Genomic DNA, 57671 nt, shown 5'->3' with positions numbered 1-57671 from the left:
CCTGCTCGCCGGCGCGGCGCTGGTGTGGGCCGTGCGCCGCGCTGACGGTCTGGAGGCCCCGACCGCCGCACCCGCCCCCGCGTTCCCCTACCGGGCCATGCTCTGGCCATGGCTCTGGCTCCTGGGCGCCGCGCTCGTCGCCGCCGCGCTCGTCGCGCTGGTCGTGCGCCTGCGCCGCCGCGAGGGATCGGCCGTCACACCGGTGACCGCGGGGCTGCTGACCTTCGCGGTGCTCCTGGCCGGGACCTCCCTCTACCAGCGGACACTCGAGACGGCGCACGCCGCGGTCTCCGTGGTCCGGGACGGCCAGGGCCCCGGCGAGGGCTACCTGGTCCCCCGCGACGGGGCGCTGGCGGCGCTGTACGTGCGGGACCACTCGGGCACCGACGAGGTCGTCGCGACGAACGCGCACTGCTACGGCCCCGAGGACGCCTGCGACGCGCGGCACTTCTGGGTCTCCGGGCTCACCGAGCGCCGGGTGCTGGTGGAGGGCTGGGCGTACCCCGAGGGGTTCCGGCCCGGCCTGACGCGCACCAGCCCGTTCTGGGACACGGACCGCTACGAGGCCAACGAGGCCGTGTTCGACGACCCGTCGGACGCGGCGGTCGCCCGCCTGCGGAACGAGTGGGGCGTCCGGTGGCTCGTGGTCGACCGGACGATGGGCGTCGAGAGCCCGGAGCTGCGGGAGCACGCCGCGCTCGAGCTCGAGCTCGACGACGCCGCGGTCTACCGGATCGGCTGACCCCGCCAGCCGGGCGCGGGTGTCGGGCTCCGGCGGGCAGGCTCAGGCGGTCGCCGCGCCCGCCCGCGCGGACCGACGCACCACGAGCAGCCCCGCGACCGCCATCACCGCCGCCGCGGCGACCCGGGTGGCCGACCAGGCCCCGTCGACCGGCAGGAGCGCCCCGAGGGCGCTCACGGCCGCCCAGAGCAGCATCACCAGCGGCATCGCCGGCGGCCACCAGGGGTACTCCGCGACCCGTCGCTGCACTGCGGTGGTCCCGGCGGCGAGAAGCAGGTAGGCGACCAGGTAGCCGGCGCCGATCCCGGCCAGGCCAGTGGTCGCGGCGAGCGCCGCGGCCGCGCCCAGCCCTACCGCCACCGCGAACGGGGTGCTCAGCGCGAGCCAGCCGGTGCGACCCCGCGCGAACACGAGGTGGCCGCTCGCCAGGTACACCACGGACGGGAGCGCAGCGGCGGAGGCCAGCGCGACGGCGGGGACCAGCTCCGCGTGACCGTACGCGGCGGGCGCCGCCAGCCGGACCAGCCAGGGCGCCAGCAGCGCCACGCCGCCGGCGAGCACCGCCGCGACCAACGCGATCACCCGCGTCGTCTCGTCGAGCACTCGGGCGCGGTCCGTCCGCGCGGCGCGGTAGACCACGGGCGCCCACGCGTTGTTGAGCCCCGCGGTCACGACGGTGGCGCCGGCACCGACCGTCAGCGCCACGTTCGCACGCCCGCCGTCGCCGAGCACCCGGTCGGCCACGACGACCAGCCCGGCGAGCGCGAGGTAGAGGGACACCTGGTGCGGCACGGTCGGCGCGCCGACGCGCAGCGCAGCGGCGACCCCGTGCCGGGTGAGGTGCGGCCGGCCCGAGCGTGCCACCAGCGCCAGGCCCGCGACCCCGGCCAGCAGGTACCCGCCGGCGACGCCTGCGAGGTAGACGGCCGCCGTGCGCTCCGCTACCACGACGGCCACGAGACCCGCGGCGGGCCCGACCAGGCTGGCGGCGACGGCGAGGAGCACGAAGGGTCCCGGCCGGTCGGCGCCGCGGAGGAAGGCCTGCGCCAGCACCATCCACGCGCCCCCGGCCCCGGCGACCAGCGCCAGCAGCACCTCCAGGGTGAACGGCCGTCCGAGCAGCACGGGAGCCCATAGCGGCCCGGTCGCCGCGACCACGGCGGTCAGGACCGTCGCGATGCCCGCGCCCGCGACGACGACGCCGCGCGCGCCGGCGGCGCCGTCCGCGTCGAGGATGTACTGCCTGGTGATCGCCGCGCCGAGCCCGAGGGCGACCAGGATGTAGGCGACCTGGAGGACGACGGTCGCGACCGCGACCAGGTCGTACTGCGCGACCGGCAGCAGCCGGGTGACGACCGGGATGACCGCGAGCGACGCGAGCGCCGGGCCGGCCGTCGCGATCGTGTACAGCGACCCGCGGCCCAGAACGGCGCGGGTGGCGGACGGCTCCGCGGCGGGAGCCGGCCCGGCCGGCGGCACGCCGACCCCCGGGTCCGGGACCGTCACGGCCTAGCGCCCCGCGACCGCGCGCCGCACCTCGTCGATCACGCGGTCCACCTGGGCGTCCGTGAGGTCGGGGAAGAGCGGCAGGGAGATCTCCTGCGCGTAGTAGGCCTCGGCGTTCGGGCACTGGCCGCGCTGGTAGCCGAGGTCCGCGAAGACGGGGTGCCAGTAGGCGGGCACGTAGTTCACCTGCACGCCGATCCCCGCCGCGCGCAGCGCCTCGAACACCTCGCGCCGGCGGCCGTCGAGCACGCGCAGCGGGTACAGGTGCCACGCCGGCTCCGCCTCGGTGCGGCGCGCCGGGGTGAGCACGCCGTCCAGGTCCCGCAGGCCCTCGTCGTACCGGGCGTGGATCTCGGCGCGCCGGGCGCGGAACGCCTCGAGGCGGCGCAGCTGCGACGTGCCGAGCGCGGCCAGCACGTCGGGCAGCCGGTAGTTCAGGCCGAACTCGTGCACCTCCTGGTGCCACGGGCCCTCGTCGGGGAACCGCTGCAGGGCGGGGTCGCGCACCAGGCCGTGGTTCTTGAAGCCGCGCGCGCGCCGCTCGAGCTCCGGGTCGGACGTGACGACCGCGCCGCCCTCGGCGGTCGTGAGGTTCTTCGTCGGGAAGAACGAGAGGGTCGTGAGGTCGGCGAAGGAGCCGACGGGCCGGCCGCGCCACAGCGAGCCGATCGAGTGGGCGGCGTCCTCGAGGTACAGCGCGCCGTGCTCGTGCGCGAGCGCGGCGAACGCCTCGGGGCTCGCGGGCAGGCCCGCGTAGTCCACCGCGGCGACCACGCGCGTGCGGTCGGTGAGCGCGGCGCGTGCGGCCTCGACGTCGAGGTTGCCGGTGTCCGCCTCGACGTCGGCGAACACGACCGTCGCGCCGTGCAGCGCCGCCGCGGCGGCCGTCGCGACGAACGTGAGCGGCGTCGTGACGACCTCGTCGCCGGGGGCGACGCCCGCGGCCGCGTACGCGACGTGCAGCGCCGCCGTGCCGGAGGTCACGCTCACGGCCGCACCGCCCCCCACGTGGGCCGAGACGGCGCGCTCGAACGCCTCGACCGCGGGGCCCGTGGTCAGCCAGTCGCTGCGCAGCGCCGCGACGACCGCCTCGACGTCGGAGTCGTCGACGGACTGCCGACCGTAGGGCAGCACGCCGGCCGCCTCAGGCGAACCGCGCGACCATGTCGCGCAGCTCGTCGGGGCCCAGCCACAGGTCGTTGGTGTCGGAGCGGTAGGTCCAGCCGTCCTCGACCGGCTCGCCGCCCTCGGGCGCCTCGTAGCCCCAGCCGCTCACGTACGGCATCACGACGTACCGGTCGCCCAGGCGCACGGTCCGCCGCGAGTCGTCGGGCGCGATCATCTCCTCGTGCAGCTTCTCCCCCGGGCGGATGCCGATCTCGTGCATCGCGGAGCCCGGTGCGACGGCCTGCGCCAGGTCCGTGACCTTCATGCTCGGGATGCGCGGCACGTACAGCTCGCCACCGGTCATGAGCTCGAACGAGTCGAGGACGAACTGGACGGCCTGCGGCAGCGTGATCCAGAACCGCGTCATGCGCAGGTCGGTGATCGGCAGGGACTCGCCCTGCTCGGCGAGCCGGCGGAACACCGGGATGACCGAGCCGCGCGAGCCCATGACGTTGCCGTACCGGACGACGGAGAACCGCGTGTCGTACGACGCCGCGTAGTGGTTGCCCGACACGAACATCCGGTCGCCGCAGAGCTTCGTGGCCCCGTAGAGGTTGATCGGGCTCGACGCCTTGTCGGTCGACAGGGCGACGACCTTCTTGACACCGGCGTCGATGGCGGCGTCGATGACGTTCTGCGACCCGTTGACGTTGGTCTGCACGAACTCGAACGGGTTGTACTCGGCGGTGTCGACCTGCTTGAGCGCGGCCGCGTGCACGACGTAGTCGACGCCGTGCATCGCGCGCGTCAGGCGCTGGCGGTCCCGGACGTCGCCGATGAACCAGCGCAGGCGGGGGTCGTCGTCGAGCTCGCGGCGGACCTCGTACTGCTTGAGCTCGTCCCGGCTGAACACCACGAGGCGGCGAGGGTCGTGGTGCTCCAGCACCTCGCGGAGGAACGCCTTGCCGAAGGACCCGGTGCCTCCGGTGACGAGGATCGAGGCTCCCGAGAGCAGAGACATGCCGTGGAACTCCAGACGGATCGGGTCGGTGGACGGGCAGCGGGCCGACGGGGCCGCACGCCAGATAGAGCATCATGGCACGGTGCGCCCGGACCCCACCGCCCACCCCGCTCGCGTCGTCGCCGTGATCCAGGCCCGGACCGGGTCGTCGCGGCTGCCCGGCAAGGTGCTCCTGCCGCTGGCCGGCCGTCCCGTGCTCGGGTGGGTGGTCCGCGCGGCCCTGGCCGCCCCGGGCGTCGACGAGGTCGTGGTGGCCACGTCCACGGCCGACGGCGACGACGCCGTGGCCGACCTCGCGGCCGACCTGGGCGTCGGGGTCGTCCGCGGCAGCGAGCTCGACGTGCTGTCGCGGTTCGTCGCGGCACGTGACGCGACCGCCGCCGACGCGGTCGTGCGGCTCACCGCCGACTGCCCGCTGCTCGACCCCGCGCTCGTCGGTGCGGTCGTCGGCGCGTGGCGGGCCGACCCGTCCCTCGACTACGTCGCGACCACGCTGGTGCGCACGCTGCCGCGCGGGCTCGACGTCGAGCTGGTGTCCTCCGACGCGCTCGACCGTGCCGACGCCGTCGCGCGGGACCACCACCGCGTGCACGTGACCTCCGCGCTGTACGCCGAGCCCGGCGCGTACCGGACGCTGGGCCTCGTCGTGGCGCCGGACGCGCACGACCTGCGGGTCACGCTCGACACCGCGCAGGACGCGACGCTGCTCGAGGCCGTCACCGCCGCGCTCGGCGACGCGCCGCCCGCGTGGCGCGACCTCGTGGCGCTGCTCCGGTCGCGGCCCGAGCTCGTCGCCCTGAACGCCGAGGTCCGGCAGAAGGCCCTCGAGGAGGCGTGATGCGCGTGCTGCTGCGCTGCGACGCCAGCGCCGGCTCGGGCGTGGGGCACCTGGTGCGCTGCCTGGCGCTCGCGGAGGCCGCGCGGGCGCGGGACTGGGACGTGGTGCTGCTCGGCGACGTCGACGCACCCCTCGGCCGGCGGCTGGTGGCCGCGGCGGGCGTCGAGGTGCGCCCGGCCCCGGCCGACCTGCCGCGCGCGGTCCGCGAGCAGCCGGACCTCGTGGGGGCCGACGTGCTGCACGTCGACCACTACGACGTGCACGGCGACCTGCGCCGCGCGGGCGGTCCGCTGGTCTCGTCGATGGAGGACGGCACGTTCGGCCGCCGTCCCGCCGACGTGGTCGTCGACTCCACCCTCGGGGCGGAGCACGCGGACCGGCCCGCCGACGGCTCCGGCACGGTCCTGCGCGGCGTGCGCTACGCGCCGCTGCGGGACGCCGTCCGCGCCGCGCGCCGCGCAGCGCCGGCCGAGCGGCGCGACGACGTCCTGGTCGTCATGGGCGGCACGGACGCGTTCGGGGTGAGCGCCGCAGCGGCGCGCCTCGCGGTCGCCGCGGGTGCGCCTCGCGTCCGCGTCGTGGCCACGGGCGAGGGCGCCGCGCAGGTGCGTGCGCGGGTCCCGGAGGCGGAGGTCCTGGGGCCGCAGGACGACCTGCCCGCGCTCGCGGCGGCCTCGGGCGTCGTCGTCAGCGCCGCGGGCACGTCGGTGTGGGAGCTCGCGTGCGTCGGTGCCGCCACGGCGGTCGTGGCGGTCACCGAGAACCAGCGGACCGGTTACGAGCGGGCGGTGGCGGCGGGGATCGCCGTGGGGCTCGGCCCCCTCGACGCGGTCCGTGCGGGCGACGACCGGGCCGTCGGCCCGCTGCGCGCGCTCCTGACCGATCCCCGGGCGCGTGCGCGGCTCGGCGAGCGGGGACGCCGTCTGGTGGACGGCCTCGGGGCCGACCGCGTGCTCGACGCGTGGTGGGCGGCGCTGGGCCGCCCGGTGCTGACGGCCCGGACGGCGACCCCCGACGACGCCGACCTGCTGCTCGGGTGGCGCAACGACGCGGGCACGCGCGCCGCCTCGCGCGACCGGGGGCTCGTGACCCGCGACGCGCACGTGGCGTGGCTGTCGCGCGTGCTCGCCGCCCCCGACAGGCTCCTGCTGGTGGTCGAGCGCACCGGGCGTCCCGCCGGGACCGTGCGGTTCGACCGCGTGGACGACGACCTGTGGGAGGTGTCGATCACGCTCGCGCCCCACGCGCGGGGCCGTGGTCTCGCGCCCGACGTGCTCGCCGCGGGCGAGCGGGCGTGGCGCGCCCGCGTCGGCCCCGGCCCCGCGGTGCTCGCGTCCGTGCGTCCGGACAACGTCGCGTCGGCGCGGCTGTTCGAGGCGGCGGGCTACCGGCCCGTGGCACCCGGCGACGACGGGCTCGACCGGTACGTCCGCCCGGGCGGCTGACGGGTCGGTGACGCCCCGGGGGCGCGTCACCGACCGGCGGTCAGACCAGCTCCCAGCTCAGCGCGGTGCCGCGCGCGACGTCGGCGCGGAACGTGCGCCCGAGCACGACGTCGAGGTGCACGGGCTCGAGCCCGCCCGCCGGCCGGATGGACCGCACGTTCTCCGCCGTGACGACGTCGCCGGCGCGGACGTCCTCGACGACGTACAGCGACCGGCGCAGCCGCCGGCTCTCGTCCTCCCCGGCGGTCGGGTCGAGCCGCACCTCCCCGAGCGCCTGCCACGCGACCTCGGTCTCGGTCGCGAGCGCGGCGAGCTCGTGCGGCTCGAGCGAGAAGTCGGAGTCGACCCCGCCGTCCGCGCGCGCCAGCGTGACGTGCTTCTCCACGAGGCACGCACCGAGCGCGACGCCCGCGACGGCGGCGCCGATGCCCTTGGTGTGGTCGGACAGCCCCACGACGACGTCGAACGTGTCACGGATGACCGGGATCGAGCGCAGGTTCGACTCGCTGGGCGACGCCGGGTACGACGACGTGCACGCCAGGACGACGACCTGGTCGTTGCCCTCGCCGCGGATCGTCCGTACGGCGGTGTCGACGTCGGTGACCGAGGCGGCGCCCGTCGAGATCACGACCGGCTTGCCGGTGCGGGCGACGCGGCGCAGCAGCGCGAGGTCGCCGATCTCGAGCGACGCGATCTTGTACAGCTCGACGTCGAGGTCCTCGAGCAGGTCGACGGCGGTCCCGTCGAACGGGCTCGAGAACGGCACGAGGCCGTGCTCGCGCGCCCGGGCGAAGATCGGCGCGTGCCACTCCCAGGGCGTGTGCGCCTCCTCGTAGAGCCGGTAGAGGTTCTTGCCGCCCCACAGCTCGTGCCCGGCGGACACGCGGAAGGCCGGGCCGTCGGCGTCGATGGTGATCGTGTCCGCGCGGTAGGTCTGCAGCTTCAGCGCCTGCGCCCCCGACGCGGCGACCGCGTCGACGATGGCGAGCGCGCGGCCGAGGTCGCCGTTGTGGTTGCCGGACATCTCCGCCACCACGAACGGCCGGTGGTGGGCGTCGACGACGTGCGCGCCGACGGTGATCGAACGGTCCGCCATCAGCCGAGGACCCCCGGCGCGGCCGCGGCCCAGCGCTGCTGCCAGTCGCCGATCGGCTCGACGCCGACGGCGCGCAGCGCGTCGTGCCCGAGGACGGAGAACGCGGGGCGCTCGGCGGCCCGCGCGGCACCCTCGCTCGTGGTCGGGCGCACGATCTGCGGGTCGAGCCCCGCGGCGGCCACGACGGCGCGCGCGAAGCCGCACCACGTCGTCCGGCCGGACGACGTCGCGTGGTAGGTGCCCGCGGGTGCGGCGCCGTCGACCAGCCGCACCGCGAGGTCCGCGACGTCGACGGTCCACGTGGGCTGACCCGCCTGGTCGTCCACGACGTCGAGGCTGCCGCGCTCGCGTGCGACGCGGGCGATGGTCTTGGGGAAGCAGCCGCCGCCCGCGCCGTACAGCCACGCCGTGCGCAGGATCAGGTGGTCGGCGCCCGCGGCGCGCACCGCCCACTCCCCCGCGAGCTTCGTGCGGCCGTAGGCCGACCGCGGGGCGGCGAAGCCGTCCTCCGCGTACGGGTCGGTCGCGTGCCCGTCGAACACGTAGTCGGTGGAGACCTGCACGAGGCGCGCACCGTGCCGCACCGCGGCCCGCGCGAGCGCCTGCGGCCCCACGGCGTTGACCGCGAACGCCTCGGCCTCGCGCGTCTCCGCGTCGTCGACCGCGGTCCACGCGGCGCAGTTCGCCACCACGTCGAACCCGGCGACGGCGTCCAGCACCGCGGCCCCGTCGGTGATGTCGAGCTCGTCGCGGTCGAGCGCGACGACCTCGTGCCCGTCCGCACGCACCCGCGCGACCAGGTCCTGACCCAGCATGCCCCGGGCACCCGTGACCAACCAGCGCACCGCATCCTCATCTCGTCGGCGTCAGTCCGGCGGCCAGCCTAGTCGGCCCCGGTACGCTGGACCGGCCGCACGACCGCGCGGCGACCGACCGAAGGAGAACCGCCGTGCAGTACCGCGAGCTCGCCGTCCCCGGGGCGTGGGAGATCACCCCGAAGCAGTTCGGCGACCCGCGAGGCGTCTTCCTCGAGTGGTTCAAGGCGGCGCCGTTCGCGGACGCCGCGGGCCACGCGTTCGACCTCCAGCAGGCCAACCTGTCGGTGTCCGCGGCCGGCGTCGTGCGCGGCATCCACTTCGCCGACGTCCCCCCCGGCCAGGCGAAGTACGTGACGTGCGCGCGGGGCGCGGTCCTCGACGTCGTCGTCGACATCCGCGTCGGCTCCCCGACGTTCGGGCAGTGGGACTCGGTGCTGCTCGACGACGTCGACCGCCGCGCGATCTACCTCGCCGAGGGCCTGGGCCACGCGTTCATGTCCCTCGAGGACGACTCGACGGTGCTCTACCTGTGCTCGGCGGGCTACGCGCCCGGGCGCGAGCACGGCATCCACCCGCTCGACCCCACCGTCGGCATCGACTGGCCCACCACGGGACGCGACGGACGGCCGCTCACGCCGCAGCTCTCCGAGAAGGACGAGGCCGCCCCCACGCTCGTGCAGGCGCAGGCCGACGGCCTGCTCCCCCGCCACGCGGACGTCGAGGCGTTCCTGGCGAGCCTGCGTGCCTGACACGGCGGCCCGCGGGGTCGTCGCCGTCGTCGTCACGTTCCAGCCCGAGGTCGCCGTCACGTCCGTGCTGCTGCGCGCGCTCGCACCGCAGGTCGAGCACGTCGTCGTCGTCGACAACGGCAGCCCCGCGGGGACGGTCGACGCGCTGCGGGCCGAGCTCGCGGCCATCGGCGGAGAGCTGCTGACCCTCGACGCCAACCTCGGCATCGGCGAGGCCCAGAACCGCGGCATCGCGCGGGCGCGGGAGCTCGGGGCCCGGGCCGTGCTGCTGTCCGACCAGGACTCGGTGCCGGCCGCCGACATGGTCGCGCGCCTCGTCGCGGGCCTCGCGCGGGCGCGCGCCGAGCACGGGCCCGTCGCGGCCGTCGGCCCCGTGACCGTCGACGAGCGCAACGCCGGAGCCGCCCTGCTCTTCTCGGACCACCGCTGGGGCCCGCGACGCGCGCTGCTCCCGGACGAGGACGGCGCGCTCGCACCGGCGACGTTCCTCATCGCCTCGGGCTGCCTCCTGGACGTCGCCGCGCTCGACGAGGTGGGGCCGATGAACGCCGCGTGGTTCATCGACCACGTCGACCTGGAGTGGGGCCTGCGGGCGCGTCACGCCGGCTACGGGCTGTTCGGCGTGGTCGGCGCGCAGCTCGGCCACGCCCTCGGCGACCGCGTGCAGCGGATCCCCGGGCGCGAGCGCGACGTGCACATCCACTCCCCCGTGCGGAACTACTACATGGCGCGCAACACCGTGCTGCTGGTGCGCTCGGGCCTGCTGCCCGTGGCGTGGCGCGTGGGCTACCTCGCGTGGATCACGAAGTACACCGGCTTCTACGTGCTGGCGGTGGCCCCGCGCGCGCGACGCGCGCGGCTCCTGCTGCGCGGGCTGCTCGACGGCGCCCGCGGCCGCACGGGACGGCTCCAGGAGGACCGATGACCGACCCACGACGGCACGACGGCGCGACGGCCACCGCCGGCGCCGCCGACGTGCTCATGCTGGCCTTCGGCGCGGAGCCGTACCTCCACGAGGCGGTCGCCGCCGTCCTCGCGTCCGAGGGGGTCGACGTCCGCCTGACGCTGGTGGACAACGGGTGCACCACCGACGCCGTGGCGACGCTCCCGCCGGACCCGCGCGTGCGGCTCGTCGTCCCGGGGAGCAACCTCGGGTTCACGGGCGGGATGAACACCGCGGCGGCCGGAACGTCCGGCCGTCCTCTCGTGCTCGTCAACTCCGACGCGGTCGTCGCGCCGGACGCGGTCGCCACGCTTGTCACGGCCCTCGCGGACGACCCACGCCTCGGCGTCGCGGGCGGGCTGGTGCGCCTCGCGTCGGACCCCGACCGCGTGAACTCGGCGGGCAACCCGCTGCACGTGCTCGGGCTGTGCTGGGCCGGTGGCCTCGACGAGCCGGTCGCGGCCCACGCGACCGGCCGTGAGGTCGCGTCGGCCAGCGGCGCGCTCGTCGCGGTGGACCGCGCGCTGTGGGACGAGCTCGGCGGGTTCCCCGAGGAGTACTTCGCGTACCTCGAGGACCTCGAGCTGTCCTGGCGGGCGTGGCAGCACGGGCGCACCGTGCGGTACGTGCCGGCGGCGAGCGCGGTCCACCACTTCGAGTTCGGCCGGTCGCCCCTCAAGATGTACCTGCTCGAGCGCAACCGGCTGCTGTTCGTGCTGACGACCTACGAGGCCCGCACCCTGGCGCTGCTGGCGGTCCCGCTGCTCGCCTTCGACGTGGCCATGCTCGCGGTCGCGACCGCGCAGGGCTGGGGGCGGCAGAAGCTGCGCGGCTGGGGCTGGGTGCTGCGCCACCCCGGGGTCGTCGCGCGACGGCGCCGCACCGTGCAGCGCTCCCGCACGGTGCCCGACCGCGACCTGGCGCACCTCATGACCGACACGTTCGACTCGGCGCAGTTCCCCCTGCCCGCGGCCGCCGCGCCCCTGCAGGGCGTCCTGCGGCTGTGGTGGCGACTCGTCCGGAGGGTGCTGTGAACCCCGCGGTCACGGCGGTCGTCACCGCCTTCCGGCCGGACGACCGGCTGACGGAGGTCGTCCGGTCGGCCGGCTCGCAGTGCGCCCGCGTCGTGGTCGTCGACAACACGCCCGCCGGCGAGCCCGGCGTCGACGCGCTGCCCGCCGTCGCGGACGTCGCGCAGGTCCTGCGTCCCGGCACGAACCTGGGCCTCGCCGGGGCGCTCAACCTCGGCGTGCACGAGGCGTCGCCCGAGCACGACCTCCTGCTGCTCGACCAGGACTCGGCCGTGCCCGCGGGACTGGTCGAGCGGCTCACCGCCCGGCTGGACGCGGACCCGCGGATCGGGGTCGTCGGGCCGGTGCCGTGGGACGCGGACGCCGACCGGCCGCTCGACCCGCGAGCGACGCACCGCGCCCCGCTCGCCGACCTGCCCGTCGTCATCACCTCCGGCATGGTCGTCCGACGCGCCGCGCTCGACGCCGTGGGCCCCTTCCGCGAGGACTTCTTCGTCGACTGCGTCGACCAGGACCTGTGCCTGCGCGTGCGCGGCGCGGGCTGGCGCGTCGTGCAGGACGCGACCGTGCGGCTGCCGCACAGCCTCGGGGACACCCGGTGGCGCGGCGTCGGACCCTTCCGCCTGCGCTCGACGTCGCACGCCACGTGGCGTCTGTACTGGACCGCCCGCAACGGGACGGTCCTCGCGCGCGAGCACTGGCGGCGCGAACCGGTGTGGGTCGCGACCTCGGCCGCCCTGCAGGCGTACGTCGCGCTCACCGTGCTGCTGTTCGAGCCGCCCCGCCTCCGCCGTCTGGCGACGCTGGCGCGGGGCGCCCGGGACGGGTGGTCGGGGCGCTCCGACCCGGCGATGCGACCGGGCGGTGCACGGTGACGTCCCCGACGGCCGCGGCCACCTCGTACCGGCGGGACGCGCTGCTGGTCGCCGTCGCGCGTATGGCGCCGCTCGGCGTGCAGCTCCTGGCGACGCCGCTCGTGCTCGACCGGCTCGGGGACTCCGCGTACGCCGCGTGGGCGCTCATGATGACGACGATCAACCTCCTGCTCACGGCCGACCTCGGCGTCGTGGGCATCATGCAGCGGTACCACGGGATCGCACGCGGTCAGCAGGACGCCCGGCTCGGCGGGCGCATCACGGCGTCCGTGCTGCTGGTGCTGGCCGGACTGCTGGTGACGGTCGTCGCGCTGGGGCCCTGGATCTCGCGGGGCGTCCTGGCGGTCGTCGACGTGCCCGACGCCGTCCGGGCGGACGCCGCGCTGCTCTTCCGGCACGCCGGCACGCTCGCGGTGCTCCAGCTCGTGGCGCTCGCGTTCAGCTCCTACCTCGCGGCGCACTCGAGGTTCGTCGCGGTCGCGGTGCAGTCGCTCGCGGCGCGTGCGGTCCTGGCCGGGGGGATCGCGTGGGCCCTGCTCACCGACCAGGGCCTGCCCGGCCTGCTCCTCGCGTCGTTCGCCGACGCCGGGGTCGCCGTCCTCCTGGGCGTCGTCCTGTGCCGGCAGCACCTGCTGCGCGAGGTCCGCCGCCCCACCGACCGCGCGCAGACCCGTGAGCTGTGGGCGTACTCGTGGCGGAACCAGCTGTCCGCGCTGGGTTTCGTGGCGCAGCGCGAGCTCGACGTGGTGATCGCGGGCGTGATGCTGTCGACCGCCGCGCTCGCGAGCGTCTCCGCGGCCGCACCGCTCGTCGCGGCCGCGTGCCTCGCCCCCACCGTGCTGCTCACGCCGGTCTTCACCTCGCTGAGCGTGCAGGCCGGCCGGGACCCCGCCGGCCTGGCCGCCGCCGGAGCGAGCGCCGAGCGCGGGTGGCTGCGCCTGGTGCTGCCGTTCGGGGCGCTCGCGCTGGGGGTGCTGCCGTTCGCGGCGACGGCATGGCTCGGTCCCGAGGTCAGTGCGATCACACCGCTCGCGGCGCTGCTGGCGGCCGGTTTCGTCGTCACGCTCGCCGGCAACGCGCGCGCCGTCGTGGTGCGCGCCGCCGGACGCCCCGGCATCGAGACGCGCTCGTACGTCGTGTACGCCGCCGTGAAGATCGTCGCCGGTGTGGCACTGGCCGTCGTGGGAGGCATGCTCGGGCTCGCCGCCGCGGGCATCCTCGCCTCGGTGGCCGCCCTCGTGGTCCTGGTGCGCGGCTCGCGAGGCCTGGTCGCGCCCGGGTCGGGCGTGGGCCCCCGGGAGCTGCTGCGCGCGCTCGCGCTCGCGGCCGGCACGGGCGCCCTGTCGTTCGTGGTCAGCCGGGCGGTCGACGGCCGGTGGACGACGCTGGTCTGCCTCGTCGTGGTCGCCGGGGCCGGGGCGGCGGTCGCCGCGGTACCCGTGCTGCGCGCTCGGCGAGCCGCGTGAGCGGCGACCACGCCTCGCAGCCGCCGCGTGACGAGTACGCTGCACGGGTGTCACGCCCGAGCCTCGATCGCGTGCTCGTGGTCATCCCGGCATGGAACGAGGAGGACGCTCTCCCGGGTGTCCTCCGCGAGGTCCGTGCCGTCTGCGCCACCGAGCAGTCCCTGTCCGCCACGGACGTCGTCGTCGTCTCCGACGGGTCCCGCGACCGCACCGCGGAGGTCGCGCGCGCCGAAGGCGTCCCCGTGCTCGACCTGCCCATCAACCTCGGGGTCGGCGGTGCGATGCGCGCCGGCTTCAAGTACGCGCTGCGCCACGGCTACGACGCGGTCGTGCAGCTGGACGCCGACGGGCAGCACGACCCGGCCGCGATCCCCGCGCTGCTCGGCGCGGCGCACGAGCACGGCGCCGACGTCGTGATCGGCGCGCGGTTCGCCGGTGCGGGCTCGTACGAGGCCCGCGGCCCGCGCCGTGCGGCGATGCGTGTCCTCGCGCGCGTCCTGTCACGCGTCACCGGGACCCGGCTGACGGACACGACGTCGGGCTTCAAGCTCGCGGGGCCTCGCGCGGTCGAGCTGTTCGCCGCGGAGTACCCCGCCGAGTACCTCGGCGACACCGTGGAGTCCCTGGTCATCGCCGCCCGCGCCGGCCTCGAGATCGTGCAGGTGCCCGTCGCGATGCGGCCCCGGCAGGGCGGCAGGCCGTCCCACAGCCCGGTGCACGCGGCCATCTTCCTCGGGCGCGCCGTGCTCGCCCTCGTGATCGCGCTCAGCCGGCCGTCGAGCCACACCGCACGTGCCCGGCTGCACGCCGCGGCGGAGGTGAAGGCGTGAGGGGCTACCTGACGGCGCTCGTCGTGTGCGCCCTGACCGTCGGCACGATCGGCTACCTGCTGCGGTCACGCCGCATCCGCGAGAAGTACGCCGCGTCATGGATCGCACTGGCCGTGGCGGTGGTCACCGTCGGCGCCGTGCCGTCCGTCCTGACGTGGCTCGCGACGCTGCTCGGCGTCCAGACGCCCGTCAACCTGCTGTTCCTCGTCAGCGGTGTGGTGCTGCTGATCGTGTGCGTGCAGTTCAGCGTCGAGATCTCCCAGCTCGAGGAGGAGACCCGGACGCTCGCCGAGGAGATCGCGCTGCTGCGTCTCGACGTCGAGGACCTGCGGTCGCAGGACGAGCAGCAGCCCGCCGACGACTCGGACTCCCGCCCCTCGGGCACCCCGCCCGCCTGACGGCGGGCCTGGACGGTCGGTCGGCACGGCCGGTCGGTCGGTCGGCACCGATCCCCGGCCCGGGCCACCGGGCGCGGGACACCGCCGCGGCGGGGTCGGTCCGTCGGGATCGGCCCGGCACGGCCGACCGGCGGTGCCCCGCCGGGTCCCGCCGGGCCGCGGCCCGGCACCGCGGTCGGGTCCCCGCCGGGCCCCGCGGCCTCAGCGGAAGTAGCCCGCCACGTCGAGGAGCAGGTGGGTCGTGCCCTGGTCGTTGTAGAGCCGCACGGCTCCCCCGTCCCCGACGCGCACGACGACGGCGTTCGCCTGCGTGAACCCGCGCGTCGCGTTGAGGTCCGACGTCCCGGTCAGAGGGCGACCCGCCGGCCAGACCCGCACGTGCGTCCAGGGCGCCGTGTGGTCGACGGCGGTCACGGTGCCGACGACGGCCGTCGCGTCGACGGGGACCGCACCGCCGGTCACCGTGGCCTGCACCTGGCCCGTCGGCCCGACCGGCGCTCCGGCGCGCGTGTCGAGGACGCGGGCCGGCTGGACCGGTGTGAACAGCGCGCCCGTCGTCGCACCGCGGGTGCCGTACCAGCCGACGACGTCGACGACGACGTGGCTGGACGAGCCCTGCACCGCCACCGTGATCCGGCCGTCGACGACGGGGACCACGGCGCGGTTCGCGATGTCCGCGCCGGGCACCAGGTTGACCGTGGACGTCGACGGCAGCGCGCCCGAGCCGTAGGCCACGACGTACCCGTTGCCGGTGGCCCGGGTCGTCGTCACGTTCACGGTGACGGCGCTCAGCGAGGAGGCCGGCAGCCCGAGCGCGGCGGCGACGTCGACGGAGCGGGTCGCGCCGGGCGCGATCGCGGCGGCGGTGCGGGAGTCCATGGCCCGGACCGGGTCGACCGCGACGTACCGCGCCGACGTCGCGGTGCTCGACGTGTAGTAGCCGAGCACGTCCACCAGGTAGTGGGTCGTGCCGATCGCGTTGAACACGCTGACGGCGCCGGCGCCGCCGACACCGACGGTCACCTGGCTGGCCTGCGTGCGGCCGGGCGACGTGTTGAGCACGGAGGCGTTCGGCATCGCGCTGCCCGCCGGCCACACCCGCAGGTGCCCGGCGACGCTCGTCCCGACCGCCGTGACGTTGAGGACGACGGCCGTCACGCCGGACGTCGGCACGCCCCCGCGCCCCAGCACGGGCACCTCCGCGCGCGCACCGGAGCCGAGCGCCTGGAAGGTCGTCCGGGTGTCGACGAGGCGAGCAGGGGTGAGGGGGACGTACCCGCCGTCCCCGACCAGCGGGACGGCGGCGGGCGGTGCCGCGTCGGCGGGCTGGCGGACCGCGACCGTCGTGGTCACGACGTTCGACGTCCGGCCTGCGGCGTCGGTGCCGACGAGCGTCAGCGCGTAGCTGCCCGGACCGACGAACTGCGGGTCGGACGCCGCGCGTCCGTCGTACGTGCCGAACCACGTGGCGTTGAACCTGACGCCGGCCTGTGCGCTGCCGGTCGTGCGCAGGACCTGGCGGTTCGTGCTGCGGTCGACGACCGTCAGCGTCCAGGACATCGCGACGTTCGGCGTGACGCCGACGCTCACCTGGCCGCCGTGGTCGATCGTCGCCGCCGACACGGCCGGCGATCCCAGCACCGGTGCGGTGGCGCGGGGCTGCCACCAGCTCGACCGCAGGCCGAAGGCGGGGGTGTTGACCGTCGCGTTCCCTGTCGAGCACTCGAGCCGGACCTGGGAGATCCTGCCGCCCAGGGGCCCGTTGCCGGTACGCCCGGTGACGACCATGGTGCGCAGGGTCCCGTTCGCCGGGCAGGACTGCGCCACGCGCGCGACCGAGAGCTCCGCCGTCCAGGAGGTGACGGTGTCGCCGGGCGCCGTCCCGGTCCACGGGTCGGCCTTGGCCACCTGGTAGGGCACGGAGCCCGCGGCCGTCCAGCCGCCGTTCGACGAGGAGAACTCGGTGAACGCGACGGCACCGTTCCACAGCCGGATCTGACCGCCCGTCGCCGCGATCGCGGCGTCGGTCCGCGCGTCCTCGTACGAGGTGGTGAGCGCACCCGCGGCGTTCGCGACGCCCCGCCCGTAGTACACCTGGCAGGAGGTGGTGTCGCACAGCACCTGGCCGTTGCGGACCTTCCACCAGGCGTAGGAGCGCGCGGCGACCGCCTGCGCCTGCAGCGCCGCCGGCTGCCAGCTCGCAGGCGACTCGCGCGGCACGACGCTGCGCAGGTAGTCCTCGATCGGCAGGCTGTTGGTCACGTTGAACGCGGCCCCCGAGGTCGGTTCGATCCGCAGGTCCCCGCGGTACCAGCGCCCGGTGGTGTCCGACTGGTTCTTCGCGATGATCATGCCGACCTCGTTCTGCGACTCGAGGCGCAGCACGCCGCGGTAGCTCCGGCGGTCGACGATCGGCCCGTTGACGACGTCCCGCTTCACCGCCGTGATGTCCTGGCCGGCCACGGTGATGGTCCACCGCCCGGGCGGCAGCACCACCTCCTTGTTGAGCTCCCCCATGCGGATGCTGCGGTTCGCGGGGCTCCAGACGGTCACGGTGTCGGAGGGGGCGAACGCCGCGAGCGTCGCCTTGACGTACTCGCCGGCGATGGACCCCGTGGTCGTGCCCGGGTAGTAGAACGCCAGGATCTCGGCCGCGGTGCGGCCCTGCAGCGCCGCACCCTGCGCACCCCACTGCGACATGCCGCGGCCGTGCCCGAAGGCGCGCCCGTCGACGGTCCACGACCCGGACGCCGGGGCCGGGTACACCTCGGCCGCCAGTGCGGCCGGCGCGACCGCGACGAGCGCGACCCCGGTGAGGACGGCGGCGACCACCGTGGCGGTCAGACGGCGCAGGAGGTTCACGGCAGGTCCTCGGGGTGGGGCGGCGGGGATGCCCCAGGATAGGGACCCCAGGTCGCCGTCGGGCACCTCACGCCGCACGTGGGCGGATCGCCCCGGCATGTCCGGCAGGGTCGACCCGACGCTCAGCGCGCGGCGCGTGCCCGGTCGGCGATCTTCCTGGCGAGCGCCGACGGCCCGCCGGCGCGCAGGACGCGCGCGGCGGCCAGGGCCTGCCGTCCCCCGGGGAGCCCGGCCGCCCGCGCGACGAGACGCGCCCGCGTGTCGTCGGGGATCCCGGGGTGCGCGTCGATCCACCCCTCGGCGACGTCGAACGGCTCGTCGTCCTGGACCGGCACCCAGCCCGTGGACCGGCGCGGCCCGTGCGCGCGGCGCACGGCCGCCGCCCCCCGGAGCGCGTCGAGGTACGCGCCCGCCTGAGCGTGCGGTCCCCAGCGGAGCAACGCCTCACGACGTGCCGCGGCGCCGACCCGGCGACGGAGCAGCGCGTCGTCGAGCAGGTCGCCGATCGCCCTCTCCCACGCGTCGACGTCGGCCGCGAGGAACCCCGTCCGCCCGTCCTCGATCGCCTCGCGGAACGGCTGCGTCGGCGACGCCACGGTGGGCGTCTCGACGAGCGCCGCCTCGAGCCACTTGATGGCCGACTTGGCCTCGTTGAAGGTGTTGTCGAGCACGAGCGGGGCCAGGTTGACGTCGACGTCCCGCAGCCGGCCGGGCAGCTCGTACCAGGGCAGCATCGGCAGGCGACGCACCCGGTCGGCGTACGGTTCGAGCGCGGCGCCGGTGGTGAGGAATCCCCCGATCCACAGCTCGACGTCGGGACGCTGCGCCAGCACGCGCGCGACCGCGGGCTCGACGACGGCCCAGTCGGCGTCGTGCGTGTTCGTCCCGGAGAAGTAGCCGATCCTCAGCGGCCCCGCCGCGCGGGCGCGGCCGCGGGCGCGGTCGCTCTGCCGGGCGAGGTCGACGCCGACGCCGTTCGCGAACCGGAACGCCGGCAGCCCGGTCGTCGCCGTGGCGTGCTCGCACAGACGCTCGGTGCTCCCGACGTACGCGTCGGCGAGCTCCATGGTGGTGCGGTACCGCGCCACGCCGCGCCACCACAGGGCGTGCTCCTCGGGCGACAGGACGTCGAGCCCGTGGACCTGGCCCTCGAGCGCGGGGTCGAAGATCAGGTCGTCGATGTCGAACAGGACGGGCACCGGTCGGGGGCGCGCGCGCACGTCCTCGACGACCTGCAGAATCTGCGTGGTCGCGGGCACGCGATACAGCACCAGGGCGTCGGCCCGGGCGGCGAGCCGGGGCACCTCGGGATCGCGGTAGTGCCGGACGTCCGCGTGCACGCCACGCAGGCGCAGCGCCTCGGCGGGCAGGAACCCGCGGTACCGCAGCGCGGCACCACGGATCCCGACGACGAACAGCACGCGCTGCAGCAGCGCGTCCTCCGCGTCCAGGGCGTCCAGCTCGGACACGCGGTCCTCCTCCTCGTGCGACGGGCGGACCAGGTCGGTGTACAGGCCCTCCAGGCCGTCGAGCTGGTCCGTGAAGTCGCGGATCGGCACGTCGCGCTTCCCGCCGCGCAGACGGGCGACCAGCGCCGGGTCGTTCGCGAGCCGCGCGAGTGCCGTGCCCAGCGCCTCGGCGTCGGCCGCGGGCACGACGACGCCGTTGACGCCGTCCTCCACGACCTCCTCGGGTCCGAGCGTGTCGGTGCACACCACCGCCAGCCCCGCGGCGAGCGCCTCCCGCGTGACGATCGAGTGCGACTCCCGCATCACCGACGGCAGCACGAGGACGTCGTGCGTCGCCATGACGCCCGCGACGGACGCGCGGTCGTACGCCGGCAGGAAGCGCACGGCGGCGGGCAGCGGACCCGCGCCGCGCGCGACGCGGGGGTCGACGCCGTACAGGTCGAGCGTCCAGCCGTCGGGCGGCAGGGCCGCGACCGCCTCGAGCAGGACCGGCAGGCCCTTCATCGGGTCGCTGCCGCCGGCGAACATGAGCCGCACCGACCCGTCCGACCCGCTCGTGGCGGCCGGGTCGGCTCGCGGCGCACGGTCGTCGTCCGGCACGCCGTTCTCGTCCACGACCAGGCGTGCGGGGTCGACGCCGTTGGCGGCGAGCACCCGTGCGGCGCTCGCCGACGGCGCGAGCACGACGTCGGCGTGCACGAGCTCCGCGGCCAGGAGCGCGTTGCGGCGCTCGAGCCACGCGTGGTCCACCGCGCAGGGGCAGGTCCCGCAGTCCACCACCAGGCTGCACGGCCGCATGTCGGGCGCGACGAGGAACTGCCGCGCGCACGACCACCAGAAGTCGTGCATCGTCACGACGACCTTCGCCCCCGACCGGTGCGCGGCACCGACGAGCCCGGCGCCGAGCGTCTGCAGCGAGTGCAGGTGCACCACGTCGGGACGCACGTCGGCGAGCCAGCGCTCGAAGTCGTCCGTGACGGCGGGGTTGAGGCTGTTGCGCGGGTCCGACCAGGCCGTCCACGGCGTGGTGACCACCCAGCGGACCGCGACACCGTGCCCGTCGTCCTCGGTCCACACGGTCAGCGGCTCGCGGTCCTCGTCGAGGTACCCGGCGTACACGTGCACGTCGTGGCCGCGGTCGGCGAGCCCGCGCGCGATCCGCTGCGGAACCAGCGTGCCCCCGCTGACCAGGTTGGGCGGGAAGTGGGCAGACACCTGGACGACACGCACCCGGACGAGTCTAGACGTTGCGCCACCGGCTGACGCCCGGACGGCGCGGATGCTCTAGTCTTCCGGCCATGTCCGAACCGTCGACCCGTGCGACGTGGCACGCCGACCTCGCGCGACACGACCAGTCCGCGCACCGACGCATGGCCGAACGCGCCGCCACGACCGCCGAGCCGCTGCTCCAGCAGCGGTTCGATGCCGTGACGGCCGAGCTGCACGTGCTGCGTGCGGCGGTCGCCCGCCGCGACGCGCTGCTGCGCGAGCAGACGGCCGCGCTGCGGGAGCGCGAGGCCTACGTGCGCGAGCTGGAGGCACGGCTCGAGAGCACGCCGAGGTCGGCGTCCGGCACGCTCCGGGGCGTGGCGCGGCGGGTGCGCCGACGCGTCGGTCGGCTCGTGCGCGCGGCCCTCTCCCAGCGATGAGCACCTTCCTGTCGGTCGTCCTGCTCACCGGGGGCGACGACGCGACGGTCCTGCGCACCGCCCGGAGCGTCGCGCTCGACCCCGACGCCCCCGCTCGGCTCGTCGCCGACGCGGCGAGCGTCTCCGCCGACGGTCGCGCGGCGGTGGACGCGGCACTGCCCGGCCGGGTGCAGTGGACGTCCGGGCCGCTGCACACGCGGGTCGCCGCAGCGCAGGGCCGTTACGTCGGCCTCCTGGCCCCGGGCGACGAGGTCGAGCCGGGGGTCCTGTCGGCCGTGGCCGAGTACCTCACGGCCCGCCCCGCGACCGACGTGCTGTACGTCGACGAGCAGTGGGCTGCCCCGGGCATCGAGGGCATCTGCACGAAGCCCGGCTGGGCGCCGCACTACCTCGAGGGCTGGGACTACCTCGGTCGCCTGTGCCTGGTGCGCTCGACGCTCGTCGAGCAGGTGGGAGGCCTCGGCGACGGCCCGGCGGCCGAGTGGGACCTGCACCTGCGGGTCACCGAGGTGACCGACCGCGTCGAGCACCTGCCGGTGATCGGCGTGACCCGGCTCCAGCCGCCCTCGACGCAGCCCGACGTGGTCGAGGCGGGACGGCGCGCGGTCGCGGCCCGCTACGAACGGCTCGGCGTCGCCGCGGACGTCGAGGTCGCCCACCCGGCGGGCTACCTGCGCGTGTGGCGAGCGCTCCCCGACCCGCCCCCGCTGGTCTCGGTGGTCATCCCGACCGGTGGCGGACGACGCGAGGTGCGCGGCGAGTCCGTGCTCGTCGTCGAGACCGCCGTCCGCTCGCTCGTCGAGCGCACGACGTACCCACGCTGGGAGATCGTCCTCGTCACGAGCGAGAACACGCCCGCGGACGTGGTCGACAAGGTGCAGGAGATCGCCGGGGACCGGCTGACGGTCGCCCCGGTCTCGGGAGAGTTCTCGTTCTCGCACTCGGTCAACGAGGGCGTGCGGCTCGCTCGCGGCGAGCTCGTCGTGCTGCTGAACGACGACACCGAGGTCGTCGAGCCGCGGTGGCTGGACCGCATGGTGGCCGTCGCCCAGGACCCGACCGTGGGCGCGGTCGGGGCCAAGCTGCTCTTCGAGGACGGCACGATCCAGCACGTGGGGATCGTCCACGACGACGCGTGGCTCCCGGTGCACGCGCACCGGGTGGGCGCCGACGACGCGAGCCACTTCGGCGCCAAGATCGTCGACGTCGACTACCTCGCGGTGACGGCGGCGTGCGTGCTGGTCCCGCGGCAGCTCTACCTCGAGCTGGGGGGTTTCAGCGAGGAGCTCCCGATGGCGTTCAACGACGTGGACTTCTGCCACAAGGTGGTCGCTGCGGGGCGCTCGGTCGTCTGCACGCCCTTCGCGACGCTGTACCACTACGAGAGCTCGACGCGCGTCGCGGACGTGCGTCCGTTCGAGCGCCAGTACCTCGTCGACAAGACGGTCGAGCTGGCGAAGCACGACCCGCACGTCAACCACCGTTCGGTGCGCTGAACGGGGCGGCGCGCCGACGTCCCGGCGCCCGCTCTCCTCAGCGACGACGGGCCAGGCGCCACCGGATCTTCGCGACCACCTGGCGCACGCCACCCGCCCGCAGGTGCCGCCACACCGCGCCGGCGTCGGCACGCAGCGCCCGCCACCGCCCGACGGGCGGGACGGCGACCGGGACCGGCGCTGCGGGGTCCGACGTCGCGAGCCGGTGCGCGTCGGCGGCGCGACGAGGCGCACGGCAGAACTCGACCAGCGGTGCCAGGACGACCGGCCAGGTGAACTCCCGGGCCGTCGCCTCGACCGCGGCCCGCGCCGAGGTCGCCGCCTCGGCGTCGGTGAGCAGCTCCGCGAGGGCGTCCGCGAGGGCGTCCACGTCCTCCGGCGGGACGGCGCGCCCGAGGCCGCGCTCCCGCACGAGGTCCGCGAACCCGTCGCCCTCCGTCGAGACGATCGGCATGCCCGCCCACAGGTAGTCCAGGATGCGCGTGCGGAACGAGAACTCCGTCTCGACGTGGGGGTAGTGGCAGCTCACGCCCACGTCGGCGTCCATGAGGTAGTCCGCGCGCGTCTCGTACGGCACCCAGTCGTCGTTGAAGAACACGTGCGTCCCCGTGAGCCCGAGCTCGTCGGCGAGCTCGCGCGTCCGGGACGCGACCGCCATCTCCGGGACGTCGGGGTTGGGGTGCTTCATGCCGAGGAAGTAGAGCCGCACCTCGGGGACCCGGCCGCGCACGCGGTCGATCGCCCGCACGAGCGTCAGCGGGTCGAACCAGTTGTAGACCCCCCCGCCCCACAGGACCACCTTGTCGTCGCGAGCGATGCCGGGCGTCGCGCCCTTGATCGCGTGCCGGGCCTGCGTCGGGGGCTCGGCCGAGGTGCCGAACGGCACGATCGTGAGCAGCGACGCGAGGCTGGGGTCGGCGTCGTAGGTGTCCGGGTTGATCCGGCCGGCCGCCGACAGGTGCCCGAACCACAGGTCGCGCTGGCGCCGCGAGGCGCACAGGAAGAAGTCGCCGCGCCGCAGCTGGTCGCGCAGCTCCCCCAGTGCGAACGCGAGGGCACGCTCACGCTCCGCCGCGGGCTTGTACCGGTCGACCTCGAGCGTCTCGATCTGGAAGGGGTCGTACAGGTCGACGACGATGACCTGCGGGCAGTCCTGCAACCACGCGAACGCGTTGAAGACGAAGCCCTGCACGACCACGACGTCGGACGCGTCCACGTCGTCACGGAACGCCTCGACCGTCGTACGCTCCGCACGGAACCCGTCACCGTCCCGGGTGCAGCGCCCGAACGTGACGAGCCGCACGTCGTGCTCCTCGCTCAGGGCGCGGGAGATCTCCCACGCCCTGATCGCGGGGCCGGCCATCCGGTCGGCGATCGTGTCGAGCGTGACCACGAGGACGCGTCGGCGCGTCGCGGGGACCGCCGGCGCCGTCACGACCAGCGCCCGTCGAGCGCGAGGTAGCCGCCGGACTCGACGGGGGTCCCGAAGTCCACGACGAGCCGCGCCCCCTCACGGACGTAGTCGTACACGTGGGTCGTGCTCTCGTCCACGACGGACGCCATGACCTGGAACGTGCCGGGCTGCAGCGCGAGCCGCGGGATCGTGCACTCGACCACGCCCGACCCGTGGATCCGGTCGATCCGGTGGCCCAGGTCGCGCGTGTTGTTGGCCCACAGGTAGACGCCGTCGTGCGACTCGAGCGCGAGCCCGAAGACGGGGTTCGCGATCGGCTGGTGCGCGGTGTACCTGATGCGGATCGTGACCTCGTCGCCCGTCCGGAACGACGCCGCGGGGCCCGTCGGGCCGACCAGCTCGACGGCGTCGATCTGCGCCTCGCCGGAGCCCCAGCGCACCTCCCCCGCGTCACCCGTCCGCTGGTCGGTGCGCGTCGAGTCGAGGTAGCGCTCGAGGATCGGCTTCGCCTCGCCGGTCTCGACGAGCCGGCCGTGCGAGAGCCACGCGACGCTGTCGCACATGTTGCGCAGCGACGGCATCGAGTGGCTCACGACGACGACCGTGCGACCGTCGCGGCGGAACTCGACGAACTTCTCGGTGCACTTCTCCTGGAAGGCGGCGTCCCCGACGGCGAGCACCTCGTCGACCAGCAGGATCTCGGGGTCGACGTGGATCGCGACCGAGAAGCCGAGCCGCACGTACATGCCCGACGAGTAGTTCTTGACGGGCTGGTCGATGAACTGCTCGACCCCGGAGAAGTCGACGATCGCGTCGAACTTCCGGTCGATCTCCGCGCGGCTCATCCCGAGGATCGAGCCGTTGAGGTAGACGTTGTCACGTCCCGAGAGCTCGGGGTGGAAACCGGAGCCCACCTCGAGGAGGGCCGCCACACGACCGCGCGTGGTGACCGTGCCGGAGTCGGGGTACAGGATCCGGGCCAGGCACTTCAGCAGCGTCGACTTGCCCGACCCGTTGTCGCCCACGAGGCCGAAGGTGCTGCCCCGGGGGATCTCGAAGCCGACGTCGTCGAGCGCGAGGAAGTCCTCGTACACCGACCGCCGACGCCGCATGACGGCGGCCTTCAGCGTCTGGTTCCGCTCGTGGTACACCCGGAACTTCTTCGTCACGGCGTCGACCGTGACGGCTGCCTCGCTCACAGCACCTCCGCCAGCTTCTTCTCGTGCCGGCTGAACACCCAGACGCCGACGACCACGGACACCAGGGACCAGGCCACGCAGTACAGGACCGAGTCGAGCGGGGGCCACGCGTTGTCGTAGAGCGGCGCGCGGAACAGCTCGACGAAACGCTCCATGGGGTTCAGCCGGTAGAAGTCGTACAGCGTCCACGAGCCCAGCAGGGGCCCGAGCTTGTCGGACTGCTCGAGGACCAACGATGTCGGGTACACGATCGGGGTCGCGTAGAACCACGCCTGCGTGAGGATGCCGACGAAGTGCTGCGTGTCGCGGAAGTACACGTTCGCGACCGACAGCATGAGCGAGACGCCGAACGCGAACAGGAACAGCAGCGCCATCACCACGACCACCGCCGGCGTCCACAGCAGCGACGCGGCCCCGAGCAGGGTCAGCGCGACGAGCAGCACGACCATCTCGATGGACCACGAGAACACCAGCGAGAACGCGTTCGACAGCGGCAGCGCGGCCCGCGGGAACGCCACCTTCTTGATGAGGTTCTCGTTGCCCACCAGGGAGCCCATGCCGCCGTTCAGCACGTTGACGAAGAAACCCCAGGGCAGGAGCCCGCAGAGCAGGAAGACCGCGAAGTTGTGCAGCCCCGAGGGGTTGCCGGTCGGGATCGGGACCCGGAGCACGAACGAGAAGACGGCCGTGAAGATCAGCATCTGCGCCAGCGGGTTCACGAGCGACCAGAGCTGACCCAGCACGGTCCGCTTGTACTTGCCCTTGACCTCGCGCCGCGTGAGGTTCGTGAGGAGCTCCGGCGCCTGCCGCAGCTCGCGCACCATGGTGATCACCGGGCACCCCCACGGATCTTGCCGTAGAGGGCCCGGGGCACGCGCAGCAGGCGCCACGCCCGCGTCCCCTGCACCTCGCGCAGCGACGCGACCGCGGCGTCGCGCTGCGCGTGCGCGAGCTCGGCGGACCGCCGCAGCGCCGCGACCTCGGACCTCAGCGCCTCGCGCTCGGCGACGGCGCGGCCGAGGCTCGCCTCGGCGTCGTCGCGGACCGCACGCAGCACGAACTGGAACGTCATGGCGTCCTCCTGGGCCCGCACCCAGTCGACGACACCCTCCGGGAGCGCGTCGGCGTCGATCTCGACGTCCGCGGTCAGGGGATCGCGCGTCGTCGTCCGCAGCTCGGCGGCCGCGAGTCCCGTGTCCGCGAGCAGCTCGAGCACCGACCGTCGCGTGAAGAACCGGATGTGCGTCCGGTCGAGCAGCCCCACGTCCGTGTACTGCCAGCGGCCCTGCAGCAACGCCAGGCGCAACGAGCCGTGGGCCACGTTCGGGATCGACATGACCACCGAGCCCCCGGGCCGCAGCAGCGGGAGCAGTCGGCGCAGCACGTCCACCGGGTCGAGGACGTGCTCCAGCACGTCCGCGAGCACGAGCACGTCGAACGTGCGGCCGCCGAGCGCAGCGTCGACGTCCATCGTGTTCAGGTCGCCGACCACGAGGTGGTCGAGGTGCGGACGCGCCTTCTCGGCCGCCTCCGCGTCGTACTCGACACCGCTCACGGTGCAGCCGCGCTGGTTGAGCGCCTCGGCCAGGTACCCGGTGGCGCAGCCGACGTCGAGCACGTCGCTGCCGGCGGGTACCAGGCTGACCACCTGGGCGTGGCTGGTGTTCGACACCGACAGGTCCAGCGTCGTGTCGTACTGCGACATGGGGAGACTTCCGATCGTCCGGGGACGCGAGCGCCGCGTCAGCATACCCGCGGCGCCCGACGCCCCCGGTCAGTCGGCGAAGTACCCGAACACGTCCGCGACCACGTGGCTGCTGCCGAGGTCGTTGTACACGTTGACGCGTCCCCCGGCGGGCGACACGTAGACCTGGTTCGCCTGGTCGCGACCCGCACCGGCGTTGAGGTCGGACGTGCCGGGCCGCCCGCCGGCTCCCCACACCGTCAGGTACGTCGCCGCCGAGGTCGCGCCCGTGGACGTGAGGTTCATGGCCACCGAGCGGGCGTCCGCAGGCAACCCGGAGACCACCAGCGAGCGCGTCTCGCCCGCCCCGAGCGGCGCGCCGGAGCGCGTGTCGAACGCCCGGACGGGTGCGACGGGCGTGAACTCGGTGGTCGCGCCCGACCCGTACCAGCCGACCACGTCGACGACGACGTGCTGCGCGACCCCGTCCACGTACACGTCGAGGCCGCCGTTCGTCAGCGTGACCACGGCACGGTTCGCCGTGTCCCGCCCCGGCTGGTTGTTCACCGTCGAGGTCGTGCCGACCGCAGCCCCGCTCGGCACCACGGCGACGTAGCCGAACCCGCCCGGCCGGACGGACACGACGTTGACGGCCACGGCCGTGGCGTCCGCCGGCACCCCTCCGACGCCGGCGACCTGCACGGTGCGACGGACCCGTGGCTGGACGACCTCGCCGGAGACTCGCGTGTCGAGGACACGGGTCGCCGTTCCGAGCGCCGCGTACCCCGTGCTCGAGGCCGTCGTGTAGTACCCGGTGACGTCGACGACGAGGTGCGTGCTGCCGAGGTTGTTCCAGAGGCTGACCTTGCCCTCGCCGCCGACGCCGACCACGAGCGACCCCGCGGTGGTGCGCCCCGGGTCGGTGTTGAGGACCGACGCGTCGGGGCGAGCCTGGCCCGCGGGCCAGGCACGCACGTGGGTGATGGTCGACGAGTTGACGGCCGTGACCGTCATGGCGACCGCCTTGGCGTCGGCCGGGACGCCCGCCACCCCGGCGACCTGCACGTCCACGCGGGACGCCGGCCCAAGGGCGCCCGCCGACGGGCGGGTGTCGAGGACCCGCACGGGTGTCATGGGGACGAACCCCAGGTCTCCCGTGAGCGGGACCGGGGCGACGGTCGGCGGGTTCTGGCTGCCCGTCACCGTGACGGTGGTCTCGTACGGGACCAGCGTGGTCGCGCCGTAGGTGCCGGTCAGGGTGAGGCGGTAGGTCCCCGGGCCGGCGGCGGTGCCGGCCGGGACCTTGCCGTCCCACGTCGCGATCGTCCCGCCGCCGGAGGCGCCGGAGCTGCCGTTCACGCGCTGCACGATGATCCCCGTGCGGGTGTCGGTGACGGCCAGCGACCAGCTCGCCCCCGTGATGACTCCACCGGTGACCGAGACGGACCCGCCGATCCCCATCGAGGTGGTCGTCGTGGCCGGGTTCACGAACCCGGCGCCGATGAGCGCCCGTGCACGGCTCTTGATGGCGCCGAGCACCGCGTAGCCGCCGTTGCCGGGGCAGGCGGTGTACGCCGTGTCCCGGTGGCCGACGACGACGGGGAGCGCGATCGTCCCGGGCCCGAACCGCGAGTTCTCGCCGCCCTGCGTCGTGTAGCCGACCGTGCTCATCGGGTCGCGGTGGTACGACGCGAGACGCCAGGCGATCACCCGGGCGACGGACTCCTGGGTCGCGGCCGACGGCGTCGTGCTGCTGTAGTCGCCGAGCATGGAGACGCCGACGGTCGACGTGTTGAAGCCGCCGGCGTGGACGCCGATCACGGGCTGCGTGCCCGAGTTGGCGCGCCCCTCGTAGACGTTGCCCCACTTGTCGACGAGGAAGTTGTAGCCGATGTCGCACCAGCCGCGCCCCGTGATGTGGTACGCCTGGTCGTTGCGGATCTGCTGCATCGCCTGGGCGACGGAGGCGTAGGCGTTGCTGCCGGCGGTGTGGTGCACGACGGCGGCGAGCAGCGTCCGCGCGACGTCCGGCGCGCAGGCCTGGGCGCGCGCGCCCCACTCCGCACGGGAGTAGACGCGGGGCGCCGCCACCGACGCGGGCGCGACGGCCGAGGTCCGGACGTCCGCCGTCTGCACGACGGTCGCACCGCCGCCGGTGGCGTCGTCGCCGCGCCACGTGGCCGGTGCGGACGTCGCGGTCGGCGCGTCCGGCTCCACCTCGGGCGACCCCACCAGGGCGAGCACCATGTCCGCCGGTCCACCGTCCGCGGTGCCGGCGAACGAGAGCTGGACCGCGTCGGCGTCGCCGATCCACAGGGCGTCGGTGCCACCGCGCAGCTGGTGCGCCGCGTCCACGCCGCCGGCGTCGGGCGCGAGGTCCGACGCCTCGAGGTCGGACCACGGCGACCACTGCCCGTCCGTCAGCGAGCGCGCGCGCGGCGCCAGGTCCGCGGCCTCGACCCCTGCGGGCCACGTGACGCCGACGGTCTGCACGTCGGCGGTGTCCACGGGGGGCGTCACGACGCGGTCGGGCGCGGCGTCGTCGACGAGGTCGGCCACGACCGGTGCGTCGTCGTCCACGGGCGGCAGGTCCTCGGGGCCGGCGGGCGTCCCGTCGAGGGGCTGCGACGCCCGCGCGTCGCGGTCCGACGTCACGGCGTCGGGGTCCACCGGCGTCGCCTCGTCCCGGGGTGCGACGACGAGGGGGAGCTCGTCGACCGTCGCCGCGCTGTCGGACGGTTCGGGCGCGGGGGGCTCGGCGGCCGCCCCGAGGCCCGCCGCGAGGGCGCTCTCGGTCACGCCGGAGGGCGTGGAGGTCGCGGAGGGCGCGAGCGCGGCCGGGGCGGCGGCCGCAGCGACGACCCCGGGGAGGGGGCCTCCGGGGACGGCGACCGCGGCGGAGACGGCGAGGGCGAGGAGGAGACGCGTGGGCATGGCTGCCGTCCCGTGGTGGATGACGTCGGACCCCCGCAGCGTCAGCCACGGGGTGACGGCAGTCAAGGACGACGTGCGCGTGTCCGCGAACGGGTCCGGTCGATCGCGACACACGTGGGCGTGCGGCATCGGTAGGCTGGGTGCTCACGTTCCCCTCGGAGGTCTTCCCGTGCGCATGCTCGTCACCGGCGGGGCCGGCTTCATCGGCTCCAACTTCGTCCACCAGACCGTGCGTGAGCGCCCGGACGTGCACGTCACGGTGCTCGACGCGCTGACGTACGCGGGCGACGAGCGCAGCCTCGACCCGGTCGACGGCAAGGTGGTCTTCGCCAAGGGCGACATCGCCGACCCCGACGTCGTCGACCAGCTGGTCAAGGACGTGGACCTGGTCGTGCACTTCGCGGCCGAGTCGCACAACGACAACTCGCTGCACGACCCGTGGCCGTTCGTGCGCACCAACGTCATCGGCACCTACCAGTTGCTGGAGGCCGTCCGGCGCCACGACGTGCGCTACCACCACGTCTCGACGGACGAGGTGTACGGCGACCTCGAGCTCGACGACCCCGCGAAGTTCACGCCGGACACGCCGTACAACCCGTCGAGCCCGTACTCGTCCACGAAGGCGTCGTCCGACCTGCTGGTGCGCGCGTGGGCCCGCAGCTTCGGCGTGCGCGCGACGATCTCGAACTGCTCGAACAACTACGGCCCGTACCAGCACGTCGAGAAGTTCATCCCGCGCCAGATCACCAACGTGATCGACGGCGTGCGGCCCAAGCTGTACGGCACCGGCGAGAACGTGCGCGACTGGATCCACGTCGAGGACCACAACTCCGCGGTGTGGCGGATCATCGAGGACGGCCGGCTGGGCGAGACCTACCTGATCGGCGCCGACGGCGAGAAGGACAACAAGACCGTCATCGAGCTGATCCTGCGCCTCATGGGCCAGCAGCCGGACGCGTACGACCACGTCAACGACCGCCCGGGCCACGACCTGCGGTACGCGATCGACGCGACCAAGCTGCGCACCGAGCTCGGCTGGGAGCCGCGCTACACGACGTTCGAGGACGGCCTCGCGGCGACGATCGACTGGTACCGCACGCACGAGTCGTGGTGGCGCCCGCAGAAGGACGCGACCGAGGCGAAGTACGCGGTGCTCGGACGCTGACCGTCGCTTTCGTGGAGATGGCGCCGTCTCGCGGCGCCATCTCCACGAATCCTCCACTCGGTCGCTGCGCCGCTCCCGCTCGTCGCCCCGACCGCTCTCCTACGATCGAACCGTGACCATCCGCCACGCCGCCGCTCGGCGCGCCCGCGCGCCTCGACACGCCCGCACGCTGCGCAGTCACACCGTGCTGCGCGCCCTGGCCCTCGGCGTGAGCGGCGTGGTCGTCTTCGGCGTCGCGTCGGGCGCCGCGTTCGCGGCCCGGCTGACGAACAACGTCGCCGGGCTCGACCTCGACGACCTCGTCGCGGCCGCTCCGACCCCGACGACCCCGCCCGACCCGGACGACATGCACGCCGGGCAGGCGGTGAACATCCTCGTGCTCGGCTCCGACCAGCGCGACGGCGTGAACGCCGAGATCGGCGGCGCCGAGGAGGGCATGCGCTCCGACACCTCGATCGTCGTGCACGTGTCCGCCGACCGTTCGCGGGTCGAGATGGTGTCGATCCCCCGCGACTCGCTCGTGCAGATCCCGTCGTGCACGCTCACCAACGGCAAGACGACGCGCGCGCAGAGCAAGGCGATGTTCAACTCGGCGTTCGCGATCGGGTGGGACAACGGCGGCGACCTGGAGTCCGCCGCCGCGTGCGCCGTCAACGCGGTCCAGGCCAACACGGGCGTCGCGATCGACAACGTGGTGGTCGTCGACTTCGCGGGCTTCCAGAACATGATCAACGCCATCGGCGGCGTGCCGATGTGCATCCCGCACGACGTCAAGGACTCCTACACGGGGCTCGACATCACGGCCGGCACGCACGTGCTGGACGGCGTCACGGCGCTGCAGTACGCGCGGGCGCGTCACGGCACGGGCTTCGACGGGTCCGACACGATGCGGGCGGGCCGGCAGCAGGTCCTCATCGCGTCGGTCGCGAACGAGGTGCTCTCGAAGAACCTGCTGACCGACGGGGCGCAGCTCATGCAGTTCCTGTCGGCGGCGACGCAGTCGGTCACGACCAACCTGTCGGTCACCGACCTCACCGGCCTGGCGTTCAGCCTGCGCGGGGTGAGCCGTGACAACATCACGCTCATGACCGTGCCGTGGGCCCCTGCGCGCAGCGACAAGAACCGCGTGGAGTGGACGTCCGCGGCGCACGAGATCTGGGCGAACATCGCCGCCGACCGGCCGATGCTCGGGCAGCCCGAGCAGCCCGCCGGTCAGGAGCCGGCGGGCGAGGACCCGCCGGCGAGCGACCCGGCGGCACCGCCGGCGGCGCCCGAGACCCCGGCCGCGCCCACGCCGACCGAGACCAAGACGCCCGGCGTCGACGCGTTCACGGCCGCGGACGCGACCGCGACGACCTGCTGAGGGCACGTGGCCGACCGCAGGGACGACCCGCCCCCCAGCTTCGCCCCCGACGGCGGCCGCCCTCGCCCGGGTGCGGACGGCGCGCGCGTCGTCGGCTCCGGCGCACGGCGCCCGCCCTCCCCCGCCCGGCCCGTGCCCGCGGACACCCCGCCGCGCGGCGCCCGCGGGACCGCCCCGCGCGGCGCCGAGCGGCCGACGCCGTCACCCGGGCCCGCCCGCGGCGTGGACGAGGCACCCGGTCGAGCCGGGGCCGGCACGCCCGACGACCCGGGCCACGCACCCGGATCGTTCGCACCGTCGGGTGCCGCACGCCCGTCCGGCGCCCGCGCTGTCCCCGTGCCAGGCCGTACGACGGCCGGGCGTCCGGCACCGGCACGCCCGCCCGCCGCGCGGCGCACCGCGCCGCGTGCCGCCACGGCCACCCGGCCCGCCGCCGGGCCGTCCGTCCGGCCCGCGGGGCCCCGCCCGTCGCCGACCGGCCCGCGCAACGCACCTCCTGTCGGCGCCTCGCACCGCCGCCGCGGTCGTCGCGTCGCCGCGCTGGTGGCCGTCGTGGTGCTCGTCGTCCTCGTCGCCTGGCCGGTCGGCCTGCTCGTCTGGGCGAACGGACGCCTGCAGCACACGCCGGCCCTGTCCGGTGCGCCCGACACCCCCGGGACGACGTACCTGCTCGCCGGCTCCGACGCGCGTGGGGACGACGGCGGCGTGGCCGACGACGGCACGGAAGGGCAGCGGACGGACACCATCCTGCTGCTGCACGTGCCGGCCGACGGTCCGACGGCGCTGATCTCGCTGCCCCGCGACACCTACGTCGACATCCCCGGGCACGGCGCGTCCAAGCTCAACGCCGCCTTCGCCTGGGGCGGCGCGCCGCTGCTCGTGCAGACCGTCGAGGGCCTGACGGGTCTCACGGTCGACCACTACGTGGAGATCGGCATGGGCGGGGTCGCGCACCTCGTCGACGCGGTCGGGGGTGTGAACCTCTGCTACGACGCCGACGTGAACGACGCGGACTCGGGCATGGTGTGGACCGCGGGGTGCCACGACGTGGACGGGACCGCCGCCCTGGCGTTCGCGCGCATGCGCAAGTCCGACCCGACGGGCGACGTCGGACGTGCGCTGCGCCAGCGCCAGCTCATCGGTGCCGTGATGGGCAAGGTCAGCCCGCGCTCGTTGGCCTTCGACCCGCGTGCGCAGGTCTCGCTCGCGGAGGCGGGCACGGGGGCGATGACGTTCGACGAGCAGGCCGACGTCCTCGACGTCGCCCGGCTCGCCCTCGCGTTCCGTGACGCCAACGCCGAGGGGGGCGTCACCGGCACGCCGCCGATCGCGAGCATGGACTACCGACCCGGCAACGTCGGCTCGACCGTCCTGCTCGACCCGGACCGCGCGCCCGACTTCTTCGTCGCCCTGCGTGACGGCACGCTGCCCCCGGGCCAGGTCGGCGGGCCGCCCGGGTCCTAGGCGCCGGACCGCGGCGCTCGACGCACCGCCCGGCCCGCCCCGCCGGCAGCGGCACCGAGGACCCTCGGGCCGGCGTTCAGGCGTGCGAGGAGCGCGTCCCGACCCCGGGTGAGGGCCGCCTCGACGCGCCGCCGCAGCACCGGTGCCCACCGCGCCTCGACGAGACGGTGCACGACCCAGGCGAGCCCGAACGAGAACGCGACCGCGGCGAGCACCGCCAGCCACGCGGGCACGTGCTCGACCGTCCGCGAGATCAGCCACAGCCCCCAGTACTGGTGCACCAGGTACACCGGGTAGGTGAGAGCGGCGGCGCTCACGAGCCACGTGCGGTCCAGCCGCGGCAGGGGGACGACGGCGACGACCGCGACGAGCACGACGCACGCGGCGAGCGCGGCCGCGACGCCCGCCGTCGACGGGACCACGCCCGTGGTGTGCTCGAGCCCCCGCACCGTCACCGGGGTGCGCAGCACGACCGCGAGCGCCGTGTTCACGACCACGACCAGCCACGGCGCGACCGCGTGCCCGTCGCGGTGCACGAGGTAGAGCGCCATGCCGGCGGCGAACAGCGGCGCGTAGTCGCTCACGAGCAGCTCGGCCAGGTCGGCGGCGCCGAGCCGCTGGACGAGCAGCGCGACGGGCGGCCACAGCAGCGCGACCGTCAGGACCCGGCGCCGCGTCACACCCACCAGGACCAGGAGCCCCATGAGCAGGTAGAACCTCAGCTCGGCCCACAGCGTCCAGTAGACGCCGTCGACGTGGTCGACCCCCACGACCGCCTGGAGCATCGTGAGGTTCGCCGCGACCTGCCCGGGGGTCACGTGCTTGCCCTCGGGCCAGACGAGGAGCAGCAGCGCCCCGGTCAGCAGCACCGCCACCCAGTACGACGGGTACAGCCGTCCGATCCGCGAGGCGACGACGGCGACCGTCGTGCGGCCCCACGCGGTCATGAGGATGACGAAACCGGAGATGACGAAGAAGAGCTCCGGTCCCAGCGACCCGTAGGACGCCCACCTGGTCACCGCGTCGGGCACGAGGTCGGGCTGCGCGTCGCCCCACGCCGACGTGCGGCGCGCCGTGAAGTGGTAGACGACGACGCCGACGGCGGCGACGAGGCGCAGCAGGTCGAGCGAGACGAGGCGCGCCGGCGGCGACGGAGCGGCGGGAGCGCCCGTCGACGCGGCGGTCGGTGCGAGTACCACCCACCGACGGTAGGTGCGGCACGCCGGGTCCGCAGGTCGAACGTCCAGCGGTCACGCGGACCGGCGGCGCGTCGGGTCAGGCGGTGAAGCCGGTCGCGGGTCCCGCAGCCCGCGCGCGGAGCCGCTCGCCCTTCGCGTCGGCCTGCGCACGCAGGCCGTCCTGGAAGTCCGTCATCGCGTCCCGGAGCCGCTCGGCCTCGGGACCGGGGCCGGCGGCGAGGATCCGCACCGCGAGCAGACCGGCGTTGCGCGCACCGCCGACCGAGACGGTCGCGACCGGCACACCGGCGGGCATCTGCACGATCGACAGCAGGGAGTCCATGCCGTCGAGGTGCGCGAGGGGCACCGGCACCCCGACGACGGGCAGGGGCGTCACGGCGGCCAGCATGCCCGGCAGGTGCGCCGCCCCGCCCGCGCCGGCGACGAGGACGCGCAGGCCGCGGCCGGCGGCGTCCCGCCCGTACGCGACCATCTTGTCGGGCTGCCGGTGCGCCGACACGACGTCGACCTCGACGGGCACGCCGAACTCGGCGAGCGCGTCGACGGCCGCCGACATCACCGGCCAGTCCGAGTCCGATCCCATGACCACACCGACGAGGGGTGCCTCGCTCATGCCGCGCCTCCGTTCCGGGGTCGCTCGCCGCGCAGTCGCGCGGCAGCGGCGCGCGCGCGTGCGCGCACGTCGTCCAGGTCGTCGCCGGACACGTTGACGTGCCCGAGCTTGCGGCCCGGGCGGACCTGCTTGCCGTACAGGTGGACGCGCGCGCCCGGGTCCGCGCCGAGCACGTCGGCGAGCGCGTCGGTCGGGTCCTCGAGCGCGCTGCCGAGCACGTTCGCCATGACCGTCCAGCGCGCCCGCGGCGTCACGTCCCCGAGCGGCAGGTCGAGGACGGCACGCAGGTGCTGCTCGAACTGGCCGGTGACGGCGCCGTCCATCGTCCAGTGCCCCGAGTTGTGGGGGCGCATCGCGAGCTCGTTCACGAGCACCTGCGGCGCACCGCCGTCGGGGTCGGCCACCTCGAACAGCTCGACCGCGAGGACGCCGGTCACCCCGAGCCCGTCCGCGACCGTGCGCGCGACGCGCTCGGCCTGCGCCGCGGTGGCCGGGTCGAGGTCCGGCGCGGGCGCCACGACCTCGGCGCACACGCCGTCGCGCTGGAGGGACTCGACGACCGGCCACACGGCGCTCCGGCCCGACGGCGTGCGCGCCACCAGCACCGCGAGCTCGCGCGTGAACGGGACGAGCTCCTCGGCGAGCAGCGCGGGGCCGGAGCCGTCGGCCGCCGCGGCGCACCAGGCCAGGACGTCGTCGGGCAGCGGACCGGCATCGACGACCCGGACGCCCTTGCCGTCGTACCCGCCCCGCGCGGTCTTCACCACGGCACGACCGCCCGACGCGGCGCGGAAGCGCTCGAGGTCGGCGACGTCGGCGACGGGCGCCCAGCGGGGGCACGGCGCTCCGAGCGCCGTGAGCCGCCGCCGCATGACGACCTTGTCCTGCGCGTGCACGAGGGCGTCCGGACCGGGGTGGACCGGCACGCCGCGCGCGGCGACGGCCGCCAGCACCGGCGCGGGGACGTGCTCGTGCTCGAACGTGAGGACGTGAGCACCCTCGACGAGCGCCAGGACGGCGTCGATGTCGTCGGCGGCTCCGACCGGGGCGTCCGCCACGGCCTGCGCCGCAGACCCGTCGGCTGACTCAGCGAGGACCCGCAGGTGCAGCCCGAGAGCCGTCGCGGGGCCTGCCATCATGCGGGCGAGCTGCCCGCCGCCGACGACGGCCACGGTCGGAGGAGTCACGGGCGCAGAGCCTAGTCGCTGTCGCGCGCCGCGCCGTCCTTGTCCACGTCACGGCACCGAGCCCTGGACCACGCGCCCGTGACCGGCGACGACGAGCGCACCGTCCGCGGCCGGCACGAAGGCCGCGCGCCCGGCGTGCAGGGCGAGCTCGGCACCCGCGGCGGACCGCAGCACGACGTCGCCCTCGAGGCAGACGACGACGCGCGGCCCGACGCCGGGGAGGCGGACGACGCCACCGCCCGGCACCTGCGTCACCGAGAGCTCGAAGTCGTCGACCGGCACGTAGTACACCTCGGTCGCGTCGTAGACGCGCTCGGGCGCGATGCGGATGGGCGGCGCGGCCACGCAGTCGACGGCGCGCAGCAGCTCGGGGATGTCGACGTGCTTGGACGTCAGGCCCGCGCGCAGCACGTTGTCGGAGTTCGCCATGATCTCGACCGCGAAGCCGTCGAGGTAGGCGTGCACGGCGCCGGCCGGGACGAACAGGGCCTCTCCCGGGCGCAGCGAGACCGGGTTGAGCAGGACCGCGGTCACCGCGCCGGGGTCGCCGGGGTAGGCACGCTCGAGCACGTCGACCGCGCGGTCGGTGCGCGGCGACGGCGAGCCGGCGACGAGGCGCGCACGGAACTCGTCGGCGAGCTCGGAGACCTCGCGGGGCGTCGGGCGCGTGCCCTCGCCGACGAGCCGCGTGAACGCCTCGCGGACCCCGGACGGCGTCGGGTCGGCGGTCACGGTCTTGTGCAGCTGCCGCGCGACGGGGTGGTCGAGCCCGCGCAGGATCTCGGCGGTCCGACGAGGTGCGCGGAACCCCACGAGCGCCTCGAAGGGCGAGAGCGCGTACACGAGCTCCGGCTTGTGGTTGCGGTCCCGGTACGCACGCCGCGGGTCGTCGAGCGCGACGCCGCGCGCGTCCTCACGCCCGTACCCGTCCTGCGCGAGCTCGATGCTCGGGTGCACCTGCAACGACAGCGGACGTGCCGCGGCGATCAGCTTGAGGAGGAACGGGAGCTGCGGACCGAACCGCGACGCCACGTCGGGGCCGAGCAGCGCAGCCGGGTCCTGCGCGATCGCGACGTCGAGCGGCTCACCCGCGGGGCCGCCGACGAGCGACGGCGCGGACGGGTGGCCGCCGAACCACGCCTCGGCGACCGGGCCGCCGTCGGGAGCGGTCCCGAGCGCCTCCGGGATGGCCGTCGACGACCCCCAGGCGTAGGTCTGGAACGACGGTGCGAGCTCCTGCACGGATCCCCCTCCTCACGGCGACGTCCTGACGACGTGCCAGGGAGCCTAGCCGCGAAGCGCGCCGACGACCGCGCGGTGTGACCCGTTTTGCCCGTTTCACCCTCATCGACGGCGGTCGCGACGCACCGACACGACCGCGCCGCGCGGGAGCACCACGTCGGGACGCAAGGACGCCGGCACGCCTGACAGGAAGAGCGCGAACACGGCCGGGCGGCGCTGCGCGAGCTCGAGCCGCCCGCCGTCGGCGTTCGCCAGGTCGCGCGCGAGCGCGAGCCCGAGACCCGTGCCGGCCCCCGAGGTGACGTCGCGCTCGAAGATGCGGGACGCGAGGTCGTCGGGCACGCCCGCGCCCTCGTCGCCGACCTCGACCACCACCGCGTGGGACGACCCGCCGGCGCGCGCCCGCACCGTCGTGGTGCCGTCCCCGTGCTTGAGGGAGTTCTCGATGAGCGTCGCGAGCACCTGCGCGAGCGCGCCCGGGGTCGCGAGCACCTGCGTCGACGGGTCGACGTCGACCACGAGACGACGCCCGGCCGCCGCGAAGGTGGGCGCCCACTCCTCCTCCTGCTGGTGCACGACCTCGACGAGCGGCACCGCCTCGGTGGTGCCGCCCTGCGCGCGGCGCGAGCTGGCCAGCAGGTCGTCGACCACGCGCACGAGGCGCTCGACCTGCTCGAGGGAGATGCGCGCCTCCTCGCGGACCTCCTCCTCGCCCGCCGCGAGCATGATCTCCTCGAGCCGCATCGACAGCGCGGTCAGCGGCGTGCGCAGCTGGTGCGACGCGTCGGACGCGAACTGCCGCTCGGCGGCGAGCCGGCCGGCCATGCGGTCGGCGCTGCGCGCGAGCTCGGCGGCCACGAGGTCGATCTCCTCGACGCCCGACGGCTCGAGCTGGGGCCGCACCTGCCCGGACCCCAGCTGCTCGGCGGACGCCGCGAGGTACACGAGCGGCGCGGCGAGCCGGTTGGCCTGCCAGATCGCCATCGCGATGCCCGCGGCGAACGCGACCACCGCCGCGACCACGACCAGGGCGATGACCTGCACCGACGGCCAGAAGACGTCCCACCAGGAGACGTACAGCAGGACGGTCGCGCCCGTGTCGGACGTGTCCTGGACCGTGAGCCGCCGCCCGTCGACCGCCGGACCGGCCCGGTACGTCTCGCCGTCGGCCGTGCGCACGACGACGGTCGCGGCGATGTCGCCCCCGCCGCCGGTGTACGGCTCGAGCATGCGGTTGGACAGCGCGATCTCGCGCTCGACGCGGAAGTCGACGGTCCGTGCGACCGAGACCGCGCGGACCTCGAGGTTGCGCACCTCGTTCTCGCGCACCAGCTGCGCCCCCAGGAAGGCCAGCGGGAAGCCGAGCAGCACGACCGCGACGGTCACCGCCGCGATGGTCGCCTGCAGGACCCGACGACGCACGTCAGACCTGGTCGAACGGGCCCGGCGGCGCGACCTCGGGCGCGGCGCCGCCGGTCTCGAAGCGGAAGCCCATGCCGCGCACGGTCGTCACGTAGCGCGGGGCGTTCGCGTCGTCGCCGAGCTTGCGCCGCAGCCACGACACGTGCATGTCGAGGGTCTTGGTCGACCCGGTCGGGTCGGAGCCCCACACCTCGCGCATGAGCGTCTCGCGCGCGACGACCGTGCCCGCCGCGGCCACGAGCACGCGCAGCAGGTCGAACTCCTTGGCGGTGAGGTGCAGCTCGCGCTCGCCCTGGAACGCGCGGTGGGCCGCGACGTCGACGCGCACGTCCTGCGCGTGCAGCTCTTCCTCGTCGCCCGGGTCGCCGACCGTGCGCCGCAGCAGCGCCCGCACGCGGGCGAGGAGCTCGGCGAGCCGGAACGGCTTGGTCACGTAGTCGTCGGCGCCCGCGTCGAGGCCCACGACGAGGTCGACCTCGTCCGCGCGGGCCGTCAGGACCAGGACCGGCGTGGTCAGCCCCTGCGCCCGGATCGCCCGGGCGACGTCGAGGCCGTCCATGTCGGGCAGCCCGAGGTCGAGGACGACGAGGTCGGCGCCCGCCGCACCGTCGATCGCGCCTTGACCCGTTCCTTGCACGCGCACGTCGTAGCCTTCACGCCCCAGCGCGCGCGCCAAAGGCTCGGCAATCGCGGGGTCGTCCTCGGCCAGCAGCACCTGGGTCATTCCGCCATGCTAGGTCACGTACTCCCCTCTCCCGCCAGCCCCAGGTCCCCGACGCGCCGAGAGGATCCACGCCGCGACGCCGGCCGCGGCCCGCGTCGCCGCCGCGCCCGCTGCACCCGTGGACGGACGCCGCCCGGCCGCACGATCAGCCCGCGGGCGCACGACCGCGGCCGTGACGCCGCCTACGCTCGTGGGATGTCGTGGTGGGACCGGATGTGGCAGTGGGAGGACCAGCACCGCTTCGGCGTCGACCTCACGATGGCGGCCCTGCTCACGGTGGTCCTGGTGCCGCCGTCGATCGGGCTCGTGGCGAACCAGCTGTCGGACCTGCCCGCGTTCGTCGTCTCGCTGAGCACGTTCGGCATGGTCGTGCCGCTGGCCTGGCGCCGCACCCGCCCCGCGGCGTCCGTCGCGATCGTCTACACGTGCGCGCTGCTGCACCTGGTCGCGCGGGTCCCGATGGTCCCGACGGACTTCGTGGTGCCCTTCGCGCTGTACTCGGCAGCGCTGCACGGCCCGCGCTGGGCGCACCGCACCGCCATGGCGGGAGCACTCGTCGGGTCGGCGGTCCTGGGCGGCATGATCGGCATGCCGTACTCCCCCGGCATCGCCGTGTTCATCGCGATGTTCGCGGGCAGCCTGTTCCTCGTCGCGTGGGCGTTCGGTCTCGTCCGGCGCAGCCGTCGCGAGCACCTCGAGGCGCTCGTCGACCGCGCGCAGCGGCTCGAGGTCGAGCGCGACCAGCAGGCGATCATCGCCACGGCCGCCGAGCGCGCGCGCATCGCGCGCGAGATGCACGACATCGTGGCGCACAGCCTCTCGGTGATCATCGCGCAGTCCGACGGCGGCCGGTACGCGGCCGTGCACGACCCCGACGCGGCGACGCGCGCGCTCGGCACGATCGCCGAGACGGGCCGCGCCGCGCTGACCGACATGCGCCGCCTGCTGGGCGTGCTCCGCGAGGCCCCGGCACCCGCGACGGCGGGCGCCCCCGGCGTCCTGCCGACCGCGACCGCCGACGACGCGCCCGACGTGCGCGCCTCGACCGCCACCGTGACGCCCCAGCCCTCGGTCGAGGACGTCGAGCAGCTCGTCGCGCAGATGCGCGCGAGCGGCATGCGCATCTCCCACGTGCGGCTGGGGCAGCCGCGCCACCTGCCGCCCGGTGCGGGGCTGACGATCTACCGGATCGCGCAGGAGTCCCTCACCAACATCCTCAAGCACGCCGGCCCCGACCCGTCCGTGACGGTCATGCTGCAGTGGCAGCCCACGGCCGTCGCGCTCGAGGTCAGCGACGACGGCCGCGGGGCGTCGGCCGGCACCGACGGGCTCGGGCAGGGGCTGCTCGGGATGCGCGAGCGCGCGACGATGTTCGGCGGCACCGTCACCGCGGGGCCCCGCCCCGGCGGCGGGTTCCGCGTGCGTGCGACGCTGCCCACACCCGGCGCGCCGGGCGAGCCCACCACGACACCTGCGGGAGGATCCCCCTCGTGAGCACCCCGAGCAGCGGCACCGTCCCGCCCGTCCGCGTCGCGCTCGTCGACGACCAGCAGCTCGTCCGCGCGGGCTTCCGCATGGTCATCGACTCGCAGCCCGACCTCGAGGTCGTCGTCGAGGCGGGTGACGGCGCGCAGGCCGTGCGCGCGCTGGACCCGGCGGCGCGCACCGCGACCGGGCCCGTCGACGTCGTGCTCATGGACGTCCGCATGCCCGCGATGGACGGACTCGAGGCGACCGAGCGCATCGTGGCGAGGGCGACGCCCGAGCTGCCGGCCCCCAAGGTCATCGTGCTCACGACGTTCGACCTCGACGAGTACGTGCTCGCCGCGATCCGCGCCGGCGCGAGCGGCTTCCTGCTGAAGGACGCACCGCCCGAGGAAATGCTGGCGGCGATCCGGACCGTGCACCGCGGCGACGCCGTGATCGCGCCGTCGAGCACGCGCCGGCTCCTGGAGCACCTGGTCACGGCGCTGCCCGAGGACGAGGCGGCCGCGGCGGACCACCCCGCGCACCAGGCGGTCGCACAGCTGACGGACCGCGAGCGCGAGGTGCTCGTGCTCATGGCGCGCGGCCGCTCGAACACCGAGATCGGGCAGGACCTGTACGTCGCCGAGGCGACGGTCAAGACGCACGTGGGCCGCATCCTCGCCAAGCTCGGCGCGCGCGACCGCGTGCAGGCGGTCGTCACCGCGTACGAGACCGGGCTGGTCCGGCCCGGGGCCTGACCCGCGGGGCCGCAGGTCCGCCCCCTGGTCGCACCGCCCGTGCGGCCGTGGGATGACGGGGTCGGCCGCAGGACCCACCCACGGCGGGACGCGCCTCGGGGTCGTCGGACGCGAGGCTGGGTGCACACCTTCGAGACAGGAGCACCCCGTTGGACACCTCCGCCCCCCGCCCGCTCGACCGGCCGGCCGACGGCACCCCCGCGTCCCGTGCCCGTGCGCTCACCAAGGTCTACGGGTCCGGCGCGTCGGCCGTGCGTGCGCTCGACGGCGTCGACGTCGACTTCGCCACGGGCGCGTTCACCGCGATCATGGGCCCGTCGGGCTCGGGCAAGTCCACGCTCATGCACCTGATGGCGGGGCTCGACGACGCGACGTCCGGCACGGTGCACCTCGGGCAGACCGAGATCACGTCGCTCAACGACGACGCGCTGACGCGTCTGCGCCGCGACCGCGTGGGCTTCGTGTTCCAGTCGTTCAACCTGCTGCCCATGCTCACGGCCGAGCAGAACATCGTGCTGCCGCTCGACCTGGCGGGCCGCAAGCCCGACAAGGCGTGGTTCGACACGCTCGTCGCGACCCTCGGGCTGCAGCAGCGGCTCACGCACCGGCCGAGCGAGCTGTCCGGCGGTCAGCAGCAGCGCGTCGCGATCGCGCGCGCGCTGATCACGCAGCCCGAGGTCGTGTTCGCGGACGAGCCGACCGGCAACCTCGACTCCCGCTCGGGCGCCGAGGTGCTGAGCTTCCTGCGCCGCTCGGTGCGCGAGCTGGGCCGCACGATCATCATGGTGACGCACGACCCGACGGCCGCCGCGTACGCCGACCGCGTGCTCCTGCTCGCCGACGGCCGCATCGCCGGCGACATCGCCGACCCGACGCCCGAGTCGGTGCTCGCGGGCCTCGAGGGCCTGCGCGTGCTCGAGGCGCCGGCCGGCACGCCGACCGGCGCGACCCCCGTGGTCCAGGCCCCCGCGGGGGGGCTGCGCTGATGCTGCGCCTCACCCTCGCCCAGATGCGGCGGAGCCTGCCCCGGCTCGTCGCGGCGGGCATCGCCATCGTGCTCGGCTCGGCGTTCGTGACCGCGACGCTCGCGGCCGGCGACGCGATCACGCGTGGCGGGTACGACTCGATCACGGCGCGGTACGGCACGGCGGACCTCGTGCTGCTGTCCGACTCCGGTGAGCTGACCGGTGCGGCGGAGCGCGTGCGCGACGTCCCCGGCGTCCGCGCCGCCGACCCGCTGCTCGCGAGCTGGGCGCGCTTCGAGAGCGGCCGCCGCACGGCCTCGCAGACCGTCGTGCCCGCACCCTCCGACCCCGGGCTCGCGTCGGTCGAGGTCGTCGACGGCCGCGCACCCGCCGCGCCCGGTGAGGTCGCGATCCCCGCACCGACCGCGGAACGCCTCGGCGTCGGCGTCGGCGACACCCTGACCACGAGCTGGACGGTGTGGCCAGAGACCGCCGACACGGTCGACGCCGCCGGGACGGACGAGCCGCAGACCGACCCGGAGCCCGTCGACATGACGGACGAGCTCACGCTCGTCGGACTGGTCGACGACCCGCGCGGGGCGTGGGCGGGCTACGGCGGCGCCGGGCTCGCGACGTTCGAGGACATCGCGCGCTGGAACGGCGCGGACGACCCGTCGGAGCTCGCGGTCATGGGCATGACCGTGGCCGTCGACGGCGACGTCGAGCAGGTGCGCACGGCGCTCGCGAGCGCGTTCCCGGACGGCGAGGTGCTGACGCGGGACGAGGCGGCCGAGAAGACCGTCAAGGAGTACACGGGCGGCGGCAACGCCATCATGATGCTCGTGCTCGGCTTCGCGGCGGTCGCGCTGCTGGTCGCGGCCCTGGTCATCTCGAACACGTTCCAGGTGCTCGTCGCGCAGCGCACGCGCATGCTCGCGCTGCTGCGGTGCGTCGGCGCGCGCCGCGGGCAGCTGCGCACGTCGGTGCTCCTCGAGGCCGCGATCCTCGGGGTCGCGGCGAGCGCGACCGGCGTGCTGCTGGGTCTCGGGCTCGCGCAGGGCGCGCTGTCGCTGCTGGCCCGCTCGCAGGGCGGTGTCCCGCTGCCCACGACCGCGCACCCGACGGTCGCGAACGTGCTGCTGCCGATCCTGGTGGGCACGCTGGTCACCGTGGGCGCGGCGTTCGTGCCGGCGCGTGCCGCGACCCGCGTCGCCCCCGTCGCCGCGCTGCGCCCGGCCGACGCGCCGAGCGTGCGGGCGCGCCCGGGCAGGATCCGGTTCGGCTTCTCGCTGCTGCTCACCGTGGGCGGCCTGGGTGCGCTCGTGGGCGCGGTCCTGCTCGCGCGCAAGGGCATCGGCGTCGACGGCATGCTGCCGCTGGCCGTCGGCGTGCTCGGCGGTGCGACGTCGTTCGTCGGGCTGCTGGTCGGTGCGGCGCTGTGGATCCCGAAGGTCGTGTCGGCCGTCGGCCGGCCCGTCGCCAGGATCTCGACGAGCGCGCGGCTCGCCGCCGCCAACACCGTGCGCAACCCGCGCCGGACCGCCGCGACCAGCACCGCGCTGGTCATCGGCGTGACGCTCGTGGTGATGATGACCACGGGCGCGACGTCGGCGCAGGTCTCGCTCGCGCGCGAGTTCGACGAGCGCGGGCCCGTCGACCTCGTGGTGCAGGGCTCCGACGGCGAGGCGTTCCCCGAGGACATGGTGCGCGGGATCGCCGAGGTCGACGGGGTCGCCGAGGTCGTGCCGACGCGCAGCGCGGTCGTCCAGAGCGAGAAGGAGGCGCCCGTGCAGGCGTTCGTGGTCGACGCGAGCGCGGCGCACCTGCTGCGGGACGCCCCCGCGGCCGACGCGATCGCCGCGGGCCGCAGCGTCGTGCCGGCGTGGTTCGCGGACGCGACCGGGTCCTCGGCGACCATGACGGGCCCGGGCGGCAGGACGCAGACCGTCCCGGTGACGACGCGCGGGGTCGACGACCTGCTGCTGACGCCCGAGGCGGCCGACCTCGTGGGGCTTCCGGACGCGGCGAGCTCGGTGCTCGTGCGGCTGTCCCCGGGTGCGGACGCCGCGCGGACGCTGCTCGACGTGAACGACCTGCTCGTCGAGCAGGACGTGGTGCTGACGAGCTCGGCCGCGGAGCGGCAGAGCAACGAGCAGATCATCGAGGTGACGCTCGCGGTCGTCATCGGGCTGCTGGGCGTCGCGGTGATCATCGCGCTCGTCGGCGTCGCGAACACGCTGTCGCTGTCGGTGATCGAGCGCCGCCGGGAGTCGGCGACGCTGCGTGCCGTGGGGCTGTCGCGACGCGGGCTGCGCTGGATGCTCGCGACCGAGGGCATGCTCATCGCGGGTGTCGGTGCACTCATCGGCACGGTGCTCGGCCTGCTCTACGGCTGGGCGGGGGCCGCGACGGTGTTCGGCGAGTTCGGGGACCTGCGCCTGCACGTCCCGTGGGCGCACGTCGCCGTGGTCATGGTCGTCGCGCTGCTGGCGGGGCTCGTGGCCTCGGCGCTGCCGGCGCGGTCGGCCGCGCGGACGCCGCCCGTGGCGGCCCTCGGCGTCGACTGAGGGTCCGGTGCCGCGACGGGTGGAGGGCCCGGCGCGGCACCGAACCGACCACGGCCCGGTGCAGGAAGACGTCGTCCACGTCGTCCCGCACCGGGCCGTGGTGCGTCACGCCGCGCGCGCGACGCTGGCGACGTGCGCCTCTCGTTGTCCTCGCCCCTCGACGGCCCCGACGAGCTCGACGTCGATGCCCTGCCCGGTCTGCCGCTGGGCGACCTGCGACGCCACCTCGCGGTGCTCACGGGCGACGCCGGGTGGGCGGGCCCCGGGGTCGCGCTGACGGTGGACGGCCACGCGCTCGCCGACGACCACCCCGTCGGCGCCCCGCCGCTGCTGCCCGGCGCGCGGCTCGCCCGTGGGCACGACCCGCGCGCGGCCTCCGACGGGCTGGCCGAGGCCGTCGCCGCCGACGCGCACGTCGCGGTCGTCGCCGGGCCCGACGCGGGTCGCGTGCTCGCACTGCCCGACGGCGCGCAGATCGCGGTCCGCGGCCCGCACGGCCCGAGCACGCCGGGCCGACGGCACACCTGGCGGACGCCCCCCGGCCCGGGCGCCACCCTGGTTGTCGACGACCCGACGCTCACCGGCCTGGTGCTGCGGGTCCGCCGTCGCGGGCGTCGCGTCAGGGTCCGCACCCGTCGTGGTCCGCGCCCGCGCGGGGACGTGACGACGCTCGGTGCGTCGACGCGCCCGTCGGCGTGGCGGCTGCCGGGACCGCCGGGCGGCGCGGCGTGGCGCGCCGACCGCCCGCTCCGCGTGGGGGCGTCGGTCCTCGAGGTCCGCGGGCCGGGCGTGGCACCGCCGCCGGGCCGCCGCCGGCGGCTCCCCCCGTGGGCCTGGACCACCGTCGCCTCGACCGCCGGTGCGGTCGGCCTCGCGGTGGCGATGCGTCAGCCGCTGCTGCTCCTCACGGCCGGGGTCGGGCTGCTCGCGCTCGTCGCGGCCCTGCGGACGCCGGACGCGCCGCGCGGTGACCGCGGCGGCACGGACGACGACACGGAGGATGGCGCGCCCCCGGCGCACGCTGCCGACGAGAGCCGCCCCGCACGGGACGTGGCCGCGCTGCGCGTCGCGACGGCAGCCGCGGTGCGCGGTCGCCCCGCCCCCGTTCCCGGCGACCGCCGCTCGTGGCCGGCCGACCGCGCGATCGCGCTGGTCGGGCCACGCGCGGCGGCACTGGCGACCGCGCGCGCCCTGGTGCTGCGCAGCCTGGGGGCCGCGACGAGCACCTCGCTCGTCCTGCGCGGTCCCGCCGGGTCTGCCCCGGGTGACGACTGGGCCTGGGCCCGCTGGTGGTACCCGTCGCACGACCTCCCCCGTCCCGACGCGGACGCCCTCGTCGTCGTCGACGGCGCGGGCAGCGACCTCGCGGGGTGGTGGGCGTCGACCGGACCGCGCACCCTGCTGCTCCTGGTCGTGCCTCCGGGCGAGCGGGTCCCCGCCTGGGTGCCGACGGTCGTCGCCCTGCCGTCGCGCCCGCACGCGTGCGACGACGCGCGACGGCGGCGAGCGCCCCGACCGGCGGCGTGCGTCGAGCCGGTCGTGGAGGGTGTCTCGCGCGCGGTGGCCGACGCGCAGGCGCGTGCGGCCGCCGCGCTGGCGTGGCGGAGCGCGGCGGCCGGGCGGACCGTCGGGCCCGACGACGGGTCCCTGACGGCCGGGCCCCCGGTGGCACCGCACGACGACGGGGCGGCCCCCGTGCTCGGCGCGCTGCCGGGCCTGCCCGCCGCGACCGCCGACGCCGTGTCGAGCGCCTGGCTCCGCGGCGCCCGCCGGCACCGCCCGGTCGCGAGCGTCGGCGTCGACCCGGCGGCGCCCGCCGCGGGACCGGTCCGGCTCGACCTGGTGCGCGACGGGCCGCACGTGCTCGTCGCGGGCACCACGGGGTCCGGCAAGTCCGAGCTGCTCACGACGCTCGCGCTCGCACTCGCGCTGACGCACCCGCCGGAGCGCCTCGCCCTCCTCCTGGTGGACTTCAAGGGCGGCACCGGGCTGGGCCCGCTCGCGGGCCTGCCGCACGTCGTCGACCACGTCCACGACCTCGACGTCGCGTCGGCACGCCGCACCCTCGCGGGCCTGCGCGCCGAGGTGCGTCGCCGCGAGCAGCTCCTCGCGGCGTCCGGGCACACCGACGTCTCCGACCTCGACCCGGCCGACCCGGCGACGCCCGGCCGCCTCGTCGTCGTCGTCGACGAGCTCCGCGCGCTCGTCGACGACCTGCCCGAGGCGGGAGCCGCGCTCGCCCGCCTGGCCGCGCAGGGCCGCGCGCTCGGCGTGCACCTCGTGCTCGCGACGCAGCGTCCCGCCGGTGCGGTCCCTGCCGACCTGCGGGCCAACGTCAACCTGCGGATCGCGCTGCGCGTCGCGGACGAGGCCGACTCGCGCGACGCGCTCGGCGTCCCCGACGCCGCCGCCCTGGACCCGGCGGCGCCCGGCCGGGCGCTGCTGCGCGTCGGCCGGCGTCCCGCCGTCGCGGTCCAGGTCGCGCGTGCACGGCACGGTCGCGCGCCGGCACCGGTCCGGCTGGCCGGTCGCCCGGGCGGCACGTGGCGACCCGACACCGCCCCGGGCGCCGTCGACGACGTCGCGGCCTGGGTCGCCGCGTGCCGCGCGGCGGCCGGGGAGCGCGGGCCCGGCGTGCCGTGGACCCCGGCGCTGCCCCGGCACCTGCCGGCCGACGCCGTGGGTGCGCCCGCGCGCGACGACGGGCTGCTCGTCGCGGTCGCCGACCTGCCCGACGAGCAGCGCCGTGCCGAGGTCCGCTGGCGGCTCGACGGCGGGCCGCTGCTCGTGCTGGGCGGGCCCCGGTCGGGCCGCTCCACCACGCTGCTCACGGCCGGCACGCACGCGCTGCACGCCGGCGCCCACGTGCACGCCGTCGGGCTCCCCGACCGCGCCGTCGCCGGCCTGCACGCGGCCGCGGCCGGAGCCGTCGGCACCGTCGTGCCCCTGGACGACCTGCACCGCTGCCTGCTGCTGCTCGACCGGCTCGTGCACCCGCACGAGCCGGCGGGAGCGCCGCAGGTGCTCCTGCTCGACGGCCTCGACGTCCTCCTCGAGGACCTCGCCAGGCACGCCCGCGGGCTCGGCGCCGACCTGCTCGCCGCCCTCCTGCGGCGCCCGCCCGCGGGCGTGCACGTCGCCGCGGCGGGGCCGGTCGTCGCGGCGCTCACCCGCCTGCTGGGCACGTTCCCGACCCGGCTCGTCCTGCCCGTCGCCGACCCGGCCCTCGACCCGCAGGCGGGCGTGCCCCCTGACCTGACGGGGCCGCGCACGAGCGCGGGCCGCGCGGTCGCGTCCACGCCGACCGGGACGGCCGTCGCCCACGTGGTGACGCCGTCGCGGACGCCGGTGCCGCACGACCACGCGCGCGCGGCACCCTTGCGGATCGCTCTCCTTCCCGAACGGTCGCTCGCGCCGGCCGGGGCGTGCGACCGCCGGCTGGGCACCGGTGGGGACGGCGGCGCACCGGTCCTCGTCGACGGCACGCGGCCGCTGCTCGTGGCGGGACCGCACGGTAGCGGCCGCACCACCACGCTGCACACCCGGGCGCTCGCCGCCGCCCGGGGCGGCGAACGGGTCGTCCTGGTGACGACGCGCGAGCCCGACCCGGCAGCACCGCCCGACCACCCGGGCCCGGTGGAGGCGCCGCGGTGCGTGCCGGCGGACGCGTCGCCCGTCCGTAGGGTCGGGCCCGACGCCCTCGCGGACCTGCTCGACGACCCCGGGGACAGCACGACGGGCGGGCCGCTGCTCGTCGTCGACGACCTCGACGAGCTGGAGCGCCTCGCACCCGAGGCCGCCGCGGGCGTCGAGCGCGCGCTGCGCTCGGGGCGGCCCCGCGTCGCCGCGGTCGCGACCACCACCGAGCACGCCGCGACCGCGTTCCGCGGGGTCGTGCCCGCGGTGCTGCGGCACGGTCAGGTGCTCGTCCTCGACCCACACGGTCCGGCCGCGGCCGACCTGCTCGGCGCGGGGTCCGCGCTGCACACGGACCCGGGCGTGCGGGTCCCGGGCCGAGGCGTGCTGCGACACGACCGCAGGCTCGTCCGCGTCCAGGTCGACGACCACCCGCGCACGTCCTGAGCGGACGCATCACGGGCCGCCGGCCGAGACGTCTCGGTCCGTGCGCCTCAGTCCGTGCGCCGCCCCGTGGACGACGTCGCGGCGACGACGGAGGGGACGAGCAGCGCAGCACCGACGACGACGGCGACGACGACGGGCACGAGCGCGAGCGCTCCCCCGCCGGCACGCCACCAGGTGGTCGCGGCCACCACGACGAACAGCTGGACCGTGAGCACCGGTCCGCGGGGCCAGCGACGCCCGCCCCAGAGCCCGCGGACAGCACCGACGAGCAGCGCAGCCGCCCCCAGCGCGAGGAGGACGAGGAACAGGACGGGGCCGACGTCGCCCCCGCCACCCAGCGACACGACGCCGACGACGGCCGCCGCCCCGAGCGCGAGCGCCTCGAGGAGCACGAGGCCGCACGCGACGACGAGCAACGGGGGATGCGACGACGGGGGCGTGGGCATGCGACGACCCTAGGACGTCGCACCTCGGACGTCGGTCGTCGGACCCGGGTGCGGCGGTCCGGCTCGCACCTGCGCGGCCCCACGACCCGCTCGCGCGGGCCCGCGGCAGGCCTCCGGGAGCGCGCACGCCACGACACGGCGGGGCCATACCAGATCCGGCGCGCCCGCCCGACCACACGTCTCGACGACGCGACCGGGAAAGACGTCCCGGGTCTCGCGTGAACCACGTCACGATCACTCGGGCACGCCTGCGGCCGACCACCCGCGGGCGACGCGGGACGGCGGCGCCGAGGTGACGGCGGGGTGAACGACACAGCGATCTCCCAGGTCACGGGCCTGGACCGGGACGAGTGGCTCTGACCTGGACGTTCGGCCGAGTTCGGCGCGCCGTCACGGCGCGCCCCCGCGACGGGTCACAGCCCGACGACGCGAGAATGTGACCAACGCCTCAGAGGTCACGATGATGAAACGTTGCCGTAACCCTTGTGCGTCGACGGCACCCGGTGTGACGCTTGAGCAAGCACGTTCCCCCCACCACTGACTCCATGCCTGCGGCCGCGCGCTCCCTCGGGGCGCGCCGGGCAGGCGTGCGCCCAAGGAGATCCCATGGACTGGCGCCACCGCGCAGCCTGCCTCGACGAGGACCCCGAGCTCTTCTTCCCGATCGGCAACACCGGTCCGGCCCTCCAGCAGATCGAGGAGGCCAAGGCCGTGTGCCGCCGGTGCGACGTCGTCGACACGTGCCTGAAGTGGGCGATCGAGACCGGTCAGGACGCCGGCGTCTGGGGCGGCCTGTCCGAGGACGAGCGCCGCGCGCTCAAGCGCCGCACCGCGCGCCAGCGCCGCGCCGGCTGAACCACCGCACCCGCGTCGCACCCCCGCGACGCCTCCCGCACCACCCGACAGGGCCGACCGTTCGCGGCGGCCCTGTCGTCGTTCCGGCGCACGGCCACGCGCCGGGCCCGGACGACCGGCTACGACCGATCGCACCACGCTCGGGCGTCAGGGGACCCGATCGTGCGGGACCACCTGGCCGCTCCGAACCCTCGTCGGGTGACGGTCGACCACGACCTCCCCCGGCTCAGGCGACCGTCGCCGCGTCCCGTCCCTGCCGCAGCACGGCCTCGATGACGACCGACGTGCCGCCGCTGTCGCCCGACCGCCACACGATCGAGCCGCCCAGCTCGTTGCGGACCAGGGTCGACACGATCTGCGTGCCCAGCCCGGTGCCGGCGCCCTTGCCCTCGGGCAGGCCCGCGCCGTCGTCGACCACCTCGACCCGCAGGCGGTTGCCCTCGCGTTCGACGACGATCTCGACCGTGCCCTGCTCGCGCCCGGCCAGGCCGTGCTCGACCGCGTTCGTCACGAGCTCGGTGAGCACGAGCGCGAGCGCGGTGGCGTCCTCGGCCGGCACCGCGCCGAACGAGCCGCGCACCGTGGTGCGGACGTGCGCACCCGCGGTCGCGACGTCCGCCGCGAGCCGCAGGCTCCGCCCGACGAGGTCGTCGAACGGCACGCTCTCGTCGAGCGTCTGCGACAGGGTCTCGTGCACCAGCGCGATGGTCGCGACGCGTCGCATGGCCTCGGCGAGCGCGTCGCGCGCCTCGGGCGAGCTCATGCGGCGCGACTGCAGCCGCAGCAGCGCCGCCACCGTCTGGAGGTTGTTCTTCACGCGGTGGTGGATCTCACGGATCGTCGCGTCCTTGGTGATGAGCTCGCGCTCGCGCCGCCGCAGCTCCGAGACGTCGCGGCACAGCAGGACCGCGCCGGTGCGCTGGGCACCCTCGGTGAGCGGCACGGCACGCAGGGACAGCGCGACGCCGCGCGCCTCGACGTCGACGCGCCACGGCGCCCGCCCCATGAGCACGAGCGGCATCGACTCGTCGACCGTCGCGTCCTGCTCGATGAGGTCCGACGTCACCTCGACGAGCGACCGCCCGACGAGGTCGCCGAGCGCACCCAGCCGGTGGAAGCACGACAGCGCGTTGGGGCTCGCGTACAGCACCTCACCCTCGGCGTTGAGGCGCACGAGCCCGTCCCCGACGCGCGGCGCGCCGCGGCGCGGACCGGTCGGCGCGTCGGGCGACGGGAACTCGCCCCGCGCGATCATGCCCACGAGGTCGTCGGCGGCCTCCACGTAGTTGAGCTCGAGGCGCGAGGGCGTGCGGGCGCCGCCGAGGTTCGTCTGCCGCGCGAGCACCGCGATCGCCCGGCCGCCGCGCACGACCGGCACGGCCTCCTCGCGCACCGCGTAGGAGCCGAACCAGCGCGGCTCGCGCGAGCGCTGCGCCGCCCGCTCGTCCAGAGCGCGCCGCAGCTGCGCACGCTGCCCCTCGGGCGGGTGCGAGCCGACCACGTCGTCGTAGTGCACGGTCGCCCCCGTCGACGGGCGGCACTGGGCGATCGCCACGAAGTCGTCGTCGGTCGTGGGCAGCCACAGCACCAGGTCGGCGAAGGCCAGGTCGGACACGACCTGCCAGTCGCCGACCAGGAGGTGCAGCCACTCGAGGTCGGCGGGCTCGAGCGCACCGTGGCGCGCGACCAGGTCGCTCAGCGTGGACACGCGCACCAGGGTACGCAGCGACGGCTAGGCTCGACGCGACGGGTCCACACCGCGGCGACGCACCGGGGGGACGGCCACGGCTCGACCCGTCGAGGGGTCCGCGCCGTCGCGCGGCACCGTCACCATCGGCCCGGGGAGCCCGCGGTGCACCTGCACGTGACCATCGACCTGCCCACCGACGCGCACGGCGCCGCGCGCCTGCTCGCCGACCCGGCCTACGTCGCCGCCAAGGTCCGCGAGGCAGGCGCGGTCGACCAGCACGTGGACGTGACCGGCACGGTCGACGGCGCGTTCACCGTCACGACCCGCCGCCAGCTGCCGACGGGTCAGATCCCCGCGCACCTGCGGGCGTTCGTGGGCGACCGGATCGACGTGCGCCAGGTCGAGGCCTGGGAGGCGGCCCGCGAGGACGGCGCGCGGGCGGGCACGGTGGTCGTCGAGATCGCGGGCGCACCCGTGCGCGTCACCGGCCGCACGACGCTCGAGCCCGTGGCACCGGGGACGAGCCGGGTCGTCTACGACGGCGAGGTGCGCGCCGCGGTGCCGTTGTTCGCGGCGGCCGTCGAGGAGGCCGCGGGGGGCGCCGTGCGCGCCGCGCTGGCGACCGAGCAGGCCGTCGCGGCGCGGTGGCTGAGCGGTGCCGACGGCCACGCGCAGACCACCTGAGCGGACGACCCCCGAGCGCCCCGCGGGCGAAGGTCACGAACGGCTGAACGCCGTAACGATTGGGTAACGTGGGAGTCGTGGGAAATCGCTGTGACCAGCAACGACGCTCAGATGGAACCGCTACCACGACGGTGACGCGATCCCCGCTCCTTGACACCTGACCATCTGGCGCAGCAAGGTGTCCCGCAGTGCGTGGGAACGCTCCCGCAATCACGGCGAGAGCGCACCCACGACGGGGCCGACCACCCCACGCACGATGCCCGACGTCGACGACGCGCGGCACCGGGCGGATCGACGTACGGCGGTGTCGCCGTCCGACTGACAAGGGAGTCACAGTGCGCAAGACCACACGCAGGACGTGGGCGCTCGCAGCGGGTGTCATGAGCGTCTCGCTGCTCGCGACCGCCTGCTCCAACGACGGCGGTTCCACCGACGGCGGCTCGACCGACGCCGACGGCAAGGTCACCATCACCGTCGCGACGTTCAACGACTTCGGCTACACCGACGAGCTGCTCGCCGAGTACACCGAGGCGAACCCGAACGTCGTCGTCAAGCAGACGCGGGCCGCGAAGTCCGAGGACGCCCGCACCAACCTCACGACGAAGCTCGCGGCCGGTGGCTCGGGCCTCGCCGACATCGAGGCCATCGAGGTCGACTGGCTGCCCGAGCTCGTCCAGAGCTCCGACGCCTTCGCCGACCTCACGGACTCGGCCGTCGAGGGCCGCTGGGAGGACTGGAAGGTCAAGGCCGCGACGACGGCCGACGGCAAGCTCATCGGCTACGGCACGGACATCGGCCCGGAGGGCATCTGCTACCGCGCCGACCTGTTCGAGGCCGCGGGCCTGCCCTCGGACCGCGAGTCGGTCAAGGAGCTCCTCGGCGGCGACAACGCCACGTGGGACAGCTACTTCGCGGCCGGTCGCGAGTTCAAGTCGAAGTCCCCCGACGTCGCCTGGTTCGACTCGGCGTCGTCCATCTACCAGGGCATGGTCAACCAGCTGGAGAACGCGTACGAGGAGAGCGACGGCACGCCGAAGCCCCTCGCGGACAACGCGGACGTCAAGAAGCTGTACGAGGCCACGCTCAACGCCTCGGCCGACCTCTCGGCGCACCTCGGCCAGTGGTCGGGCGACTGGGACGCCGCGTTCCAGAAGAACGGCTTCGCGACCATGCTGTGCCCCGCCTGGATGACCGGTCCCATCGAGGAGCGTGCCGGCGGCATCACCGGCTGGGACGTCGCCGACGTCTTCCCCGGCGGCGGCGGCAACTGGGGCGGTTCGTACCTGACGGTCCCGTCGACGGGCAAGAACGTCGACGAGGCCAAGAAGGTCGCCGAGTGGCTGACCTCGCCCGAGACGCAGATCAAGGCGTTCCTCAACGCGGGCACCTTCCCGAGCCAGGTCGAGGCCTGGGACTCGGCGGACCTGACGGCCGCGACGAACGACTTCTTCAACAACGCGCCGGTCGGTGAGATCTTCGCCAAGCGTGCCGCGGCGATCGACGTCACGCCGTTCAAGGGCCCGAACTACTTCCAGATCCACCAGACGGTCGGCGACGCGCTGAACCGGGTCGACATCGACAAGTCGGAGTCGATCGAGCAGGGCTGGACGAGCGCGGTCCAGGCGTACGACAACCTGGGTCTGTGACCCACCGGGCCGGCCGGGGACCTGAGACACGGTCCCCGGCCGGCCCTCCGGTGTGACCGCACGGTCCGCCATCTGACGTCCGAGGGTCTGCGGGCACGACGCGACCCTGAGCCCCCGCACGCGGGTCACCACCCCCACGAGGTCCGTCATGTCCGTCAAGTCACCGGCGCCCGAGCGCATCGCGCCCGCGGGCACGCCCCGCGCGCCGCGCCGGGTCGGCTTCTCCCAGCGGCTGTCCCGCTGGGACGTCAAGCTGTCCCCGTACCTCTACATCTCGCCGTTCTTCATCCTGTTCGCCATCACGGGCCTGTTCCCGCTGGTCTACACGGCGTACGTCTCGCTCCACCAGTGGTCGCTGCTGGGCGGGCAGGGCGACTACATCGGGTTCCAGAACTTCACCGACATCTTCGCGCAGCCGGCCTTCTGGCGGTCGCTGCGCAACACGTTCTCGATCTTCCTGCTGTCCTCGGTGCCGCAGGTGCTCGTCGCGATCGTCATCGCCGCCCTGCTGGACCAGAACCTGCGCGCCAAGACGTTCTGGCGCATGGGCGTGCTGCTGCCCTACGTGGTCGCGCCGGTCGCGGTCGGCCTCATCTTCGGCCGCATGTTCGCCGACCAGTCGGGTCTCATCAACGGCGCCCTCGGGTTCTTCGGCATCGAACCCATCCGCTGGCACGTCGACGCGCTCGCGAGCCACGTCGCGATCGCCTCGATGGTCAACTTCCGGTGGACCGGCTACAACGCACTGATCTTCCTCGCCGCGATGCAGGCCGTGCCGCGCGAGCTCTACGAGGCGGCGATCATCGACGGCGCCGGCCGCGTGCGCCAGTTCTTCTCGATCACGATCCCGCAGATCCGCGCCACGATCATCTTCGTCGTCCTGACGTCGACCATCGGCGGCCTGCAGATCTTCGACGAGCCCCGCGTCTTCGACGAGGCGGGCCGCGGCGGGTCCTCCCAGCAGTGGATGACCACCACGCTCTACCTCTACGACGTCGGCTGGGGCACGCAGCGGAACCTGGGACGCGCCGCGGCGGTCGCCTGGCTCCTGTTCCTCATCGTCGTCGTGATCGGCTTCATCAACTTCGCGATCACCAACCGGATCTCGACGTCGGGTGCCGACCGCACCACCACGCGCACCCGTCGCCAGCGACGCGCTGCCGCCCGTTCCTCGAGGAGGTCCGCATGAGCTCCGTCCCCACGACCCGCCAGACGGCGGGCGCCGGCGCCGCGCGTGCAGCCGCCCGTCGGGCCGGCCGCAGCAAGGTCGGCGGGTACGACCGCCGTCCCGGCGTCGTCACGTACGTCCTGCTCGGGGTGGCCGTGCTCATCGGCCTCGGGCCGCTGTACTACACGCTGCTGCTCGGCTCGTCGGACCCGGTCGCGATCGCGCAGAGCTCGCTGCCGCAGCTGCTGCCGGACGCGAGCCTGTTCGAGAACTTCTCGAAGGTCATCAACTCCGACGCGTTCGACTTCTGGAAGGCGTTCGGCAACTCGCTGATCATCGCGCTCTTCACGTCCGCGACGACGGTGCTGTTCTCGACGCTCGCGGGCTTCTCGTTCGCGAAGCTGACGTTCAAGGGCCGCCGACCGCTGCTCGTCTTCGTCATCGCGACGATGGCCGTGCCGACCCAGCTCGGCGTCATCCCGCTGTACATCATCATGGCGAAGATCGGCTGGATCGGGACCCTGCAGGCGGTCATCGTGCCGGCGCTGGTCACCGCGTTCGGCGTGTTCTGGATGACGCAGTACCTCGAGGAGGCGCTGCCCTACGAGCTCATCGAGGCCGCGCGCGTCGACGGCGCGTCGATGTTCCGGACGTTCTGGTCGATCGCCATGCCGGCGGCCCGCCCGGCCGCCGCGATGCTCGCGCTGTTCACGTTCGTCACGCAGTGGACCAACTTCTTCTGGCCGTCGATCGTGCTCAACCAGAGCAACCCGACGTTGCCCGTCGCGGTCCGCCTGCTGCAGGCGAACTACTTCGTGGACTACTCGCTGGTCATGGCGGGCGTCTTCCTCATCACGCTGCCGCTGATCATCCTGTTCGTCTTCGCCGGCCGCCAGCTCGTGGCAGGCATCATGGCGGGCGCCGTCAAGGGCTGAGCCCGACCCGGCCCGGGGCGCTTCCCACGCTCGCCCCGGGCCGGGAGGTAATCTCACGCGTGCGTCACCGCGCGCGAAGCGTGACAGTGCACAGGCACCGTCGCCTGGCAGCAACAGGAGGAAGACCTCGGTGGTCAACAACCTCGGCACGCGGGGCGAGTCGCACCGTCCCGCCGCTCCCACGCTGGAGCAGGTCGCGGAACGCGCAGGCGTCTCGCGCTCCACCGCGTCCCGCGCCATCAACGGTGGCCTGCGGGTCTCCCCCGAGGCGCTCTCGGCCGTCGAGGCCGCCGTCGCCGACCTCGGCTACACCCCCAACCGCGCCGCACGCTCCCTCGTCACGCGACGCACGGACTCGATCGCGCTCGTGGTCCCCGAGCCCGACGAGCGCGTGCTCTCCGACCCGTTCTTCGCGGGCACCCTCAACGGGCTGAGCACCTCGCTCGCGGACTCCGA

General features: G+C 75.2%; 46 protein-coding genes (2 of these 46 running past the window's edge). 26 read left to right on the top strand and 20 right to left on the bottom strand.

Going from position 1 to position 57671, the window contains the following annotated elements:
- Positions 1-742: the final stretch of a hypothetical protein gene (locus E4A51_RS01550; protein WP_134850698.1), read on the top strand. Its footprint begins 1622 nt before the window's first position; 742 of the gene's 2364 nt are visible here — the last part of the coding sequence; the start codon falls outside the window, past its left edge; its stop codon occupies positions 740-742.
- Positions 743-784: 42 nt separating this feature from the next.
- Here the strand turns inward: E4A51_RS01550 and E4A51_RS01545 are convergent, their stop codons facing one another.
- From E4A51_RS01545 to pseB, 3 genes are read right to left on the bottom strand one after another with little or no spacing between them, the layout of a single operon-like run.
- The gene (locus E4A51_RS01545; protein WP_134850697.1) at positions 785-2248 is read right to left on the bottom strand and encodes a lipopolysaccharide biosynthesis protein; all 1464 of its coding nucleotides are present in this window, start codon (positions 2246-2248) and stop codon (positions 785-787) included.
- A gap of 3 nt (positions 2249-2251) precedes the next feature.
- Positions 2252-3382, bottom strand: a complete 1131-nt coding sequence (gene pseC / locus E4A51_RS01540; RefSeq protein WP_134850696.1) for a UDP-4-amino-4,6-dideoxy-N-acetyl-beta-L-altrosamine transaminase — start codon at positions 3380-3382, stop codon at positions 2252-2254.
- 10 nt (positions 3383-3392) lie between these two features.
- A complete protein-coding gene (pseB, locus tag E4A51_RS01535; RefSeq protein ID WP_087508082.1) occupies positions 3393-4376 on the bottom strand; it encodes a UDP-N-acetylglucosamine 4,6-dehydratase (inverting) in 984 nt (327 codons plus the stop codon).
- 82 nt (positions 4377-4458) lie between these two features.
- Here pseB and E4A51_RS01530 point away from each other — a divergent pair, with 82 nt between their 5' ends.
- Positions 4459-5214 (top strand): cytidylyltransferase domain-containing protein, encoded by a 756-nt coding sequence (locus E4A51_RS01530; RefSeq protein WP_233421096.1) that lies wholly within the window; start codon positions 4459-4461, stop codon positions 5212-5214.
- A complete protein-coding gene (locus E4A51_RS01525) occupies positions 5214-6659 on the top strand; it encodes a bifunctional UDP-2,4-diacetamido-2,4,6-trideoxy-beta-L-altropyranose hydrolase/GNAT family N-acetyltransferase (RefSeq protein ID WP_134850695.1) in 1446 nt (481 codons plus the stop codon). The genes E4A51_RS01530 and E4A51_RS01525 overlap by 1 nt, the downstream gene beginning before the upstream one ends.
- Before the next feature lie 40 nt (positions 6660-6699).
- Here E4A51_RS01525 and pseI read toward each other — a convergent pair whose 3' ends face one another.
- Positions 6700-7755 carry a pseudaminic acid synthase gene (pseI, locus tag E4A51_RS01520; RefSeq protein ID WP_134850694.1) on the bottom strand — a complete coding sequence of 352 codons (1056 nt, stop codon included), beginning with the start codon at positions 7753-7755 and terminating at the stop codon, positions 6700-6702.
- Positions 7755-8600: a dTDP-4-dehydrorhamnose reductase gene (gene rfbD / locus E4A51_RS01515; RefSeq protein ID WP_134850693.1), complete on the bottom strand. Its 846-nt coding sequence runs from the start codon at positions 8598-8600 to the stop codon at positions 7755-7757. The genes pseI and rfbD overlap by 1 nt, the downstream gene beginning before the upstream one ends.
- 104 nt (positions 8601-8704) lie before the next feature.
- Here rfbD and E4A51_RS01510 point away from each other — a divergent pair, with 104 nt between their 5' ends.
- The 7 genes from E4A51_RS01510 to E4A51_RS01480 are packed head-to-tail and all read left to right on the top strand — an operon-like array spanning position 8705 to position 14865.
- Entirely contained in the window at positions 8705-9322 is a 618-nt protein-coding gene (locus E4A51_RS01510) for a dTDP-4-dehydrorhamnose 3,5-epimerase family protein (RefSeq protein WP_070319465.1), read from the top strand.
- Positions 9315-10247 carry a glycosyltransferase family 2 protein gene (locus tag E4A51_RS01505; RefSeq protein ID WP_134850692.1) on the top strand — a complete coding sequence of 311 codons (933 nt, stop codon included), beginning with the start codon at positions 9315-9317 and terminating at the stop codon, positions 10245-10247. Before E4A51_RS01510 ends, E4A51_RS01505 begins: the two co-directional genes overlap by 8 nt.
- Positions 10244-11299: a glycosyltransferase family 2 protein gene (locus tag E4A51_RS01500; protein WP_134850691.1), complete on the top strand. Its 1056-nt coding sequence runs from the start codon at positions 10244-10246 to the stop codon at positions 11297-11299. Before E4A51_RS01505 ends, E4A51_RS01500 begins: the two co-directional genes overlap by 4 nt.
- Positions 11296-12171, top strand: coding sequence for a glycosyltransferase (locus E4A51_RS01495; RefSeq protein WP_167748795.1), 876 nt, complete (start codon positions 11296-11298; stop codon positions 12169-12171). The genes E4A51_RS01500 and E4A51_RS01495 overlap by 4 nt, the downstream gene beginning before the upstream one ends.
- Positions 12168-13637: a hypothetical protein gene (locus E4A51_RS18635; protein WP_156442036.1), complete on the top strand. Its 1470-nt coding sequence runs from the start codon at positions 12168-12170 to the stop codon at positions 13635-13637. Before E4A51_RS01495 ends, E4A51_RS18635 begins: the two co-directional genes overlap by 4 nt.
- A 47-nt stretch (positions 13638-13684) precedes the next feature.
- Positions 13685-14467 (top strand): glycosyltransferase family 2 protein, encoded by a 783-nt coding sequence (locus E4A51_RS18630; protein WP_070319470.1) that lies wholly within the window; start codon positions 13685-13687, stop codon positions 14465-14467.
- Positions 14464-14865 carry a DUF2304 domain-containing protein gene (locus E4A51_RS01480; protein WP_134850688.1) on the top strand — a complete coding sequence of 134 codons (402 nt, stop codon included), beginning with the start codon at positions 14464-14466 and terminating at the stop codon, positions 14863-14865. The genes E4A51_RS18630 and E4A51_RS01480 overlap by 4 nt, the downstream gene beginning before the upstream one ends.
- Before the next feature lie 201 nt (positions 14866-15066).
- On the opposite strand, the gene E4A51_RS01475 is transcribed toward E4A51_RS01480, so the two are convergent.
- Both E4A51_RS01475 and E4A51_RS01470 read right to left on the bottom strand, forming a co-directional pair.
- Positions 15067-17727, bottom strand: coding sequence for a SpoIID/LytB domain-containing protein (locus E4A51_RS01475; RefSeq protein WP_167748794.1), 2661 nt, complete (start codon positions 17725-17727; stop codon positions 15067-15069).
- A gap of 122 nt (positions 17728-17849) precedes the next feature.
- Positions 17850-20426, bottom strand: coding sequence for a glycosyltransferase (locus tag E4A51_RS01470; protein WP_070319473.1), 2577 nt, complete (start codon positions 20424-20426; stop codon positions 17850-17852).
- Positions 20427-20494: 68 nt separating this feature from the next.
- Between E4A51_RS01470 and E4A51_RS01465 the strand changes: the two genes are divergently transcribed.
- Both E4A51_RS01465 and E4A51_RS01460 read left to right on the top strand, forming a co-directional pair.
- Entirely contained in the window at positions 20495-20845 is a 351-nt protein-coding gene (locus E4A51_RS01465; protein WP_070319474.1) for a hypothetical protein, read from the top strand.
- Positions 20842-22341, top strand: a complete 1500-nt coding sequence (locus E4A51_RS01460; protein WP_070319475.1) for a glycosyltransferase — start codon at positions 20842-20844, stop codon at positions 22339-22341. The genes E4A51_RS01465 and E4A51_RS01460 overlap by 4 nt, the downstream gene beginning before the upstream one ends.
- Before the next feature lie 37 nt (positions 22342-22378).
- Here E4A51_RS01460 and E4A51_RS01455 read toward each other — a convergent pair whose 3' ends face one another.
- From E4A51_RS01455 to E4A51_RS01435, 5 genes are all read right to left on the bottom strand, one after another.
- Entirely contained in the window at positions 22379-23776 is a 1398-nt protein-coding gene (locus E4A51_RS01455) for a glycosyltransferase (protein WP_233421097.1), read from the bottom strand.
- The gene (locus E4A51_RS01450) at positions 23773-24954 is read right to left on the bottom strand and encodes an ABC transporter ATP-binding protein (protein ID WP_226239113.1); all 1182 of its coding nucleotides are present in this window, start codon (positions 24952-24954) and stop codon (positions 23773-23775) included. Before E4A51_RS01450 ends, E4A51_RS01455 begins: the two co-directional genes overlap by 4 nt.
- Entirely contained in the window at positions 24951-25778 is an 828-nt protein-coding gene (locus E4A51_RS01445; RefSeq protein WP_070319483.1) for an ABC transporter permease, read from the bottom strand. Before E4A51_RS01445 ends, E4A51_RS01450 begins: the two co-directional genes overlap by 4 nt.
- A gap of 5 nt (positions 25779-25783) precedes the next feature.
- The gene (locus E4A51_RS01440) at positions 25784-26659 is read right to left on the bottom strand and encodes a bifunctional 2-polyprenyl-6-hydroxyphenol methylase/3-demethylubiquinol 3-O-methyltransferase UbiG (RefSeq protein WP_070319477.1); all 876 of its coding nucleotides are present in this window, start codon (positions 26657-26659) and stop codon (positions 25784-25786) included.
- A gap of 69 nt (positions 26660-26728) precedes the next feature.
- On the bottom strand, positions 26729-29437 hold the full coding sequence (locus tag E4A51_RS01435; protein ID WP_167748793.1) for an N-acetylmuramoyl-L-alanine amidase: 2709 nt from the start codon (positions 29435-29437) through the stop codon (positions 26729-26731).
- Between the two features lie 304 nt (positions 29438-29741).
- Here E4A51_RS01435 and rfbB point away from each other — a divergent pair, with 304 nt between their 5' ends.
- The 3 genes from rfbB (at position 29742) to E4A51_RS01420 (ending at position 33564) form a co-directional block, all read left to right on the top strand.
- Entirely contained in the window at positions 29742-30737 is a 996-nt protein-coding gene (gene rfbB, locus E4A51_RS01430) for a dTDP-glucose 4,6-dehydratase (RefSeq protein WP_070319479.1), read from the top strand.
- Positions 30738-30849: 112 nt separating this feature from the next.
- Positions 30850-32100 (top strand): LCP family protein, encoded by a 1251-nt coding sequence (locus E4A51_RS01425; RefSeq protein WP_233421098.1) that lies wholly within the window; start codon positions 30850-30852, stop codon positions 32098-32100.
- Between the two features lie 552 nt (positions 32101-32652).
- A complete protein-coding gene (locus tag E4A51_RS01420; protein WP_082740282.1) occupies positions 32653-33564 on the top strand; it encodes an LCP family protein in 912 nt (303 codons plus the stop codon).
- Here the strand turns inward: E4A51_RS01420 and E4A51_RS01415 are convergent.
- The 6 genes from E4A51_RS01415 to E4A51_RS01390 all read right to left on the bottom strand — a co-directional run bounded on the left by E4A51_RS01415 (position 33561) and on the right by E4A51_RS01390 (position 39951).
- A complete protein-coding gene (locus tag E4A51_RS01415; RefSeq protein WP_167748792.1) occupies positions 33561-34763 on the bottom strand; it encodes an acyltransferase in 1203 nt (400 codons plus the stop codon). The two genes, E4A51_RS01420 and E4A51_RS01415, sit on opposite strands and share 4 nt — an antisense overlap.
- Before the next feature lie 76 nt (positions 34764-34839).
- On the bottom strand, positions 34840-35376 hold the full coding sequence (gene purE / locus E4A51_RS01410) for a 5-(carboxyamino)imidazole ribonucleotide mutase (protein ID WP_087508097.1): 537 nt from the start codon (positions 35374-35376) through the stop codon (positions 34840-34842).
- On the bottom strand, positions 35373-36563 hold the full coding sequence (locus tag E4A51_RS01405) for a 5-(carboxyamino)imidazole ribonucleotide synthase (RefSeq protein WP_134850684.1): 1191 nt from the start codon (positions 36561-36563) through the stop codon (positions 35373-35375). The genes purE and E4A51_RS01405 overlap by 4 nt, the downstream gene beginning before the upstream one ends.
- Positions 36564-36611: 48 nt before the next feature.
- Entirely contained in the window at positions 36612-37805 is a 1194-nt protein-coding gene (gene manA, locus E4A51_RS01400; protein WP_070320640.1) for a mannose-6-phosphate isomerase, class I, read from the bottom strand.
- Between the two features lie 102 nt (positions 37806-37907).
- Complete coding sequence (locus E4A51_RS01395) at positions 37908-39227, bottom strand: ATP-binding protein (RefSeq protein WP_046528786.1); 1320 nt, start codon at positions 39225-39227, stop codon at positions 37908-37910.
- 1 nt (position 39228) lies between these two features.
- Positions 39229-39951 (bottom strand): response regulator transcription factor, encoded by a 723-nt coding sequence (locus tag E4A51_RS01390; RefSeq protein ID WP_134850683.1) that lies wholly within the window; start codon positions 39949-39951, stop codon positions 39229-39231.
- A gap of 195 nt (positions 39952-40146) precedes the next feature.
- Between E4A51_RS01390 and E4A51_RS01385 the strand changes: the two genes are divergently transcribed.
- The 5 genes from E4A51_RS01385 to E4A51_RS01365 all read left to right on the top strand — a co-directional run bounded on the left by E4A51_RS01385 (position 40147) and on the right by E4A51_RS01365 (position 49791).
- Positions 40147-41445 carry a sensor histidine kinase gene (locus tag E4A51_RS01385; RefSeq protein ID WP_070320639.1) on the top strand — a complete coding sequence of 433 codons (1299 nt, stop codon included), beginning with the start codon at positions 40147-40149 and terminating at the stop codon, positions 41443-41445.
- Positions 41442-42176: a response regulator transcription factor gene (locus E4A51_RS01380; protein ID WP_046528789.1), complete on the top strand. Its 735-nt coding sequence runs from the start codon at positions 41442-41444 to the stop codon at positions 42174-42176. The genes E4A51_RS01385 and E4A51_RS01380 overlap by 4 nt, the downstream gene beginning before the upstream one ends.
- A 149-nt stretch (positions 42177-42325) precedes the next feature.
- Positions 42326-43162 carry an ABC transporter ATP-binding protein gene (locus E4A51_RS01375; RefSeq protein ID WP_046528790.1) on the top strand — a complete coding sequence of 279 codons (837 nt, stop codon included), beginning with the start codon at positions 42326-42328 and terminating at the stop codon, positions 43160-43162.
- Positions 43162-45708 carry an ABC transporter permease gene (locus tag E4A51_RS01370; RefSeq protein WP_134850682.1) on the top strand — a complete coding sequence of 849 codons (2547 nt, stop codon included), beginning with the start codon at positions 43162-43164 and terminating at the stop codon, positions 45706-45708. Before E4A51_RS01375 ends, E4A51_RS01370 begins: the two co-directional genes overlap by 1 nt.
- A 132-nt stretch (positions 45709-45840) precedes the next feature.
- Complete coding sequence (locus tag E4A51_RS01365) at positions 45841-49791, top strand: FtsK/SpoIIIE domain-containing protein (RefSeq protein WP_134850681.1); 3951 nt, start codon at positions 45841-45843, stop codon at positions 49789-49791.
- A 47-nt stretch (positions 49792-49838) separates the two neighbouring features.
- Here E4A51_RS01365 and E4A51_RS01360 read toward each other — a convergent pair whose 3' ends face one another.
- Positions 49839-50237 (bottom strand): hypothetical protein, encoded by a 399-nt coding sequence (locus E4A51_RS01360; protein WP_070320280.1) that lies wholly within the window; start codon positions 50235-50237, stop codon positions 49839-49841.
- Between the two features lie 606 nt (positions 50238-50843).
- On the opposite strand from E4A51_RS01360, the gene E4A51_RS01355 reads away from it, so the two are divergent.
- Complete coding sequence (locus tag E4A51_RS01355; protein WP_013117620.1) at positions 50844-51092, top strand: WhiB family transcriptional regulator; 249 nt, start codon at positions 50844-50846, stop codon at positions 51090-51092.
- 226 nt (positions 51093-51318) lie between these two features.
- On the opposite strand, the gene E4A51_RS01350 is transcribed toward E4A51_RS01355, so the two are convergent.
- On the bottom strand, positions 51319-52800 hold the full coding sequence (locus tag E4A51_RS01350; RefSeq protein ID WP_134850680.1) for a sensor histidine kinase: 1482 nt from the start codon (positions 52798-52800) through the stop codon (positions 51319-51321).
- Positions 52801-52944: 144 nt separating this feature from the next.
- On the opposite strand from E4A51_RS01350, the gene E4A51_RS01345 reads away from it, so the two are divergent.
- From E4A51_RS01345 to E4A51_RS01325, 5 genes are all read left to right on the top strand, one after another.
- The gene (locus E4A51_RS01345; protein WP_070320279.1) at positions 52945-53466 is read left to right on the top strand and encodes a DUF2505 domain-containing protein; all 522 of its coding nucleotides are present in this window, start codon (positions 52945-52947) and stop codon (positions 53464-53466) included.
- Between the two features lie 335 nt (positions 53467-53801).
- Positions 53802-55112, top strand: coding sequence for an ABC transporter substrate-binding protein (locus E4A51_RS01340; protein ID WP_046528795.1), 1311 nt, complete (start codon positions 53802-53804; stop codon positions 55110-55112).
- A gap of 148 nt (positions 55113-55260) precedes the next feature.
- Positions 55261-56301 carry a carbohydrate ABC transporter permease gene (locus E4A51_RS01335; protein ID WP_046528796.1) on the top strand — a complete coding sequence of 347 codons (1041 nt, stop codon included), beginning with the start codon at positions 55261-55263 and terminating at the stop codon, positions 56299-56301.
- Positions 56298-57215: a carbohydrate ABC transporter permease gene (locus tag E4A51_RS01330; protein ID WP_046528797.1), complete on the top strand. Its 918-nt coding sequence runs from the start codon at positions 56298-56300 to the stop codon at positions 57213-57215. Before E4A51_RS01335 ends, E4A51_RS01330 begins: the two co-directional genes overlap by 4 nt.
- Positions 57216-57345: 130 nt before the next feature.
- Positions 57346-57671: the 5' end (the start) of a LacI family DNA-binding transcriptional regulator gene (locus tag E4A51_RS01325; protein WP_046528798.1), read on the top strand. The gene runs 715 nt beyond the window's last position; the window shows 326 of its 1041 coding nt (coding positions 1-326); its start codon is at positions 57346-57348; its stop codon lies beyond the right edge, outside the window.

This window comes from Cellulomonas sp. HD19AZ1, assembly GCF_004535805.1.
GTDB lineage: Bacteria > Actinomycetota > Actinomycetes > Actinomycetales > Cellulomonadaceae > Cellulomonas > Cellulomonas iranensis.
Note: the sequence above shows the minus strand (reverse complement) of the source record. Positions and strands in the feature narration are given on the sequence as shown.

Excerpts from the sequence above, each read along its gene's own strand:
- pseB (WP_087508082.1), bottom strand. The coding sequence starts at position 4,376 with ATGTCTCTGCTCTCGGGAGCCTCGATCCTCGTCACCGGAGGCACCGGG.
- E4A51_RS01525 (WP_134850695.1), top strand. The coding sequence starts at position 5,214 with ATGCGCGTGCTGCTGCGCTGCGACGCCAGCGCCGGCTCGGGCGTGGGG.
- pseI (WP_134850694.1), bottom strand. The coding sequence starts at position 7,755 with ATGGCGGACCGTTCGATCACCGTCGGCGCGCACGTCGTCGACGCCCAC.
- E4A51_RS01500 (WP_134850691.1), top strand. The coding sequence starts at position 10,244 with ATGACCGACCCACGACGGCACGACGGCGCGACGGCCACCGCCGGCGCC.
- E4A51_RS01465 (WP_070319474.1), top strand. The coding sequence starts at position 20,495 with ATGTCCGAACCGTCGACCCGTGCGACGTGGCACGCCGACCTCGCGCGA.
- E4A51_RS01460 (WP_070319475.1), top strand. The coding sequence starts at position 20,842 with ATGAGCACCTTCCTGTCGGTCGTCCTGCTCACCGGGGGCGACGACGCG.
- E4A51_RS01445 (WP_070319483.1), bottom strand. The coding sequence starts at position 25,778 with ATGGTGCGCGAGCTGCGGCAGGCGCCGGAGCTCCTCACGAACCTCACG.
- E4A51_RS01440 (WP_070319477.1), bottom strand. The coding sequence starts at position 26,659 with ATGTCGCAGTACGACACGACGCTGGACCTGTCGGTGTCGAACACCAGC.
- purE (WP_087508097.1), bottom strand. The coding sequence starts at position 35,376 with ATGAGCGAGGCACCCCTCGTCGGTGTGGTCATGGGATCGGACTCGGAC.
- E4A51_RS01390 (WP_134850683.1), bottom strand. The coding sequence starts at position 39,951 with ATGACCCAGGTGCTGCTGGCCGAGGACGACCCCGCGATTGCCGAGCCT.
- E4A51_RS01385 (WP_070320639.1), top strand. The coding sequence starts at position 40,147 with ATGTCGTGGTGGGACCGGATGTGGCAGTGGGAGGACCAGCACCGCTTC.
- E4A51_RS01370 (WP_134850682.1), top strand. The coding sequence starts at position 43,162 with ATGCTGCGCCTCACCCTCGCCCAGATGCGGCGGAGCCTGCCCCGGCTC.
- E4A51_RS01360 (WP_070320280.1), bottom strand. The coding sequence starts at position 50,237 with ATGCCCACGCCCCCGTCGTCGCATCCCCCGTTGCTCGTCGTCGCGTGC.
- E4A51_RS01355 (WP_013117620.1), top strand. The coding sequence starts at position 50,844 with ATGGACTGGCGCCACCGCGCAGCCTGCCTCGACGAGGACCCCGAGCTC.
- E4A51_RS01335 (WP_046528796.1), top strand. The coding sequence starts at position 55,261 with ATGTCCGTCAAGTCACCGGCGCCCGAGCGCATCGCGCCCGCGGGCACG.
- E4A51_RS01330 (WP_046528797.1), top strand. The coding sequence starts at position 56,298 with ATGAGCTCCGTCCCCACGACCCGCCAGACGGCGGGCGCCGGCGCCGCG.